Annotated in this window: 49 protein-coding genes (2 of these 49 cut by a window edge); 28 read left to right on the top strand and 21 right to left on the bottom strand. The window is 61.9% G+C overall.

Annotated features, from left to right (window positions below; translation table 11 throughout):
* The 7 genes from OGR47_RS21460 to OGR47_RS21490 all read left to right on the top strand — a co-directional run.
* Positions 1-617, top strand: partial view of a virB8 family protein gene (locus OGR47_RS21460; RefSeq protein ID WP_165050537.1) — the 3' portion only. 133 nt of this gene lie to the left of the window's left edge; 617 of the gene's 750 nt are visible here — the last part of the coding sequence; its start codon lies off the left edge, out of view; it ends in the stop codon at positions 615-617.
* On the top strand, positions 614-1,483 hold the full coding sequence (locus OGR47_RS21465) for a TrbG/VirB9 family P-type conjugative transfer protein (RefSeq protein ID WP_165050535.1): 870 nt from the start codon (positions 614-616) through the stop codon (positions 1,481-1,483). Before OGR47_RS21460 ends, OGR47_RS21465 begins: the two co-directional genes overlap by 4 nt.
* Before the next feature lie 12 nt (positions 1,484-1,495).
* Positions 1,496-2,848: a type IV secretion system protein VirB10 gene (virB10, locus tag OGR47_RS21470; RefSeq protein WP_165050532.1), complete on the top strand. Its 1,353-nt coding sequence runs from the start codon at positions 1,496-1,498 to the stop codon at positions 2,846-2,848.
* Complete coding sequence (gene virB11, locus OGR47_RS21475; RefSeq protein ID WP_246729619.1) at positions 2,730-3,800, top strand: P-type DNA transfer ATPase VirB11; 1,071 nt, start codon at positions 2,730-2,732, stop codon at positions 3,798-3,800. Before virB10 ends, virB11 begins: the two co-directional genes overlap by 119 nt.
* Positions 3,801-4,093: 293 nt before the next feature.
* Positions 4,094-6,193 carry a type IV secretory system conjugative DNA transfer family protein gene (locus OGR47_RS21480; RefSeq protein WP_165050528.1) on the top strand — a complete coding sequence of 700 codons (2,100 nt, stop codon included), beginning with the start codon at positions 4,094-4,096 and terminating at the stop codon, positions 6,191-6,193.
* Between the two features lie 291 nt (positions 6,194-6,484).
* Positions 6,485-8,689, top strand: a complete 2,205-nt coding sequence (gene katG, locus OGR47_RS21485; RefSeq protein WP_165050524.1) for a catalase/peroxidase HPI — start codon at positions 6,485-6,487, stop codon at positions 8,687-8,689.
* A 205-nt stretch (positions 8,690-8,894) separates the two neighbouring features.
* Positions 8,895-9,815, top strand: coding sequence for a complex I NDUFA9 subunit family protein (locus OGR47_RS21490; RefSeq protein WP_165050522.1), 921 nt, complete (start codon positions 8,895-8,897; stop codon positions 9,813-9,815).
* A 15-nt stretch (positions 9,816-9,830) separates the two neighbouring features.
* On the opposite strand, the gene OGR47_RS21495 is transcribed toward OGR47_RS21490, so the two are convergent.
* Both OGR47_RS21495 and OGR47_RS21500 read right to left on the bottom strand, forming a co-directional pair.
* The gene (locus OGR47_RS21495) at positions 9,831-10,403 is read right to left on the bottom strand and encodes a methyltransferase family protein (protein ID WP_246729618.1); all 573 of its coding nucleotides are present in this window, start codon (positions 10,401-10,403) and stop codon (positions 9,831-9,833) included.
* 316 nt (positions 10,404-10,719) lie between these two features.
* Complete coding sequence (locus tag OGR47_RS21500) at positions 10,720-11,118, bottom strand: hypothetical protein (protein ID WP_165050516.1); 399 nt, start codon at positions 11,116-11,118, stop codon at positions 10,720-10,722.
* A 435-nt stretch (positions 11,119-11,553) separates the two neighbouring features.
* On the opposite strand from OGR47_RS21500, the gene OGR47_RS21505 reads away from it, so the two are divergent.
* The 3 genes from OGR47_RS21505 (at position 11,554) to OGR47_RS21515 (ending at position 15,229) form a co-directional block, all read left to right on the top strand.
* Complete coding sequence (locus tag OGR47_RS21505) at positions 11,554-13,785, top strand: TonB-dependent receptor (protein WP_246729617.1); 2,232 nt, start codon at positions 11,554-11,556, stop codon at positions 13,783-13,785.
* Positions 13,786-13,836: 51 nt separating this feature from the next.
* The gene (locus tag OGR47_RS21510; RefSeq protein WP_165050514.1) at positions 13,837-14,715 is read left to right on the top strand and encodes a metal ABC transporter substrate-binding protein; all 879 of its coding nucleotides are present in this window, start codon (positions 13,837-13,839) and stop codon (positions 14,713-14,715) included.
* A 97-nt stretch (positions 14,716-14,812) separates the two neighbouring features.
* Entirely contained in the window at positions 14,813-15,229 is a 417-nt protein-coding gene (locus tag OGR47_RS21515) for a Fur family transcriptional regulator (RefSeq protein WP_165050511.1), read from the top strand.
* A 126-nt stretch (positions 15,230-15,355) separates the two neighbouring features.
* On the opposite strand, the gene OGR47_RS21520 is transcribed toward OGR47_RS21515, so the two are convergent.
* The 4 genes from OGR47_RS21520 to mobC form a co-directional block, all read right to left on the bottom strand.
* The gene (locus tag OGR47_RS21520; protein ID WP_165050509.1) at positions 15,356-15,730 is read right to left on the bottom strand and encodes a hypothetical protein; all 375 of its coding nucleotides are present in this window, start codon (positions 15,728-15,730) and stop codon (positions 15,356-15,358) included.
* Between the two features lie 111 nt (positions 15,731-15,841).
* Positions 15,842-16,477 (bottom strand): Crp/Fnr family transcriptional regulator, encoded by a 636-nt coding sequence (locus tag OGR47_RS21525; RefSeq protein WP_165050507.1) that lies wholly within the window; start codon positions 16,475-16,477, stop codon positions 15,842-15,844.
* A 350-nt stretch (positions 16,478-16,827) separates the two neighbouring features.
* On the bottom strand, positions 16,828-19,803 hold the full coding sequence (locus OGR47_RS21530; RefSeq protein WP_165050505.1) for an LPD7 domain-containing protein: 2,976 nt from the start codon (positions 19,801-19,803) through the stop codon (positions 16,828-16,830).
* Positions 19,800-20,204, bottom strand: coding sequence for a plasmid mobilization relaxosome protein MobC (gene mobC / locus OGR47_RS21535; RefSeq protein ID WP_165050502.1), 405 nt, complete (start codon positions 20,202-20,204; stop codon positions 19,800-19,802). Before mobC ends, OGR47_RS21530 begins: the two co-directional genes overlap by 4 nt.
* Before the next feature lie 456 nt (positions 20,205-20,660).
* Here mobC and OGR47_RS21540 point away from each other — a divergent pair, with 456 nt between their 5' ends.
* From OGR47_RS21540 to OGR47_RS21550, 3 genes are read left to right on the top strand one after another with little or no spacing between them, the layout of a single operon-like run.
* The gene (locus tag OGR47_RS21540) at positions 20,661-21,242 is read left to right on the top strand and encodes a hypothetical protein (RefSeq protein ID WP_165050500.1); all 582 of its coding nucleotides are present in this window, start codon (positions 20,661-20,663) and stop codon (positions 21,240-21,242) included.
* Between the two features lie 11 nt (positions 21,243-21,253).
* A complete protein-coding gene (locus OGR47_RS21545) occupies positions 21,254-21,940 on the top strand; it encodes a P-loop NTPase (protein WP_165050498.1) in 687 nt (228 codons plus the stop codon).
* Positions 21,933-22,355 (top strand): hypothetical protein, encoded by a 423-nt coding sequence (locus OGR47_RS21550; RefSeq protein WP_165050496.1) that lies wholly within the window; start codon positions 21,933-21,935, stop codon positions 22,353-22,355. The genes OGR47_RS21545 and OGR47_RS21550 overlap by 8 nt, the downstream gene beginning before the upstream one ends.
* Positions 22,356-22,489: 134 nt before the next feature.
* Here OGR47_RS21550 and OGR47_RS21555 read toward each other — a convergent pair whose 3' ends face one another.
* Positions 22,490-23,116, bottom strand: coding sequence for a cation diffusion facilitator family transporter (locus OGR47_RS21555; RefSeq protein ID WP_267270107.1), 627 nt, complete (start codon positions 23,114-23,116; stop codon positions 22,490-22,492).
* Positions 23,117-23,605: 489 nt separating this feature from the next.
* Here OGR47_RS21555 and OGR47_RS21560 point away from each other — a divergent pair, with 489 nt between their 5' ends.
* From OGR47_RS21560 to OGR47_RS21590, 7 genes are all read left to right on the top strand, one after another.
* Entirely contained in the window at positions 23,606-24,328 is a 723-nt protein-coding gene (locus OGR47_RS21560) for a hypothetical protein (protein WP_165050492.1), read from the top strand.
* Between the two features lie 73 nt (positions 24,329-24,401).
* Positions 24,402-25,097, top strand: coding sequence for a CHASE3 domain-containing protein (locus OGR47_RS21565; protein ID WP_267270108.1), 696 nt, complete (start codon positions 24,402-24,404; stop codon positions 25,095-25,097).
* A gap of 235 nt (positions 25,098-25,332) precedes the next feature.
* Positions 25,333-26,841: a sensor histidine kinase gene (locus tag OGR47_RS21570; protein WP_165050488.1), complete on the top strand. Its 1,509-nt coding sequence runs from the start codon at positions 25,333-25,335 to the stop codon at positions 26,839-26,841.
* The gene (locus OGR47_RS21575) at positions 26,826-28,211 is read left to right on the top strand and encodes a sigma-54-dependent transcriptional regulator (RefSeq protein WP_165050486.1); all 1,386 of its coding nucleotides are present in this window, start codon (positions 26,826-26,828) and stop codon (positions 28,209-28,211) included. The genes OGR47_RS21570 and OGR47_RS21575 overlap by 16 nt, the downstream gene beginning before the upstream one ends.
* A 120-nt stretch (positions 28,212-28,331) precedes the next feature.
* Positions 28,332-29,684: an MFS transporter gene (locus tag OGR47_RS21580; protein ID WP_165050484.1), complete on the top strand. Its 1,353-nt coding sequence runs from the start codon at positions 28,332-28,334 to the stop codon at positions 29,682-29,684.
* A gap of 224 nt (positions 29,685-29,908) precedes the next feature.
* Positions 29,909-31,135 (top strand): anion transporter, encoded by a 1,227-nt coding sequence (locus OGR47_RS21585; RefSeq protein WP_206527421.1) that lies wholly within the window; start codon positions 29,909-29,911, stop codon positions 31,133-31,135.
* Between the two features lie 31 nt (positions 31,136-31,166).
* A complete protein-coding gene (locus tag OGR47_RS21590; protein WP_165050481.1) occupies positions 31,167-31,613 on the top strand; it encodes a DMT family transporter in 447 nt (148 codons plus the stop codon).
* Positions 31,614-31,857: 244 nt separating this feature from the next.
* Here the strand turns inward: OGR47_RS21590 and OGR47_RS21595 are convergent, their stop codons facing one another.
* From OGR47_RS21595 to OGR47_RS21615, 5 genes are all read right to left on the bottom strand, one after another.
* A complete protein-coding gene (locus OGR47_RS21595; RefSeq protein WP_165050478.1) occupies positions 31,858-32,127 on the bottom strand; it encodes a DUF2312 domain-containing protein in 270 nt (89 codons plus the stop codon).
* Between the two features lie 231 nt (positions 32,128-32,358).
* Positions 32,359-33,375, bottom strand: coding sequence for a zinc-binding dehydrogenase (locus OGR47_RS21600; RefSeq protein WP_165050476.1), 1,017 nt, complete (start codon positions 33,373-33,375; stop codon positions 32,359-32,361).
* Positions 33,376-33,429: 54 nt separating this feature from the next.
* Positions 33,430-34,167, bottom strand: coding sequence for an SOS response-associated peptidase (locus tag OGR47_RS21605; protein ID WP_246729616.1), 738 nt, complete (start codon positions 34,165-34,167; stop codon positions 33,430-33,432).
* A 269-nt stretch (positions 34,168-34,436) separates the two neighbouring features.
* Entirely contained in the window at positions 34,437-34,814 is a 378-nt protein-coding gene (locus OGR47_RS21610) for a single-stranded DNA-binding protein (protein ID WP_165050474.1), read from the bottom strand.
* A 774-nt stretch (positions 34,815-35,588) separates the two neighbouring features.
* Complete coding sequence (locus OGR47_RS21615; RefSeq protein ID WP_165050471.1) at positions 35,589-35,933, bottom strand: single-stranded DNA-binding protein; 345 nt, start codon at positions 35,931-35,933, stop codon at positions 35,589-35,591.
* Positions 35,934-36,427: 494 nt separating this feature from the next.
* Between OGR47_RS21615 and OGR47_RS21620 the strand changes: the two genes are divergently transcribed.
* From OGR47_RS21620 to OGR47_RS21630, 3 genes are all read left to right on the top strand, one after another.
* Positions 36,428-37,570 carry an acyltransferase family protein gene (locus OGR47_RS21620; protein ID WP_165050469.1) on the top strand — a complete coding sequence of 381 codons (1,143 nt, stop codon included), beginning with the start codon at positions 36,428-36,430 and terminating at the stop codon, positions 37,568-37,570.
* A complete protein-coding gene (locus tag OGR47_RS21625; RefSeq protein WP_165050467.1) occupies positions 37,567-37,833 on the top strand; it encodes a hypothetical protein in 267 nt (88 codons plus the stop codon). Before OGR47_RS21620 ends, OGR47_RS21625 begins: the two co-directional genes overlap by 4 nt.
* Before the next feature lie 530 nt (positions 37,834-38,363).
* On the top strand, positions 38,364-38,735 hold the full coding sequence (locus OGR47_RS21630; protein WP_165050465.1) for a hypothetical protein: 372 nt from the start codon (positions 38,364-38,366) through the stop codon (positions 38,733-38,735).
* Between the two features lie 126 nt (positions 38,736-38,861).
* Here OGR47_RS21630 and OGR47_RS21635 read toward each other — a convergent pair whose 3' ends face one another.
* Together OGR47_RS21635 and OGR47_RS21640 are read right to left on the bottom strand one after the other, a co-directional pair.
* The gene (locus tag OGR47_RS21635; RefSeq protein ID WP_253948155.1) at positions 38,862-39,404 is read right to left on the bottom strand and encodes an autoinducer binding domain-containing protein; all 543 of its coding nucleotides are present in this window, start codon (positions 39,402-39,404) and stop codon (positions 38,862-38,864) included.
* Positions 39,405-39,407: 3 nt separating this feature from the next.
* Positions 39,408-39,587 carry a hypothetical protein gene (locus OGR47_RS21640; RefSeq protein ID WP_253948156.1) on the bottom strand — a complete coding sequence of 60 codons (180 nt, stop codon included), beginning with the start codon at positions 39,585-39,587 and terminating at the stop codon, positions 39,408-39,410.
* A 387-nt stretch (positions 39,588-39,974) separates the two neighbouring features.
* On the opposite strand from OGR47_RS21640, the gene OGR47_RS21645 reads away from it, so the two are divergent.
* Complete coding sequence (locus tag OGR47_RS21645; RefSeq protein WP_165050463.1) at positions 39,975-40,403, top strand: hypothetical protein; 429 nt, start codon at positions 39,975-39,977, stop codon at positions 40,401-40,403.
* Between the two features lie 428 nt (positions 40,404-40,831).
* On the opposite strand, the gene OGR47_RS21650 is transcribed toward OGR47_RS21645, so the two are convergent.
* Positions 40,832-41,350 (bottom strand): helix-turn-helix domain-containing protein, encoded by a 519-nt coding sequence (locus OGR47_RS21650; protein ID WP_165050461.1) that lies wholly within the window; start codon positions 41,348-41,350, stop codon positions 40,832-40,834.
* 653 nt (positions 41,351-42,003) lie between these two features.
* Between OGR47_RS21650 and OGR47_RS21655 the strand changes: the two genes are divergently transcribed.
* From OGR47_RS21655 to OGR47_RS21670, 4 genes are all read left to right on the top strand, one after another.
* Positions 42,004-42,510: a helix-turn-helix domain-containing protein gene (locus tag OGR47_RS21655; RefSeq protein ID WP_165050459.1), complete on the top strand. Its 507-nt coding sequence runs from the start codon at positions 42,004-42,006 to the stop codon at positions 42,508-42,510.
* A 519-nt stretch (positions 42,511-43,029) separates the two neighbouring features.
* On the top strand, positions 43,030-43,647 hold the full coding sequence (locus tag OGR47_RS21660; RefSeq protein ID WP_267270109.1) for a phospholipase D-like domain-containing protein: 618 nt from the start codon (positions 43,030-43,032) through the stop codon (positions 43,645-43,647).
* A 429-nt stretch (positions 43,648-44,076) separates the two neighbouring features.
* Positions 44,077-46,683, top strand: coding sequence for a PD-(D/E)XK nuclease family protein (locus OGR47_RS21665; RefSeq protein WP_165050455.1), 2,607 nt, complete (start codon positions 44,077-44,079; stop codon positions 46,681-46,683).
* The gene (locus OGR47_RS21670; protein ID WP_165050453.1) at positions 46,680-49,826 is read left to right on the top strand and encodes a UvrD-helicase domain-containing protein; all 3,147 of its coding nucleotides are present in this window, start codon (positions 46,680-46,682) and stop codon (positions 49,824-49,826) included. Before OGR47_RS21665 ends, OGR47_RS21670 begins: the two co-directional genes overlap by 4 nt.
* A gap of 284 nt (positions 49,827-50,110) precedes the next feature.
* Here the strand turns inward: OGR47_RS21670 and OGR47_RS21675 are convergent, their stop codons facing one another.
* The 6 genes from OGR47_RS21675 to OGR47_RS21700 all read right to left on the bottom strand — a co-directional run.
* Entirely contained in the window at positions 50,111-50,344 is a 234-nt protein-coding gene (locus tag OGR47_RS21675; RefSeq protein WP_323809341.1) for a KTSC domain-containing protein, read from the bottom strand.
* Positions 50,325-52,088, bottom strand: coding sequence for an ATP-binding protein (locus OGR47_RS21680; protein ID WP_165050449.1), 1,764 nt, complete (start codon positions 52,086-52,088; stop codon positions 50,325-50,327). The genes OGR47_RS21675 and OGR47_RS21680 overlap by 20 nt, the downstream gene beginning before the upstream one ends.
* Positions 52,081-53,037, bottom strand: coding sequence for an SIR2 family protein (locus tag OGR47_RS21685; RefSeq protein WP_206527414.1), 957 nt, complete (start codon positions 53,035-53,037; stop codon positions 52,081-52,083). The genes OGR47_RS21680 and OGR47_RS21685 overlap by 8 nt, the downstream gene beginning before the upstream one ends.
* 394 nt (positions 53,038-53,431) lie before the next feature.
* Positions 53,432-56,188, bottom strand: coding sequence for an AAA family ATPase (locus OGR47_RS21690; protein WP_165050442.1), 2,757 nt, complete (start codon positions 56,186-56,188; stop codon positions 53,432-53,434).
* Entirely contained in the window at positions 56,185-57,351 is a 1,167-nt protein-coding gene (locus tag OGR47_RS21695) for a metallophosphoesterase family protein (protein ID WP_165050440.1), read from the bottom strand. The genes OGR47_RS21690 and OGR47_RS21695 overlap by 4 nt, the downstream gene beginning before the upstream one ends.
* Before the next feature lie 178 nt (positions 57,352-57,529).
* Positions 57,530-57,671 carry the 3' end of a methyltransferase domain-containing protein gene (locus OGR47_RS21700; protein ID WP_165050438.1) on the bottom strand. Its footprint extends 1,724 nt past the window's final position, so 142 of the gene's 1,866 nt are visible here — the last part of the coding sequence; its start codon lies beyond the right edge, outside the window — the gene reads right to left on this strand; the stop codon is at positions 57,530-57,532.

A 57,671-nucleotide genomic window follows, 5' to 3' on the forward strand; every position in this document is an offset into this window, starting at 1 on the left:
GCCTGATCAGCTTTGCGCTTCTCGCGGCGCTCGTCGCCCTGTTCATGCTCATTCCCCTGAAGTCCACTGAGGTCGTGACGCTCCTCGTGGACAAGGCCACGGGCTATGTCGAGGTCGCTCGGCCACTCGAGAGCGGAGGACCGATCTCCGAGCGCGAGGCGGTGACGCAGGCAAACATCGTTCGCTTCATTCGCGCTCGTGAAACCTACGATCCGCCGGCGTTGAGGGACAATTTCGAGCTGGCGGCGCTGCTCTCGGCCGGCAGCGCGAGCAAGGAGCTCGCGGAGCAATTCTCTTCGACGAATCCAAACAGCCCGATGAAGCTCTGGGGCGCGACCGGACGCGTCAAGGTCTACGTAAAGAGCGTGAATTTCCTGACGCATGGCTGGATGGACAACCCCAAGGCGCCGGCGACCGCCGCCGTGCGCTTCATGACGACGCGAACCAATGAGCGCGAGCAAATCATCGAACATTGGGCCGCGAATGTGAGGTTCCGCTACACGCAGGAGCCGATGCGCAACGAGTGGCGCTTCGACAATCCGCTCGGCTTCCAGGTCATCGAATATCGCAAGGATCAGGAGACCGTGGCTCCTCTTGGCGGAGGAGCCTCCCAATGAACAAGGTTTTGATTGCCAGCCTCCTGCTCGCGGCCACTTTATCGTCGCCCGCCGCTGCCGAACGCTCGCCTTTGCCGGTCCCGGCGGATTCGCGCCTGCGCACGGTTCCCTTCGAGAAGGACAATGTCGTCACGATTTGGGGAACCCGGGGCGTCTCCACCATCATCGTTCTGGGCGAGGACGAGAAGATCGCCACCGTCGCGCTCGGTGACACGGTCGGCTGGCAAGCGGTGCCCGATCAATCGAAGCAATTTCTGTTCATCAAGCCTTTGGAGCCGGACGCCGTCACCAACATGACCGTCGTGACCACGAGGAAGCGGATCTATTCCTTCATCCTGCGCACGAGCAGCGGTCACGATCGTCGGGTCGTGTTTAAGGTGCGCTTCACCTACCCGGACGAGGAAGCGGACGCGCGGCTCCTCAACAAGGCGCGCGAGCTCGCGGCCTTTCCCAACAAGCGGAACGCGGAGCGCTCAAGCGTCAGAAACTTCGATTACAGTTACAAAGGCGCGCCGTACGTCAAACCCGAGCACGTCTTCGACGACGGGACGAAGACCTATTTTCGGTTCTCAGGAGACGTTCCTGGAATTTTCCTGGTCAATCCGGATAGGTCGGAAACGCTCATCAACTATCGGCGTGAGGGCGAAATGATCGTCGTCGATCGGACGGCGGGTCAGTGGACGATGCGTAACGGAGCGGCGACAGCGTGCGTCTTCAACATGAGGGCCGAGGCGGAACCGCCGCCGAAGTCGCATGAAACTGATATTCAACCCGAAATTCAAGCTGTCCATGCGCCGGAGGATGGCTTCCTGACGAACCTCCTGTCGGGCAGCTGGGCGCCCAGCGTCAATTTGCAGCAACAATAGGAGCGCCCGATCATGGCTGCTGATTTCGAGGAAGAGGGCCGGCTCGCGAATGAGACCGTCACCCGCCAGTCATCGAACCCCAATGTGATGCTGGGCGGCGTGGCTGTTCTCGCCGCCGCCGTCGTCATCGGCCTCATGTGGTACGCGTCCGGCCGCAAACAAACGAAGCCGCAGAACGCCGGCGACGAATCTTTTGCGACCGCCCGGCTACAGCCCGGCGCGACCTTCGACCGGCCTGCGCAGAAGGACGAGCCCGCCAGATTCGTGATTCCGGCTCCCCCAGTTACACCTCCGGTTCCTCAGCCTGCCGTTGTGGTCGCTCCCGCCGCAGAGCCCAGGCCGGACGACAGCGAGGCGCGACGCCTCGAAGAGCTCGAACGGCTGCGCAAAGAAGCCGAGGCGAAGCTGGAGGCTCGCCTTCGCTCGCCCATGCTCGCCATCAACGATAAGGAAGGAACGGCGTCCGTCGATCCTTCGGCGAGGGTTGGTATCGAAAAGGACGAAGAAGATCCCAATCGCCGCTTTCTTCGCAACGCCGAAAACGACGTGACCCGAGCTCGGGCGGTGAAGCACTCGCGCATCGACGCGCTCGTGCCGCAGGGCTTCATGATCCGCGGCGTCTTGGAAACGGGCATTCAGTCTGATCTCCCTGGCAACGTGCGCGCCTCTGTGAGCGAAGATGTTTATTCCTTCGACGGGCGCCGAGTCCTCATCCCCAAGGGCACGATGCTCACGGGCGAATATCGCTCGGGCGTCGTCCGGGGACAGTCTCGCGTTTTGATCATCTGGACGCGCATGTTGCGCGCCGACGGCGTGTCGCTGATGCTCGGATCTTATGGCACGGACAATCTCGGCCGCTCGGGTCTCGAAGGCGAGGTCGACAAGCATTTTCTCGACAGATTCGGGAATGCGGCTTTGCTGACGCTCACGGGCGGCGTCGCGCAATTCGTCGCGTCGCTCGGACAAAATCAAAATCAGCCGGCGAACCAGCAATACGCATTCGATCCGGTGACCGGTCAGCTCATTCCCATAGCCGGGACCCAGAACTCGACTCTCCTGAGCGCGCGGCAAATCGGCGCCCAGGCGGCGTCGCAAGCCATCACACGCATGGCGGAAGAGGCGTTGAAAGACGAGATTCACATTCCCCCGACGATCTACGTGGATCAGGGGACGAGAATCCTCGTTTTCGTGAAGCGCGACCTCGATTTCTCCGACCTCTATGCCGACCCCGTGAAAGAGGCGCTGTATGAACTTAAGCACCCCAATAAGCGCGCGCGGCGCGACGAAGATACCGCTTTGGGAGACCCTGCCGGTGTTCTTCCGGAACGCGGCGGAGCCCATACGGGTTTGGTTACAAAACCCTGACGTCATCGAGATATGCGTCAACAGGCCGGGAGAGGTGTGGGTTGAGGCGCTTGGCAAGCCTGCCATGGAGCGCTTTGAGGTTCCTCAGCTGACCGAGACGGCCGTTCGGCGGCTCGCCGAGCATGTGGCCTCGATCACCCAGCAGTCCGTGAACTCGTCGACGCCGCTGCTTTCGGCGGCCATGCCGCATGGGGAGAGATTTCAGGGCGTGCTCGCGCCGGCGGCGCCTTCGGGCGGCGCCTTCTCGATCCGCAAGCAGGTCATCGCGAATCTCGACCTGGACGACTACGCGCAAATGGGCGCGTTCGAGGCCGTGAAGGTGAGAGGTCCGCTCAAAGCGGACCTCAACCACTATCCCGAGCTAGAGAGCGAACTTGCCGAGCTGCTGCACGACAGGGCGCCGGAAGGCGTGCAAAGGGCTCTGACGTTCGCCGTCAAAAACCACGTGACGATGATTATTTCGGGCGGAACGTCGTCGGGCAAGACGACGTTTCTCAATGCGCTGCTCAAGGAGGTTCCTGATACTGAGCGCGTGATCTCGATCGAAGACACGCGCGAGCTTCAGCCTCCACAGCCCAACTGGTTGTCCTTGCTCGCCTCAAAAGGCGGGCAGGGCCTCGCCCAGGTGACGGTTCAAGACTTGCTGGAGTCGAGCCTGCGATTGAGGCCCGACCGGCTGTTCCTCGGCGAGATCCGTGGCGCCGAAGCGGCGACCTTCCTGCAGGCCGTTAATACCGGTCATCCCGGCTCCCTGACGACGCTACATGCCGACAGCTCTTATGGCGCTTTCGAGCGCCTGGCGCTCATGACGCTGCAATCGGATTTGAAGCTGAGCAAATCAGAGATCATGGAATACGTCCGCTCAGTCGTGCCGATGGTCGTTCAATTGCGTCGCCGTCCGACGCGAGGCGTGGCCGAAGTTTATTTCCGGGGCTTCACCAAAAAAGCGTGAGAGGGTCGATGCGCTGGCCGCTATATTTGCTCGGCGCGCTCGGCGCGCTCGCGGCTGCTTTCTTTCTCTGGGAGGCATCCTACGCCCTGGCGGTGGCATGGCACTCTCATAACTGGTCTCTCTGGTCTCGCTTCACGCGAGAATTTGAACTCCTGTTGCCCCTACGCGCTGTTCAAAGCGAATGGGGAAGCCCGGTTGTCAAAAACTTGGTCGCAAGGGCGACTCTTGGCGCTACGGTTGCTTTCGTGGTCGTCGCCGTAGTCGCTAAGCAAGCCATTGAAGGGATTCGGGCGATGGCGCCTCCGACAGGCGGCTCCAGGCTCGCGACGTTGAACGATCTGCGAAAGGCGAATTTGCTCAACGGCGAGCCTGGCTACTCGATTTTTCTCGGACGCTTCGGCGGCAAGGACGTTCGTTACAGCGGCGCCAGCCATATCTATGTGAACGGGCCGACGCGAGCCGGCAAGGGCGTGGGCTTCGTGCTGCCGAACGCCCTTGAATGGCGCGGCTCCTTGATTGGCTTGGACATAAAGCGCGAGATGTGGGGCGAGATTGGCGCGGCGCGCGCGGCCATGGGCCAGCGGGTATTTATGTTTTCGCCTGGTTCAGCGGAATCGCATTGTTGGAACCCGCTCGATCTCGTCTCGCCTTGGCCGGAAACGGCGACTGATGTGGCCAACATCGCCCGAAGCCTAATTCCGACGCCGGCGACGGGAGACTCATATTGGGCCGAAACCGCTCGGGGACTCTTCGCCGGCCTGTTGGGTTATGTCCTCGACAGCGACACGATGCGCGGACAGCGCACGATAAAATCCGGGCTTAAGATGATGAGCCGCGGTCGCAGCCTCGCGGCCGTCATGGCGGATATTCTGGTTGCCGAGCCGAATCTGAATGAGTTCGTCGCTGACAAATTTCGCCAGCACATAGGCCGCGAAGAGAAGCAGCGCATGTCTTTCGAAGCGCACATCGTCACGGCGCTCGATGCCTGGAACAACAAGCTTGTGGAAGATGTGACGCGCCGCAGCGACTTCAACATTGCGGAGCTGCGACGAAAGCCGTTCACGATCTTGATTGGCACGCCGGTTGGGAGTTTCGGCTCGGTTGAAGCGGTCGTCCGTCTTCTGGTGCAGCAGGTGCATGACGTGCTGCTGAAGAGCCTTCCGGGACTCGACGAGCCGCACAAGCTTCTCTTGATGCTCGATGAATTTTACCAATTCGGGCGTATGCCCGAAATCGTCGATCGCGCGCCGCTCGTCGCTGGCTATGGGTTCCAGATCGCGGTGATAGCGCAGGGCCTGACTCAATTGGACGTGCGCTACGGCAAGCCGACGCGAGACATGTTGGTCGGCAATATGGACGTGAAGGTTTTGATCGGCGTCGGCGACGAAACGACGGCTAAATACTGCTCGGAGGAAATCGGAAAGCACTACATTCGCCGCGAAGGCTGGGGGACTTCGATTGGCGGCGGGAGCCTGGTCGGCGGGGCTCCTCGCGCGAGTCGAACGACGCAAGGGCGGTGGGAGCTTGAGCCAATCATGGCCCCGGAAGCCCTTCGGCGGTTGGACAGCAACAAGTCGGTTCTGCTGGTGCGGGGCCAATACGCGGCGGTTTTGGACAAGATCAACTTCTTCACGGATGGCGGATACAAGCGCAAGGTCGCGGCGTCGGCGCCCTTCAGGGCTCAACTGAGCATGCCGGATGTAGGAGCTGACGGCCTATCGTCGGACTGGTCGGCCGATCCGGCAGCGACGATCGCTCCTGCCGCGCTTGGGGCGAAGCACGACGCGGCGTTTGCGCGCGTGATGGCGGCTGCCGAGGATATCTTCGTTGACGCCGAGCCATTCCGCAGGGCTTTCGTCGCAGCGATGAACGAAGCGAGCAATGGGAAGGTCGCAGCACTTTGCAAGCAGCTTCGAACTGAGCCTCAGTCGCTCGCCGCTCTGGAGAAGCCGCGCGGCTTCTCGATGCGACGCGCGGACCCGCCGGACGTTGTGACGAAATCGCTGCGAGCGGAAATAGTCGCCGCCCGAAATCTTCTCAATGCCGACCGCGCCGAAAGGGCGGGTGTTGCGGTTAACGTCACGCCTGGATCTGACGCTTTAAGGGGCGCTGCGCCTGTACTTCCCCCCGCTGATATGGCGCCACCGCCGCCACCTATCACCGTGGTGAGCGCCGGCGGCGAAGCGGAGAGGGCGCCCGAACCGGCGGATATGGTGGCGCTCGTTGCTGGCGTCAGCGCCGAATCCGCGGAATGGGTAGAGGATTTGAAGTCGGCGGCCGCATCGACTCTCGCGGGCGAGAAGCGGGCGGAGTTCGAAGCCGACGTGGCGCAGCTTGAAGCCGCGTCAGCGCTTTTCCAAGACACGCCGGATGATCTGCGCGAACTGCTGTGACGCGCACGACTGGCGATTATTTCGGATGACGGAACTAGCGAGCTGGCGAAATCAGACGCTTTGTTCCCTCCATTCCGATTGGGCGACATTGCCGGACCTTCGGCAGCGCCCTATGTCGCTAGTCATTCCCGTAGTGCTCGCGCTTAGCTTAGGACGCGCTTCAGCCGGCGTGCTCTCGAGCCAATTGTTATAGGAATATTCGGCAGTGAGCGAATGAGCGAGTGAAGGAAGCGGCTGGCCAGGGTTCATACGAACAATTCGAAGAAGACTGGAACACGGTCGGAGAGAAAGATGGACGCGAAGACTGACAGGGACGCGGGCAAGTGCCCGGTCGTGCACGGGACCACGAATGTCGGCATGAGGTCGAACAAAGACTGGTGGCCGAATCAACTGAACCTGAGGATTCTCCGCGCGAACTCGCCCCAATCCGATCCCATGGGCAAGGCTTTCAACTACGCCGAGGCATTCAAGAAGCTCGATTACGCCACCCTGAAGAAAGACCTCGCCGCGCTGATGACGGACAGCCAGGACTGGTGGCCGGCCGATTTCGGCCACTACGGCGGGCTCATGATTCGCATGGCGTGGCACGCTGCCGGCACCTATCGCATCGGCGACGGCCGCGGCGGCGCCGGCGCCGGTCAGCAGCGGTTCGCACCCCTCGGCTCCTGGCCGGACAATGCGAATCTCGATAAGGCGCGGCGGCTCTTGTGGCCGATCAAGCAGAAATACGGCTCGAAAATCTCCTGGGCCGACCTCATGGTCCTTGCCGGCAATGTCGCGCTCGAAACCATGGGCTTCAAGACATTCGGCTTCGGCGGGGGGCGCCCCGATGTGTGGGAGCCCGACGAGATCGTCTACTGGGGCAAGGAGAAAGCTTGGTTCCCTGATCCTCATAGCGACGAGCGCTACAGCGGCGTCCGCGATCTCGAGAATCCGCTGGCTGCCGTGAATATGGGCCTCATCTACGTCAATCCGAATGGGCCGAACTTCAAGCCAGATCCGGTTGCCGCCGCCGTCGACATTCGCGAGACCTTCAAGCGCATGGCGATGAACGACGAGGAGACGGTTGCGCTCATCGCCGGCGGACACACCTTCGGCAAGGCTCACGGCGCGGGCGATGCAGCGCTGGTGGGTCCCGAACCGGAAGCTGCGCCGATCGAGGAACAGGGCCTTGGCTGGAAGAGCAGGTTCGGCACGGGCAAAGGCAAAGACGCGATCACCGGCGGTCCGGAAGTCACCTGGAGCGCGACGCCGACGAAGTGGAGCAACAGCTTTTTCGAGACCCTGTTCAAATATGAATGGGAGCTGGAGACGAGCCCGGCTGGGGCCAATCAATTCAGGGCGAAGGGCGCCGCCGCCACGATTCCGGATGCGTTCGACCCGTCGAAGCGTCATACGCCGACCATGTTGGTCACCGACCTCGCTTTGCGGATGGATCCGGCCTACGAGAAGATTTCCCGGCGCTTCTTAGAGCATCCGGAGGAATTCGCGGATGCGTTTGCGCGCGCGTGGTTCAAGCTCACGCACCGCGACATGGGTCCGCGCGCACGTTATCTCGGCCCGGAGGTCCCGGCGGAGGAGCTGATCTGGCAGGATTCGGTTCCGGCCGTCGATCACGCGCTGATCGACGCCAAGGACATCGCGGATCTTAAGGCCAAGATCCTCGCCTCGGGACTTTCCATCTCGGAGCTCGTCGCGACCGCCTGGGCCGCGGCTTCGACTTTCCGCGGCTCCGACAAGCGCGGTGGGGCGAATGGGGCGCGCATCCGTCTCGCGCCGCAAAAGGATTGGGAAGTCAACCAGCCAGCCCAAATGGCAAGGACGCTCGAGACCCTTGCAGGCGTCCAGAAAGCGTTCAACGGCGCGGCAAGCGGCGGCAAGAAAGTATCGCTCGCCGATCTGGTCGTTCTCGGCGGCTCAGCCGCCGTCGAGCAGGCCGCGAAAAAGGCCGGGCACGACGTGGCCGTTCCATTCGCGCCCGGCCGCACGGACGCGTCACAGCAGCAAACCGACGTGGAGTCCTTTGCCTATCTCGAGCCGGTTGCAGATGGCTTCCGCAACTACCTCAAGGCCAGATTCACCGTGCCGGCGGAGGAGCTTCTAATCGACAAGGCGCAGCTCCTGACTCTCACCGCCCCGCAGATGACGGTTCTCGTCGGAGGCCTCCGCGTCCTGGGCGCGAACCACACCGGGTCGCAGCACGGCGTCTTCACGCAGCGGCCGGAGACGCTGACGAACGACTTCTTCGTGAACCTCCTGGACATGGGCACGGAGTGGAAAGCGACAGCGGACGAGAACGTGTTCGAGGGACGCGATCGCAAGAGCGGCGCGTTGAAGTGGACCGGCACGCGAGTCGACCTCATCTTCGGCTCGAACTCCGAGCTCCGCGCACTTGCCGAAGTCTATGGCTCGGCCGACGCGCAAGCGAAGTTCGTGGCTGATTTCGTGGCGGCGTGGACCAAGGTGATGAACGCCGACCGATTCGATCTCACCTGACGCCTGCGGAAAGACTCTCGAAGGCTTTCAAGCGGCGGGCTCCAACAGTGCGGTTTGGCGCGCGGCGGTTCCGTCATCGCGCACGAACTGGGATCTACCGTCGCACTGACGCCGATCCAGACAAGGCGCGTGCAGTTGGGGGCGATGCCATCCACGTTATCTATATGATCGAGGCTGCTCCGACGTAAGCAAGCGAATTTGAGCGATGGCGACCATGTACGAGCGCTCCATCGTCGTGTTCGGCGGAACCGGGTTTCTCGGGCGCCGGGTGGTTTGGCATCTCCGTAAGGCTGGTTTTTTTGTTCGGATTGCGTCGAGGCATCCGGATCGGGGGCATAGGCTGTTTGGTTTTGATGATCCGCAACTTCATTCAGTCGATGCCAACATTCACGATGAGCAGTCAGTCGCCAATGCACTTGCTGGCGCTTACGGCGTTGTGAATGCGGTCAGTCTTTACGTCGAGCATGGCCGCGAGACTTTTCATTCCGTGCATGTCGAGGCTGCTCAACGAGTGGCAGATCAAGCACGTCGAGCCAGAGTGGAGCGGCTCGCGCACGTTTCAGGAATCGGCTCCGATGCCGGCTCGTCATCGCTCTATATCCGCAAGCGTGGCGAAGGCGAACTGGCGGTTCGCGCCGCGTTTGCAGATGCAATTCTCATTCGCCCGGCGGTGATGTTCGGATTGGACGATTCATTTCTCACCGCCATCATCAAGCTCCTCGGCCGGCTTCCAATCTATCCGATGTTCTGGCGCGGTCTCACGAGACTGCAGCCCGCCTATGTGGAGGATGTGGCGGAAGCAATCGCTAGGGCGCTGGATCGCAAGGACGTGCATGCGATCACCTTCGAATTTGGCGGTCCTCGCGTCTACTCTTATGAAGAATTGCTCAGAGTCGTTGCCCACGAAGCCAACCTCAAGCCCATGTTAGTTCCTATCCCATATGCCGCTTGGCACACGCTGGCTTGGTTCGCGGAAATGCTCCCAAGCCCGCCCGTCACTCGCAATCAAGTAGAACTGATGCAGGTCGACACCGTGTCGTCGCCAGAGATGCCCGGATTTGAAGACCTCGGAATTTCGCCGCACTCGGTCGAGGAAATACTCCAGGAGATATTACGGGGTCACTGAAGAAACGGCTTACGCCTACCAAACGAAGGGCGCCAACCGGTATCCGACCTTTTCCGTATAGGCGGCGTATTTAGGGAACCTTTCCGACAGCGCACGCTCCTCGAAGACCGAGCGGATGGCGAGCAGGATCACCAATAGGGGCACGAAGACGAGCCCATAAGACGAGCCGAGCAGCAGCGGCGTCCCGAGCAGGAAGAGGATCGCGCCGCCGTACATCGGATGGCGCACGATGGCGTAGGGGCCGGTCGTCACGATCCGCTGCCCGCGCTCCGCCTGTATCCGGACCACCGGCGCGGCGAAGGAGTTCTCCGCCAAGACGCGCCAGATGATCGCGTAGGACACCAAGATGCATACGGCGCCCGCCGCTTCAGCCCACACGGGCATGACGGTCGCTCGCCAACGGACGGCATCGAGCCCCATGACGACGAAGGCCCCCAGATAGAGTGCGAAGAACAGCGACAGGATTGCCTTGTCCCACGCCGGCTGGCCGGCTTGGAAGGGCGAGGACAGCCGCTCCCTCAAGAGACCAGGATCGTGTCGCGCGAACCAAAGCCCCGCGGCCGCGCCGACGCCTCCAATGATGCCCAAGAATATCCAAGCCTCCGGCCATGCCGTCGTGCCGGCCGGCACAAAAAGGAGGGCGGCCATCGCCGACAACCAGATGGATGTTTGGAGGAAAAAGCGGATCAGCATCCGTTGAACCCCATAGCTGCGCGACAAGACGTGGAGCAACGCCAAGACGCCACTGCGGCAATGGACGGCGAGCCTCGCGACCCTTCGCTAGTATACCTTTTAGAAATTGCGCCCAGCGGTTTTCGGGGCGAACGAAGAGGACGCATGGCGAGTCCAAGGCGTTCGAGATCGAACGGGATCGTCAGCAAACTGAACCCCGTGTCCGCCGCCCTCAATCGCGACGATAGGCCTTATAGGATAGCAAGCCGCCGACGATCAGAAAGACGGCGCCGAACACGGGCAGCACGACGTGTATGGCTGGCCCGGCGGCGGCCTGCGCTGCGATCCCCGCCAACCGCGTGGGGAAGACCATGCGGACGAAGCCGATGATCACGGACAGCCATCCAAAAATGGTGATCAGCACCGGCCAGCCTACGGTCCAGCGGGTGTGGAAGTAGACGATCGCCACACCGGGCACGAAGGCGGCGAAGCCGGAGAGGACGATCAGCATCGGGATCTTGGACATCTCCTCGATCATGCCCGGCATCGCGTCCAAGTTGAGGAGGATCATGAGGGCCGTTGCGACGAGCGTCGGCCCCATCAGGGCGGCGATGGTCTTTGATGCCGTCATGATTATCCTTTCGTCGTCCTGATCAGTTGCGCGTCCGCCCCTTGTGGACGCGCCCCTTGCTCGCCGGTCGCTCCTTCTTCGATCTCGGCATCAGCGCACGTTGCGACGCTTGCTTGGCACGCCCGGCTCGCGCCGCGCGCGTCGGAATCGCGCGTCCGAATTTTAGCTCTCCGGGCTTGGTCATCTCGCACACCCAACCGTGTTCCATGGCAGAGATGTGGTGACAGGGGGCAGGCTTTTCATCGGGCCGCGCGTCGTCGGAGGAAGGAAGGCGGCAGAATGACGCAAATTCGACCTCCGAATTGCTCTGGTCAGGACGTAGTGGCGGCCTTGTCTCGCGAGGGATGCCGCCCCGTCCTGATCCACGACCAAGTTGACAAATGTGATATGTTATAACATATCATTTGTCCGCCGTTCGAAACGCGGGGGCATCCCATGAAGATGACGCACACGATGTACGCAGCCGCTATCGTCGCGGCGACCACAGCGGGATTTGCCGAAGGGGCCGCAGCGCAGCAGAGTTTGCCGACGATCGAGGTCGGCGCCGCTCACAGGACGCGCGTCGTCATTCACACTAAGCCGCATGGAGTTCCTCCAACGCGCCGGGTGGCCGCCGCCTCGGTTCCCCCCGCTGCCCGCGAAGCTCCCCCGGCGCCCGTTCCTGCGGCTCAGCCCGCGGAGCTGCCAAGCAAAGAAAGGCTCGATCGCCTCCAGCCCAAGATCGGCGTCAACGACTATTCCTTGAATCGAGCGGCGATCGAAGCACTCCCGCAGGGCGACCAGACGCCGCTGGACAAGGTGCTGCTGCAGACGCCGGGCGTGGCGCAGGACTCGGCCGCAAGCGGCAATTTGCACGTCCGCAACGAGCACGCCAATCTCCAATACCGAGTGAACGGCATTTTGCTGCCGGACGGCGTCTCCGGCTTCGGGCAAGTGATGGAGACCGGCTTCATCGGCTCAATGTCGCTCGTCACCGGCGCGCTGCCGGCCCAATACGGCCTGCGGACGGCTGGCCTTGTCGACATCGTTTCGCGCGAACCATCCGCAACGCCCGGCGGCAGCGTCACGATGTACGGCGGCAGCCACGGAACCGGTCAGACCTACTTCGAATATGGCGCAAAGAGCGGACAGTGGGAGGTTTTCGCCACGGGTCGCCTGATCCGCAACAATCTCGGCATTGAAAATCCAACGCCGAGCCATGAAGCGATCCACGACATCACCGAGCAGGGACGGTTCTTCGGCTACGCGTCCTATGCGATCAACGACGCGACCAAGCTGAGCTACATCACCGGAACCTCGGTCGCCAATTTCCACATTCCCGATAATCCCAATCAGCAACCGCAATTCCAAGCCTTCGGCATAAGCTGGTTCGACTCCTCCAAACTCAATGAGATTCAAGACGAACGCACCTTTTACAATGTGATTGCCTTGACGCACTCTTCCGGCGCCGTCGACACGCAGCTCTCCTATTTCTCACGCTACTCGACGCTGCATTTCGTCCCCGACCAGATCGGCGATCTGGTCTTCAACGGCGTCGCCTCCGACGTCTATCGCGCGAGCCTCGTCAACGGCCTGCAAGGGGACGGCGCCTATCGAACCGGCGAGGGCCACACTTTGCGCGCCGGCTTTACCGTCAGCGGCGAGAAGACGCATGTCGTGACCAACTCGACCCTCGAGCCGCTCGACATGAACGGCAATTCGATAGACGCGCCCCACGGCGTCTATGATTCCAGCGCCAAGGTCGGCTGGATCGCGGGCGTTTATGCGCAGGACGAATGGAAGCTCGCCGACCGGCTGACGCTGAACGGCGGATTGCGCTTCGACCAGATTTGGCAGTTCGTCGAGACGAACCAGGTGAGCCCGCGCGCGTCGATCGTTTTCAAGCCCACGGACGACACAACCCTTCATGGCGGTTATGCGCGCAACTTCACGCCGCCGCCGCAGGCGTTGGCGTCGCCCACGAACCTTCTCCTCTACAACAACACGACGCAGGCGCCTGCGATCCCGTTCTCGAGTCCCGTCCGTCCCGAGCGCGCGCATTATTTCGACGTCGGCGCGACGCAGAAGCTGACGCGGCAGTTCGAGGTCGGGCTGGACTTTTACTACAAGCGCGCCCGCAACCTCATCGACGACGGCCAGTTCGGGCAGGCCCTGGCGTTGACGGCCTTCAACTATGATCGTGCCTACAACAGCGGCGTCGAATTCAAATCCAAACTCGAGAGCGGGGATTTCCGCGCCTACGCGAATCTCGCTTGGGCGCGCCAGCGCGCGACGCAGTGGATATCGAACCAGTTTCTGTTCGCTCCCGACGACTTCACTTATGTCGCAAACCATTACATCTACACCGACCACGCGCAGACCTGGACGGGCTCGGCGGGCGCGTCCTACGTCTTGTGGGGCGTTCGAGGCTCGGTGGACATGATCTACGGCAGCGGCTTGCGGAGCGGCTTCGCCAACACCACGCATGTCTCGCCGTACACGCAGGTGAACTTGGGGCTCTCGCGCGAGATCGGCATGGTGTTCGACAAGCCGCTGACGCTGCGCTTTGACGTCGTCAACCTTCTCGACCACGCCTATGAGCTGCGCAATGGTTCGGGCATCGGCGTCTTCGCCCCGCAGTTCGGGCCGCGCCGCGGATTTTTCGTCGGCCTGAAACAGGCCTTTTGAAACTTCGTTGCGCCCGTTTCACGGGGCGGAAATCAAGGAGGGATAACGCCAATGTGGACGCGTCGCGCTTTCATCGCCGCCGTCGGCCTCACGCCCGCGGCTTTCGCCTTCGCCGCGGAAACGCCGCTCCCCATCGTCGCGAGCTTCTCCATCCTCGGCGATTTCGCGCACCAAGTGGGCGGCGCCCGCATCGATCTCACGACCATCGTCGGCCCCAATGGCGACGCCCACGTCTACGAGCCGACGCCGCGTGACGGACAGGCGCTCGCCAAGGCCCGACTGGTCTTCGTGAACGGCCTCGGCTTCGAAGGATGGATGGATCGGCTGATCGCCGCCTCGAGGACCAAGGCCTTGGTCGTGACGGTCAGCAAATCAATGGCGATCCGGCAGGGCGAGGAAGGCGGCGCCGATCCGCACGCTTGGCAAGATGTGTCCAACGCGCAAATCTATGTCGCGAACATCCGCGACGCGCTGATCGCCGCCGACCCGGCGAGGGCCGAAGCCTACCGCGCAGCCGCCGGGGTCTATTCCGCGAAGCTCGCCGCTCTCGACCAAGAGATCTCACGCGCCATCTCGAGCATTCCCAAAGAGCGCAGGCGCATCGTATCGACCCATGACGCCTTCGGCTATTTTTCGGCGCGCTACGGCCTCGAATTCATTGCGCCCGAGGGCGTTTCCACCGAGGCGGAAGCGAGCGCGCGCGACATCGCCCGCATCATCGACGCGATTAAGCAGCACAAGGTCGCCGCCGTCTTCCTTGAGAACATCGCGGACCCGCGTCTCACGCAGAGCATCGCAGCACAGACTGGAGCGAAGGTCGGCGGCACGCTTTATTCCGACGCGCTCTCCGAGGTGAACGGGCCGGCGCCAACCTACATCGACATGATGCGCCACAACGTGAGGGAATTGACCAAGGCTCTGGCGTCGTAGACAGCCCTCATCGTCAGCGAATCTGGTCGACGGCGCCGCCTCGGGTAATGGTTTAACATTTACAGAGCGGGCTAGGTAGTAAGCGAGGCAAGGTCGGATGCGACAGGCAGGTGGCAATGCGAGAAGAATTCTGAACACGCTGCAAGCGGCGGAGCGACCGCTTAGCGCCTACGATATCATCGAAGCGATTCGACCCCAGGTCGTCGCGGCTCCGACCACTGTCTATAGAGCACTCAACAAGCTCGTGTCGGAGGGCAAAGCGCATCGTGTCGAATCCCTCAACGCCTTCGTCGCGTGCCGCCATCCCGGATGCCATGGGCAGGAGCAGGACCATGCGGCGGCGGTTTGCTTCGCCATTTGCGACAACTGCGGCGGGATCGAAGAAGTCGTTATCCCGGTGATCGTGGAAAGCTTGGCGACCGATCTTTCTGCCCTGTCCTTCTCTCTCCGTGCGCTCAGTATCGAAGCGCGAGGTCTCTGCGCCGGATGTCGGCATGAGAACCCGACGGCGTGATCGATCACCGCGTCGCCGCCCGTCGCCATCGTCACCTGATCGTCGCCCCGCGTTCTTGGGCGAAACGGATTTGACTTCGGCCTATCGCGAATGTCGGCTCTTGACCTTCGCCCTTCGCCAGCAATGTCAACCGATTGGCCTCAGCGCTTGCTTTGCTCCTGCGGAATAATCGGTCAGCCATCCGACCGCCACGATCACCAGCCCCATGAATAGGTAAAGGCCAAATGCCGAGCTGTTGCTTGAAAAATTGGGCAAGAACGCGATGAGAACCAATGCCGGGCCAACGATTCGTTCGATCCACCCGTGAATCGAGAATGGCAGCCAAGGACGCCAGCCTAGCGGGAAATCAGTTACCAGCGTGAGCGCCAGATGCACCCCTGCTAGCGTCCAAGATAACAACGCCGGCAAGCCGTCGAGTCCCAAAAGCTTTGGTGCGGCCAGAAACACGACGACCGTCAGGTAGTCCAAATAGCCGTGTATGGTTGGCGTGATGGGCTTCATGAGCGTTCTCCGTCTCGATCGCGGCCTTGGTGTCATAGCCGCGCAAGGCAGGAACCTACGCCTCCGCAACACGCAAGTCTGTAATCGAGATTACAAAGCGGTCCGGCTTGATTACGCGGCGGACTGCAGCGCGGAATGATTTACGCAGATCAGGTCCCGGCGGTAATCGAGCACGCCACGGCGACGCAAGGCGTTCATGGCCTTAGTCACCGCAGGCCGACTGGCGTAAACCAGATCAGCGATGTCCTGCTGAGTCAGCGGTATCTCGAGCGAGTAGCCATGTGGGCACGGCGCTCCGAACACTAAGGCGAGTTCGTGCAGGGTCTCGACGAGCCGCGTTTCGACCTTTTTGGTGAGGAGAGTGATCAACTTTCTTTCCGTCCGTTTCTGCCTGGCTTCTAGTTGGGCATAGAGGAAAGTGGCGAATTCCGGACTCTCGCCCACCAGGCTATTCAGTTCCTGATGTGTGATTTTGGCGACGTGAATTTCGCCGAGCGATGTCGCCGTGTGATCCGACAGATGCTCCGCCAATGTGCTCCCGAATACGCCGCCCGGTCCCATCACATCGATGGTCAGTTGAACTCCACCTTCTGTGATATGAGAAAGTTTGACGATGCCCCTGAGCAGCCAAAAGAGGCTCTCCAATCGGTCTCCCTGTCCGTAAACGACCGCCTTGTCGTGATAGTCTAAGGTAAGCAAGGACGGCGCGATCGTCTCCCAGCGCACGATCTCGGTTTCCGACAGCATCAGCCGCCCCCTCTGGTGCCGGAGGGCCTGAAGCGCTGTCGCCCTCCGTGTTCAAGACTTGAATAGGGCGCTTGGGCTACGGGTAAGAGCCAAGGCGCCGCCGCTCTTGCGAATATGAAGCAGCGCGCGAAGGTCCGCAAATGGCGCAATTGGCAGGTCCGGCGGCAAACGCGTCACAGCATTGAGGGGCCCAGCCGGCGCCGAAGGCGTTCCAACGAAATGTGCTGCAAGTCATCATTGAAATCCTCGCCTCGCGACACCACGGACAGGCAAGGGAACCGTGTCCTCGGCGATATTAGGCGCATGCGCGACCGCTCGGCAGGCCTTGACTGGCGTAAGGCTCGTGGCAGCTACATGGACTCGCCTTCCGCTTCGTCGCGATCCTGACGGCGCTCTTCTTGGCGAAAGCGTTCGGCGTTCTCCGCGTCGATGCGTTTCTGCTCGTCGCGATTGGCGTGATCGAGCACGCGGCGCTGTTCAAAGCGAAGGGCCTGAATAGCCTCGCTTTGCGCGGGGTCTGCGGGGATTTCGCGAGCGGGACTGTTGTCTGCGGCCCGCTCCGCTTCGCGTGCCGCGCGGGCTTCCTCTGGAGCGCGGTAAGGCGCTCCTTCGGTTCCGGTGGCGGCGTTGGCTTCGTGAGCTTCCCTCGCGCGTGCTGCCTGGCGGGTTTCTCGTTCCGCCTCGACGTCGACGCGCTCGCGGATGCTATTGAGCTCGATCGCGCGCTCCGCTGGCGTCGTGTTGAGGATTGGTTGGTCGACGGGGCCTTGACGTTGTTCGCCAACAGGCGAGACAGATTTCGCCGGCGCATCCGTCTCTGTGTTTCCGGGTTTTTCTTTCCCCTCGGTCACGGTCGCGCGCAGCGCTTCGATCTCGGTGCGCAGCTCGCGAATGCGGCCTTGCAGTTCCGGGTTCGTGATTTTGTAGCCGTGCTCAGCCGCAAGTCGGACGGCGGTTTCCTTGTATTCGTCGCTTCCGCTGACGCTTATCGTTTCCCATTTTTGAGAAGCGAGCCTCAGAGCCGCATTGACACTCTCTCTGTTGCTCCAGTCGCGAACGTCTAGCTGTTTGCCGCTGTCTATGAACGCGAGAGTCTGGAACGCGCCGCTTTCACGATCGTGGCGGTTGTAATGGATCTCCGTTCCCTTTTTCTCGTTGGTGAACAGAGCGCCGACGCTTTGCGGCTCGGGTTCGACGAAGCGGTCGCCCTCGATCTGTCCAGGGTTTCGGTCCAGTCGTCCTTGCTCCTTCGTGGCAGCCTCGGCGCGATCAAGAATATCGCGCGAGCGACGCAGAAGGTCGTCCTTGACGGCTCCCTCGGGGAGATAGTCGCCAAGACGGGCCATAGCGCCGGCCATGTTTCGTTTGGCGGCGCCCATCGTTTCTGCTGTTCGCACGGTTTTATCCTCCGAGAGTATGTTGCGTTGCTGCTCTTCGCGCGTTGTCAGCGCGGCCTCGGCGCGGCGTTGGAACGGCAAGATGGCGGTTTCTTCGATTCCGCTCACTGGCTCGCGCAGTAAGCTGAGGGCAGGCGGAACGACGAAGACTTTAGCCGGCTGCTGGCGCGACGGACGAAGCTCCGAAATGCGGTCCGCCGGGACGTCCAAGTAAACGAGCCGCGAAGGTCCGCCTTTTGCGGCATAGGCTTCTGCAAGCGCGCGATCGACGGAAAAGAGAGGCGCGCGATGGGAGCCCTCATTCGCCGCTTCGGCGCGGTAGAGCCGCACGGCGCCGGCTGCGAGCGGCGGAAGGACGACCGCTTGGCGAGCGGCCAATGATTTCCAATGAGAAGCCGCTTCGGCGGCGCGGCGCCGGCCCTCCTCGCGCGTGGGCTGATGAATTTCGCGGTTCTGAACGCGCTCGACGCGGCGCCGGATGCTTTCCGGCGCAATGCCGCGCTCGATCATCTTCGCGTCCTTGAGCTTATAGGCGGGCGCGTGAGCCTGATCGAAGCGACGAACGGCCTCCATAGAGATGTGACGTTCGCGCGCTTCCTCGGCGAGCGTTTGACGCCAACGGTTGAAATCCTGGATCCCCGGATGCAGCTTTTCGCCTGTAGCGCTGGCGAGCCTCACCGCGGCATGGACATGAATATGCCGCCTGTTCGTGTGCATGACGAATACATATTCGTGTCCCTTGAACTCGCGCGCGAGCGTCGCCCGTGCGGCGTCCATGAAAGCCTCTTTGTCGGTCCCTGGCTTCGCGCTCAAGATCACATGCGCGAAATCCCGCGGACTGCTCGATCTCATGGCGGGGCGCCAGGTCTTGGCGATCTCGAGCGCCGGGTTGAAAGTCTTTGGCTTCGGACGGTTCGCGTTGCTCGGCTGCTTCACGAAGTGGCGATCGGCGGCTTCTCGCAAACTTATGCCGGTGTCGGTCTCCGCCGGCAGTTCGCCAGCTTTGGTGAGCACTGCAAGCTGGGTCGTCGCTCCCTCGACGCCATGCGCCCAAACCGGCGCCGAGAGATCGACATCGCGGCCGAAGGCGTCCTCGATCTTGTCGTGAAAGCGATCGATTGATTTCTCGTTCGCGTAGATGCGCTCTTTCTTTGCATATTGGTCTTTGCGCGCGCCGGCGGCCACAGTGACGAGATGGATCGCAGTCGAGTCGGCGCGCTGCTCGATCCTCCAGGCATAACGATGCGCGTCGAGGGCGACTGCGAGCCCCGCCCGCGCCGCCTTGAGATCGAGACCGCCCTCGAAGGTGAGCGTAACGCGAAAGACATCCTTCGAAGGCTCGCGCGCGTCGTCTTCGCGCCAGTGAGCGGCGAGATCGTCGACAGCGGCCTTGCCGGTGACCAGCGTTCCATCCTCGCGCTCGAGGGTAAGCTGGCCTTTGTCGCTTTGGTAGTTGAGGAGCGACGCGGCGCGCGCGCTCCCCGAGCCGTAGCTCGCGAGCTTCACGACGGCGGCCTGCGCGCCGGCGGCGAGGCCGGCCTTCGCAGCGATTGCGGGAGAGACGCCGGAGGGCCGAGAGGAGGGAGCAGCGGAGCCGCCGGGAGCGGCTCCGCCTTCCGGACGAGCGCTTGGCGCAGGGTCGGCCGCGATTCCGCCGCGTCCGCTTCCCGGCCGGCGCATGGCCCATTCGTCTTCTTTGCTTTCGCCAGCGGCGCGCGACGGCGCGCGTGGCCCCGTATAGGGCAGACCGCTCGCAGGGGTTCGCGCCAATTGAGACGAGCGGGCAGGGGCGGGGCGCGCCGCTTCCAGAAGCGTCTCAGAGTCCACGGCCTCGAGCAGCGCTTGTCGCTCGCGAAAGTCCCTGGCGCCTCTGATCCGGCGCAAGCGCTCGGACAGAGGGCGCAGGTCGTAAGCGGCAAGATCAATCATTTCGAGCGCCCGCCGACGGCGGCTTCAGTTCGTCGATAGGATTTGACACAGAGCGACCGGTAGAGGCGATCGAGCTCGCCGACCGCGCGGCTCACCGCCTCCAGGTGCCCGTTCATATCTTCGCTCTGGATCACATGACCCGCGTTCATGTGATGAACGGCCTGATTGAGATTGTTGCCGACGGCGCGCATTTGCCTCGTGAGCGCAATGACCTCGGCGCGCGCCTCACCCGTGAACGTCGGGCCCAACAGCGCGGCAGACCTCGCCAGGCGCCGCAAGGCTTCGCTCGGCGTCACCCCAAGAGAGTCACAAAATTCCCCGAAGAGCGCGTGCTCTTCCTCGGACATGCGCACGCTGCGCGTCACGGCCTTTCGGCGGGAACCGGTCTGCTGGTCCGTCATGTCTCAGGTCTGCCGCGAGGGTTCGGTTTGGCCAAAGCCAAACTGCCGGACCCGATGATAGCCCGCCCGGCGAGGGCACACAAGAAAATGTGCTACATTTTCGGTATCCTGCCAAGACTAAAACAACATACGTCACTCACATATACTCACGTTTCATTCATTACCTCGCGATTTCACAGCATATCATATTGATGCACTATTTTTATGAGTTTGCAGCGTTCTCACCCGTTTCTTCCCGCATTCTACCTTCGTTGCATCGCGCATGCGCACAATCTCTGCGAATTGCGCTCTATTTCTCCAAAATTGCGTCCCTTCGCATATGTATCCACGCGAATCTCCATCAGAACCGCCGAATCTCACTCGAATCCCACACGTTGCAAGCGTTTGCGCGGCGTTCTCTGTCGCATCTCGCCGATTTTCAGGGTTTCCCATTCATTTCCACGGCTTCTCATTCAAATGAGTGAGATTGCGCCCGACTACCCGCATCGCAGCCGGCCACGCGTCGTTGCAGCCATCGCCATTTTATTATATTTTGCGCGCATGGGCTTCGAGGACCACCAGGAACGGCTGAAGCGACGGCTGGACGCCGCCCCCAAACGGGAGCGCGCCCCACGCGTCGCCTCGCTCCTGCGCGCCATGCGCGACGAGATCGCGGCGGTCGCCGAGGAAAAAAACCTGTCCTACAAGGACATACAACAGATGCTCGCCGCCGACGGGCTGGCCGTCTCCATCTCGACCTTGAGCCGCCATCTCGGCGCGAAACGTAAGGGGAGGGAGAGGGATCGGACGGCGGCGACGAACGCGACGAACGCGACCTATAAACCTTCGCCGCCGGAGGCCGAACAGCGCTCCAGGCCGCCAGAGATCGCGCCTACGAACGCCGGAAAGAGAACGGCGGGTGGCGAAGGTCGTCCGATTCCTCCAATGCCCAGCCCATTTCCTTCCACGATTGGCGCGACGAAGCCCGAGGGGCCGCCGGATGCGACCGTCCCGCGCGCGTCATCTTTCCCAATCCGGCGAGACCGTGAACGAATCTAGGAGCGCGAGCGATGAGCAAGGCGATTTACGTGGTGGGCGGAAGCAAGGGTGGGGTGGGCAAATCGCTCGTCACCATGGGCCTCGTCCACAATCTCACCCAAAGAGGCGAGGAGGTTTTCGTCATCGACGCAGACACTTCGAACCCCGACGTGTTCAAGTCATATGAGAACGAGGTCGTCTGCGAGCTCGTGAATTTGGACGAGGCGGACGGATGGATCCGCTTCGTGAACATCTGCGACGAATACAAGGGCAGCAGCGTCGTCGTGAACACGGCGGCGCGCAACAACGTAGGGGTCGCGGCATATGGTCGAACACTCAGCCAGTCCCTTGAGGAGCTCGAGCGCCAGCTGGTGACGCTCTGGGTGATCAATCGTCAGCGCGACAGCCTGGAGCTGCTGCAGGACTACATCGACGCGATTCCGAACTCGACGGTGCACGTCTTGAAGAACGGGTACTTCGGAGCCGATTCGAAATTCGAGCTCTATAACGGCTCCGAGGTGAAATCCTCGGTCGAGAAGCAGGGTGGCCGTTCCCTGCTGTTTCCCGACATGGCCGATCGCGTGAGCGACGATCTCTACAGCAATCGCTTGAGCATCGCGCGCGCCTGGCAAACGATGCCGATCGGCAATCGCGCCGAGCTGCGCCGCTGGCTCGAAGAGGTGAGCAAGGTGTTCGCGCCAGTCGTCGATAATGAATGAGACCACTGCGCCGCTGTCGAGCTTCGAGCGCATGCTGGGGCGCGCCACGACCGAGCGCGAGCGCGACCAGCTGCGACGAGTTCAAGCGGAGCTGGATCTGCGCGAAAATGACGCGCTTTGGCTCGTGATCTTCGCTCTCCAGTACTACGAGGGGCTCTACCGGCAATTTCCGAAGGCGATTGCGGCGGAAGCGCAGCGCGTTCTTTCGGAAACGCGCGCGACCGCCGAGGCGACTATTCGGGCGGGCGCGGAATCGGCCAAAGCGGACTTGGCGAAAGCGATCGCGATTACGGCAAGAGAGGTGGCGCGGGATGTCGCGCGGCGGCAAATGATTCAATGGCTTGTCGTTGGAATGCTTCTGGGCGCGGGGCTCTTGGGCGCGGGAATATTTATCGGCGCCCACAGCGGAATTTGAAGCGGCGTTGTGCCTGACCGCGGCGAGTCGAAGGCAATCATTATGTTGCAGAGCGTCGGACGGAGCGAAAAACTGACAGGGGGTACGCTCACGAGAGCGTGCCTCCAAGCTGGAACAAACCACAGGCGGCGAGGCTAGTCGTGCTTGCAACATTCTTCGCCCGTCAACGCCTCACGTCCCTCCTTCACGACGAACCAAACAATCGCCAGCGAGGTCGCGGCGTCCACCCACCACGCGCCAAGTAGAAGGTCGGCAACGAGTCCGATCACCACAACCAACGACAGCCAGCCGCAAGTGATGCTCTCGACGGCATCTGCTCGCATTGCCCGGCTGCCAAGTTGGGTCGCTATCTTGAGCTTGCGCCGCGAGAGCAATGTCATGATGGGGATTGCCAGCAGCGCGACAATCAGTCCGGGGAGGGAAAAAGCCTCGCCGTGTCGCGTCCACAAGCTCCAAATGGCTCCGGCAACGATGTAAGCGGCCAATCCGAAGAGCAGGCCTCCGCCAATCTTGCTGGCGAGGTGCTCAGAGCGCTCGGAAAAAGCCTGCCCGTGTCGCAATTCGACGTTTAGACGCCAGATGAGAACACAAGCCGACGCCAACTCGATCACGCTATCGAGCCCGAAGGCGGTAAGTGTAAGGCTTCCCGCCGCTACACCGGCCGTGATTGCGACGACACCCTCGACCACCATCCATGTAACCGTAAGCCATTCGAGGCGGAAGGCTTGCCGGATAAGCGAGGCGCGATCCGGCGCGGGCAACGCCGTTAAAGCGCCTGAGCCGCTGCAAGAATCTCTACAGGTCTCCATGCCCGCATTCTACCCGAGGGGAGTCTTCTCGCCTAAGGCCCAATATGAAAACTCGCGGGCTCGCCCCTCCGCGTTCCATAAATGCCGCTTCCCCGAATCGCGCTTGTCGGGTGCAAGACAGAAATGGCGCTCTGCCTCCATAGTTGAAATGTCACGGCCTAGCTCCCCGGAGCTCGCAGGTTCGATCGGCGCGCCGCAGCCTTTCCTTCAGCGCAGCCGCGCTGTTCGAACGAACCAGAAGCTTCTCCCAAGCTTTGGCCCAACTTGCATGCGGCAAATTGCTGCTGTCCGCTCGACGGACACCAAATGTCATAAAGGCGGACGACTTTTCGAAAAGCGGCTCTCAGAACTCGAAGTAGATCAATATGTTCGTTGCTGGCACGTCCTATGCGCGGTGGGGCTCCAAGAAACCCTCAAACCGAGGGAGACAGGAGCACTGCCATGAATAAAACTCTGCGTTTTATTCTCGTCAGCGGAACGGCTCTGGTGGGCGTCACCAGCGCCAATCTCGCTGCCGCTCAACCGGCGCCGCCCCAGCCTTCAGGACCGCCCGGCGCCGTCACGCCGGCTATTCCGCCGCGTCCGGCGGGTCCGGTCTCCGATCTGCAACAGCTGCCGGAGACCCGAGGCACGGTGCAGCGTTTCACTTTGGCGCCGCGAGGCGAACTCGATGGTTTCTTGCTCGCGGACGGCACCCAGGTGCATCTGCCGCCCCATCTCTCCGCCCAACTCGCTGCCGCGGTTCGGCCCGGCGACGCGGTCTCGGTGCGAGGCTATCGCTCCGCGGCGGCGCCACTCATTGTCGCTGTCGCAGTTACGGACACTGCGACCAACCAGTCGGTGGTTGATCGCGGGCCGCCCACTCCTGGCCTCGTGCCACCCCCGCCTCCCGGCGTTGCGAGCCCCGGCGCTCAGCAGACTACGCTGACCGGCAAGGTTCAAGCGTCCCTTTACGGTCCAGCTGGCGACCTCAATGGGGCGGCTCTCGATGACGGCGTCATCGTTCGTCTTCCGCCGCCGACAGCCTATCAATACGCTAGCCTGCTGACGCCGGGCCAAATAATCACGGTGCAAGGCTGGGTGCTCAGCACCGCCTATGGCCGGGTCGTCGACGCACAAGCAATCAATCCGGCCTCGGGCGGCGCGACGGCGCCCGGTCGCTGATTGCAGTTAGCCCTGAAGGCGCCGGCAAGTCGGCGCCTTCTTTATCTCGTCATTAAAACCGCGGAGCGCCCAGATGTGGACGCAAATCGGCAAAGCGGTCTTGAAACGGGTGATGCTGGCGGTCCTACCGCTCGCGCTTGTCGTGACGCTGGGCGGCTACCTCTCGTATCGCTACAACACGGCCCTTAAAGACAATCGAGACCTTGTGGTCCATACCCACAAGGTCATTTCCGCAATCGAACGCGCCCTCAGCGACATCCAAGACGCCGAGACTGGGCAGCGCGGCTTCATCATTACGGGTGAGGAAACATATCTCGCTCCGTATGAACACGCCTTACAAACGATCCCCAATTCGTTGCGAGAAGTTCGGAGCCTCGTCCTGGATCGTTCCGAGCAACTCGTTCGCTTGGATGCCCTCGAAATCGTCGTAAGCAAAAAGCTCGATGAGCTTAGCGCAACGATCCTGCTGCGGAGCGAGTCGGGCTTCGAGGCGGCGCGCGCAGCCGTTGTGAAAGCCGCAGGCAAGGAATCGATGGACCGCATTCGCTTCCTGGCGGCCCAAATGAGCTCGGTTGAAACAGATTTGCTTGCCGAAAGGACAAGCGTCGTCGCGCGCAACGAACAGACTATTCTCTGGTTAGCACTCTTTTTCGCCGTGGCGTCCGTCGCAACCCGCGTGTTGGTCGCGTTTGCGTCTGCTCGCGCGGAGCGCCACGAAAGCGTCGCAACCGATCTCGATCCGGGAAAGGGAGCGACAAGCGCAGTTTGATCTGCCCGAGGGGCGACAAGACAATATCAATTCGGCGGGTCCGGCGGATTGTCGAATTGAGCGAATTGGCGCAGCGCCCGTGACCCGGCTGTCCGCGAACAGCGGAGGTTGATGGCGGCGGCGATTGCGCTCTTCACTTCCGCGGCGGTCGCTTATGTTGGCTACTGGTATGAGCCTCGCGTAAAAAGACCGTTCAAAAATGGGCGGGGAGTGATGCGCTTGCCGGGATGAAAAGATGCGCTCTCAAATCACAGCCCTTGTGCAAAAAGGCTTGCCGCGTTCGATCGTGGGGTGGTTTGTCGTTTGCTGGGCGGCGTTTCTTTTAGCCTCAATTTTGGTCGGCGGGCTCCTGTGGTCGCTGTATCGCCAATCTACTACCGACCAGCTGCGTCGCGCATCCGCCGCAGTGGCATATGGCTGCGACGCCATCGCCGCTGGATATAGCTCCCTCATCGCCGATCCATCTCGGGCGCCCGATGTCGCGACTCCGGCGCTTGAGAAGGACCTAGCCGTTGTCGTCAAGATGGCGCTACGCGACCTTGACGGCGTAGAAGGTGGCGTCTGGAAAATGGATCAGGGTTCGGTTGCTTACGCCTTCCCTACCTATGAGGGGACGGGCGAAAAAACTGACGTGCCGCAAGCGGAACAGGCGAGCATTCGAGAAGCCTCCGAATTCGCTGCGCTCCACAGAGCGCCTTACGATCATCGTCAGGATGGACGCGCTCAGACGCTGCTGCTGCGCGGCTGCCCCTTACCGGGAGCTACTTCAAATCTCTCAGCCTGGACAATGACGCGTGTCGCGACGGTCGGAGGGCGGGCGTACGGCCAGGCGATGACCGGGCTCGGCATACTCTTGGCCGTCCTGCTCGGCTCCGCCGCGGGGCTCGGTCATGTGTTGCTTGGTTGGTCGCGCCGCTTGCGCAGTCTCGAAAAGGCCCTCGCCTCCAGCGCGGATGAGCTCCCCACGCTCGAAGCCACCGGCCAACGCGACCTCGACCGCATCGTCGAGGCGATCAATCGCGCTGGGGCTCGCCTGTCAGAGGCAAGATCGACCGCCAAAGCGCTGACGCAGCAAATGGCTGAAGCCAAACGTCTTGCAACGCTTGGGCGGGTCGTGGCGGGCGTCGCTCATGAGATTCGCAATCCAATCGCCGCAATGCGGCTCAAAGCTGAAAACGCCGTCGCTGCCGGCCCTGATCTCGCTCGCAAAGATCGAGCATTGGAGGCGATCGTCGAACAAATCGGGCGATTGGAGGCGCTGTTGCAGAACCTCTTGAGCTCGATCCAACAAGCGCCGCCACAGCCGATGCTGGTGACGGATATTTCCGCCTTCCTCACGGGGCGTGCGGATCTGTTCAGCGAGCAGGCGGCTGCACATGGCGTCGCGCTCGAAACCAGAAGCTGCGAGACCGGAGCGGTATTCGACCCCAAGCGCATGGCTCAAGCAATCGACAACCTCATCCTCAATGCGATCCAGAACAGCCCGACCGGAGGCCATGTGCTCCTCCACGCGGAACGGACTGAGGATCAGCTGGTTTTTTCAGTGGCCGACAGCGGCCGTGGTGTGCCCGAAGTGCTGCGAGATCATATGTTCGAGCCGTTTACGACGGGCCGCGCGGAGGGCACGGGTCTGGGGCTCGCCATCGTACGGGAGGTTGCGGAGGCGCACGGCGGCGCCGCGCGCGTTATTCACCGCCGGGACGGAACGACTTTCATTGTGGAGCTGCCATGGCGAACGTCCTGATCATAGAAGACGACCAGGCGCTACGGGAAAGTCTCGCCGAGACGCTGAGGGAGTTCGGACACCGCGCGATCGAGGCCGCCAGTGGGCGCCTCGGCCTCGATATCTCGACACGCGAGCGAATTGACGCCGTCCTGCTCGACCTCCGCATGCCGGGCATGGATGGTCTCGAAGTGCTTCGACGCTTACGCGCCGATCGCGTCGAGACCCCACCAGTCGCGATTCTGACCGCCTACGCCACCTCGGCCAATACGATCGAGGCGATGCGTCTCGGCGCATTCGACCACTTGACCAAACCCATTGGGCGCGACGACCTTTTCTCGCTCATCTCGCGCATGCTCGCGACGCGCGCCTCGAGCGACCATGTCCCCGCACCCTTGGCGGCCGGCGACGACGAACTGATTGGGCCGAGCGCCGCCATGCGCAGTGTCGAGAAGACGATCGGTCTCGTCGCCGATAGCGATGCCACGGTGCTCATCACTGGCGAAACAGGAACCGGAAAGGAGATTGTCGCCCGCGCCGTCCATCGCCATGGACGGCGCAGCGCTGGCCCCTTCATCGCCGTGAACTGCGCCGCGATCCCGGCGGAGCTGCTCGAGAGCGAGCTGTTCGGCCATGCGCGTGGCGCCTTCACCGGCGCAATCGCCGAGCGCCGCGGCGCTTTCCGCGACGCGGACAAGGGCACGTTGTTCCTCGACGAAATCGGCGACATGGACATCGCCGTGCAGGCGAAAATTCTGAGGGCGCTTCAGGAACGAATCGTCACGCCTGTCGGCGGCCGCGCGGTTCGCGTCGACGTGCGCGTCCTCGCCGCGACGAACAAGGATCTCCCGACAGCTGTCCAGACCGGACGCTTCCGCGAAGACCTGTTTTATCGTCTGAACGTTGTGCCGATCCATCTCCCGCCGTTGCGCGAACGGCTCGCCGACATTTTGCCACTTGCCGAGCACTTCCTGCGGCAGGCGACCGCGCCGCCAAAGCGATTGGCCTCTGACGCCGCAGCGCGCCTCCTGGCTTACTCTTGGCCCGGCAACATCCGCGAACTCAAGAACGCGGTCGAACGCGTTGCGATTCTCTGCCGCGGCGACGCGATCGCTTCGTCTGACTTCGACTTCCTCGCCACCAAGTCGAGCGCCCATTCCGGCGCGCTGGACTTTGCGCAGGGCGATCTACCGACAGCGATCTCTCGGTTGGAGCGATACATGATCACCAGAGCGCTTCAGGAAGCCGACGGCAACCGAACCGAAGCCGCGCGTCGCCTCGGCATTCATCGCCAGTTGCTCTACTCCAAGGCGCAGAAGTTCGGCATCGACATCGGTGAAGCGTCCGAATATCAGACAGGCGCCGTCGCCAAACCCGACAAGCCGCGCTGACGAATGGCAAAGAATATCATTTAAAATCAGCTTTGTATCCGTGGCACGCACTGTGCTCAGCTGATCCCAGAGCCTCCAGAAGTAAGGGCAGAGGGCTCAAGCGAACATTGGCGTACCGCGATGAAACCATTTCGACACGACGTCATCGGCAGCGAGCATGAACCGTCTGTAATCTTTCACCGTGACGCGAAGCGTCCGCAGCCCGCGCGCTCGACCGAAATATCCGCTGTTCAAACGACGGCCACGGGCCCAAGCCGCAGCCGGACGGCGCTTGACTGGCTCAACTTCCTGCTCGCGGACGTGCAGGGAGGAGTAGGGCCCTTTCTCGCGATCTACCTATGGTCGAACCAGGGATGGGACGCGACGCATGTCGGCATCGTCATGACCGTCGCGGGAATCGCGACCGTGGCGATGCGCGCTCCCGCGGGAGCGCTCATCGACTGGACGTTCCGCAAACGTGCGCTGATTGTCGCCGCAACGGGAATCGTGGGAGCTGGCGCGATCGTCCTCAGCCTTTTCCCCTCGTTCTGGCCAGCGGCGGCGGCGCAGGCGTTGATCGGCGCCTGCGACGCGGTGTTCCCTCCTGCTCTCGCGGCGATCAGCCTCGGGCTGGTCGGCAGACAGGCTTTCACTGGACGCGTCGGCCGCAACGAAGCCTTCAATCATGCCGGCAACGCCTTCACGGCGATCGGGGCAGGGCTTGCCGGCTATCTGATCGCGCCCGCCGCCGTATTGTGGCTCGTGGCGCTGTTCGCGGCGCTGAGCGCTGGCGCCGCGCTCCTTATCGAACCGCATGAGATTGATCATGCGTTGGCGCGCGGCCTGGATGACAACCGTAGCGGCGAGGAGATCGGAAAGCGTCCCAGCGGCCTGCGCGTCATTTTCGAGTGCAAACCGCTGCTGATCTTTACGGCGGCGATCACTTTGTTCCATTTCGCCAACGCCGCCATGCTTCCGCTCGTTGGCGAGCGTTTGAGCCTAGGACACAGGGACTCAGGATCCTTGTTCATCGCCGCCTGCATCATCGCAGCGCAAATCGTTATGGTTCCAATGGCGATTCTGGTCGGCGCCAAGAGCGACGCCATTGGCCGCAAGCCGCTCTTTCTTCTTGGCTTCGCCGCTTTGCCGATCCGCGGTGTCCTTTATACGCTCGCGGACGATCCCTCTTATCTCGTTTCAATTCAGTTGCTCGACGGCGTTGGCGCGGGTCTGTTCGGCGCGCTTTTTCCGCTCGTTGTCGCCGATCTGACCAAGGGAACCGGCCATTACAATCTAGCGCTCGGCGCCTCTGGCGCGGCCTGGGGTCTTGGAGCCGCGCTCAGCAATTCGGTCGCGGGCTTCATCGTCGACAAAGCAGGTTTTAACGCCGCGTTCCTGTTTCTCGCCGGGGCGGCGACGCTCGCGCTCCTGCTGTTCTGGTTCGCTGTCCCGGAAACCGGCGGGCGAGCAAATCGAGAAAAGACAGGATCATGACGCCAGACGCGCTGCAAAATCGAACCTCAATCAAAGCGCGGGCTCCGCGCCAAGAAGATGCCAATCCATCTTTGCGGGGAAGACTTGGAACGGCGCTCGCAGCGACTCTGATCGTCGCGATGGGCGCGGTCGCGTTGGCAGGGGCGCTGATCCTTATCGGCATATTCATCGCGCCAGTCGCCAATGTCATGCGGAGCGTCGACCTTCGCGTTCTCCAACGGGAGATGACGCGGGACAACGGTGCGGCGCTCGCCGCCGTCGTCGTCTTCGTCGCGACCTATCTCGTTATCGCGATCGGCAAATTGCCCGGCTACCAACTGGACCGCGCCGGCGCGGCGCTGGTAGGCGCCAGCCTGATGGTGGGGCTGAACGTCGTCTCACTGGAACAAGCCTATCGCGCGATCGATTTCGACGCCATCACCCTTTTGCTCGGCATGATGATCGTCGTCGCCAATCTGCGCCTTTCCGGCTTCTTCCGGCTGGTGAATAATTTTGTCGTGGCGCGGGCCCGCCATCCGCTAATCCTGCTCATGGCGATCGTCGCGATCTCGGGCGTCTTCTCCGCCTTCCTCGTCAACGACACCATTTGCCTCGTCATGACTCCGCTCGTGCTCGAGCTCGTCAAAAGACTGAAACGCGATCCCATTCCCTATCTCTTGGCGATTCCGCTGGCATCCAACATCGGCAGCACAGCCACGATCACCGGCAATCCGCAAAACATGATCATCGCGAGTTTCTCGCATATTTCCTACGGAACATTCGCTTCGACCCTGTGGCCGGTCGCCGCCATCGGCATAATCCTCACGGCGGGTTTGATCGCCCTCGTCTATCCGCGTGAATTTCTAACCAGTGAACGCCTTCCGCAGATCGCGACCAAGCCGCTCCGCTACCACCGATCGCTGGTCATCAAGTCGGTCCTCGTGACGATCGTCATGATGATCCTGTTCTTCGCCGGTCAACCGGTCGCCAAAGTAGCGATCGTCGGTGGCGCTTTTCTGCTGCTCACGCGCAGCGTCAAGGCCGACAAAGTCTACCGTGAGATCGATTGGCCGCTGCTTCTGATGTTCGTTGGTCTCTTCATCGTCGTCACCGGATTGGAGACGGCGGTGCTCACGCCCGAAACCGTCACCGCCGTCAGTCGCCTCGATTTGGCCAGCGTCCCGATTCTTTCGGCCATAACAGCTGGATTATCCAATCTCGTCAGCAACGTGCCTGCGGTTCTCGTGTTGAAGCCGTTCGTCGCCAACTCGCCCGATCCGCAACGGGCTTGGCTCGTCGTCGCCATGGCCTCGACGCTCGCGGGCAATTTCACTTTGGTTGGATCCGTCGCCAATCTCATCGTAGCGCAGCGCGCACGCGTGGAAGGTGTGATCCTCGGCTTCTGGACCTACTTCAAAGTCGGAGCGCCGTTGACGCTGCTGACCATCGCGCTTGGAGTTTGGTGGCTGTAACCCCATCACGGCAAACAACGGGAGCAATCTCATGACCCCAATCTTGATCACCCCCTTCATCATCGTGGCTGGCGCATTACAAGCCTTTGGCGCCGTGATGAGTGCGCAATTGAGAATTTCCCTCACGAATCCCTGGCTCGCGCTGGCTGTGCTTTTCGGGTTGAACTTTTTCTTCTTCGCGGCCCTTTTCGCCGTGGCGCCGCGGCCGTTGCCGTCCATCGAAGGGATTAGCGCCATGCCATGGTGGGCGCCGCTGGCCGGCCTGACGGGCGCCGTCGCGGTCTTCGCCGGCCTCTCCTTCGTTGACAAGATCGGAGCTGGACCGGTCAATGGGTTGATCATCACGGCGAATCTGTTGACCTCGCTTGCGATCGATCACTTCGGCTTGATGAACATGCCGACGCATAGTCTGAATGTCTGGCGTGTCGTTGGGGCCGCGTTCATGGCCGTCGGCATAGCCTTCATCTCTCTTTTCTGACCAATCCGGGGCGCCTCGGCATGAGTGACATCTCTAACGGGGAGAGCGGTGACCTTTCTAATGGGGGTCTACAAGGGCGATTCGCATAATCGAGGTTATGTAACCAAATCAAGGCGTTGCAATCAATAGAGGCTAGGCCGCCCACCAGAAAAGTCAAGTGCCGTTTACGGGGTCGATAGACGTCAACCGCTCGTCGAGTGAGGGGGGCCAAGTTTCTCAACCGCCCCCTCTTTCTCTTTAACCCTCAAGCGGCCTTTGCTCGCTCGGCGTCAGGCGTTTCCATTGCTCTGAGGTACAGGTCGAGCAGGGACTCATGCTCGTCGCGCTCATCCTTATCCTGTTTGCGCAGACGGATGATCTCCTTCAGCACCTTGACATCGAAACCATCACCTTTCGCTTCGGCGAAGATTTCCTTCTTCCCTTCGTTCAGCGCCTTGATCTCTTCCTCGATATGCTCAATGCGCTCGACGAATGAGCGGATGCGGTCGCCCGCGATTCCCACAGTCTCGGTCATGCATGACTCCCTGATTGATGCAAGATGACGCTATGGCTCTCGGGGTAAGAGAGTGGTTAACTCGCTTATGGTCGACTGTTTCATTGCCGTCACGGAAGGTCGGCTTGGAAACCATTGCCGGCGATGGACCGCACTTCGCTCCGTTTCTTTTTAACTCGGGGGCGAGTCCGCAGGCGGCGGTGCCTGGCATTGCAGAAACGGGCGTCTGCCCTGCCGTTTCGGACGTGAGCTTCACGCCTCAAGCACCACTTTCCCCTTGTTGCGCCGCGCCTCGATGTAAGCGTGCGCATCGCCGGCCGCGTCGAGCGGGAAAATGCGGTCGACATGCGGGCGAATCCACCCCTCCGCTACGCCAGCGAGCAGCGTGTCGCCCCAGGCGCGCACCTTGGCGCCTTCTTCCCACAGATGGCCGAGGTTCACCCCAAATACGGCCTTGTTGGCGCTCATCAGCGATAGCGGGTGGAACCACGGCATGCTCGCGGCGACCGAAAGAAGATTAAGAGGCCAGGGAAGGCACGACGCGGCGGCGTCCGAGGCTCCGAACATGCCGAGGCGTCCCGTCGCTCGCAATGCTTTGTAGCTCTTGCGCCAATGGCCCCCGCCCAAAGGATCGAGAATGAGCTCGACGCCGCGCCCCTCCGTCAGGCGCATGACTTCAGGCAACCAGTCGGTCTGCGTATAGTCAATCGCAGCATCGAGCCCGCGCGACTTAAGGAATTCGTGTTTCCCCGCGCTCGCCGTCCCAATCAGCCGCGCGCGGCGGCGCTTTCCGATGTCGATCACGGCGAGTCCGACGCCGCCGCCAGCGTTGTGGATCAGCACGGTCTCGCCTTCCGCCGCCGCCCCCATCACGACCATCAGCTGCCAGGCGGTGAGATAATTTACCGGAATCGCGGCGCTTTCCGCATGAGTCAGGCGCGGAGGCTTCGCAAAGACCTGATCCACGGGCGCGAGGACCGTGTCGGCGTAGCCGCCAAAGCGTGTCAACGCGACTGCTTCCTTGTCGAGCCAGTCTTCCGAGGTTCCGGGGCCGACGGCGTCCACGACGCCCGAAACCTCATAGCCGACGACGGCAGGGAGCTTGGGCGCGTCCGGATAGAGCCCTTTGCGCGCCATGATGTCAGCGAAGTTCACCCCCGCGGCCTTCACGCGAATGCGCACCGCGCCGCTTATCGGGAGCGGGTCAGGCGCCTCGCGCAGCTCAAGGACCTCAGGGCCGCCGGTCCTGGTGATGAAAACCTGGCGCATGAGCCTATCCGAGCGAGACGCGATGCATGGAGGCTACGCTGCTCGCCAGAAACATCAAGCGCCGTTTACCGGGTCAATAAGCGTTTGATCTTCATCTCCGAAGCCTGACTTGTTGACGCGGCTCGACACGACCCATTCCTGCAAGGCGTTTTCGGGCGCGGGGCGCAGGAACGCTGCGGGATTGGCGCCGCGCAACCAGTCGCGCGCCGAGCTCCATTCGAGGATGATCGGCATTCGATCGTGAAACCTGCTCATCCATTTGCTCGCAGCGCCAACGATTATCGTCGCTGACTCGAAGCTCGCGTCGCTCTCCGGGTCCCGCCAGCGCTCCCATAGCCCCGCGAGCGCGAGCGGCTCTCCGGTCGGCGCCGAGAAATAGTGCGGCGTCTTGGCGCCCGCTTTGCCGGTCCACTCGTAAAAGCCGGAAGCCGGGATGATGCAACGGCGAGCCTTGAACGCCGCCCGGAACATCGGCTTTTCGGCGACGGTCTCGGCCCGCGCGTTGAACGTCGACGGAAGCTCACCAAGCAACTTTTTCCACCAAGAGGGGACGAGACCCCACCGCATCGGTATAAGTTCATTACCGGCCTCCCCTGCCCGAACGACCTCGATCGGCGTCGTGGGCGCGATGTTAAATCGAGGCGCGAGGTTGCGCGGCTGCCCAATTAAATCGGCAAGCCGATGGATCTCCGCCCAAGAGAGCTGCTGTGTGAAACGGCCGCACATGAGGTCAAGGTAGAACAGCCGAGCGGCGCGGTCGAGGCGAATCGAGTATTGGGGCGTCCATGTCATCACGCTACTTCGGCCCGCCCATGACCCTGGACGACATGCGCGCGATCGGCGTGAGGGCGATCGCAGCGAGCTGCTACTGCGGTCATAGCGCGCGAGTCGATGTATCGAGCCTTTCCGGGACGATTGAAGTCCCGTCGCTTCGGGCGCGACTGCGTTGTGTGATCTGCGGCGCTCGGCCTGCCGACGTGAGGCCGGATTGGATGCAGTATCGTGCACATGGCATGGGACGGCAGTGAGGGGGCCGCCAAAGGCCCCCTCGAGGAGCCGCCTCAGCGGCTGCGTCCGCCTCGCGACTTCGCGGCTTCCTCCTGCTTCCCCTTCTTGTCCGCTTTGGCGGTCAAGAGCGTGAGTTCGTTGACCGCGAACGTCTGGCCGTAGCGGGTTTCGCCGTCCTTCTCCCATTCGGTCTGGAAGGCGGTGGAGCGGACGTGAACCAGGTCGCCGGGCTTGAGGCTGTCGCTGGCCCATTTGAGCAAGCCGGCTTGGCGCTCGAAGATCATGTGCTCATTCCAGTGGGTGCGCTCGACCCACGCGCCTTCGCCGTTCTTGTAGTTAGCGTTGGAAGCGATTCTGACGATCAGGTTCTTGCCGACGCTTTTGACCGAAGCGACGTGACCGATCTGGTTCATTTCACAAAGATGCGCCATTTTTTCTCTCCATCGTTTGGGGCCGTCCCCGTTGCGATGGCGGTCGTTATTCGGCGGCTGAGAAGCCTGCGGAGCCGCGGAGCGGGCAAGCGAAGCGCCGCGCGCCGACCGTGACGATGAATTTTGTTTCGCGAGGAATTGCCGCGCAGCGGCAAGGGGAAAATTCTTCGGCGCAGGCGCCGAAGCAGGCTTCGCCGCCGATAGACCTGGCCATTATGAGCAACGGGGCGCTCCCCGAGACATGAGAGAGAGAGAGAGAGAGCGGCGCGCGTTTTTCAACGAATGAACCCGAAATCGTGGCATGACGCGTCAAGGCCGAGCGGTCGCATTACCGGTCAATAACGTTTGGCCGCCGCCTCAGTCGCGCGCGCGTCGGGTAGAGAGCGCTACGCAATGAGCACACGGCTCTTGGGCCTTGTAAGGCCGTCGCGCTGGGCACTTGGCAAAGCCCCTGCCCTGCCCGCCCGTTCGTCGCCGTATTTCCGCCTGGACTGATCGGGGAAGGATTCGGCCGAGCGCAGACTCGAGCCAGGATTGCGGATCAGCGAGCCCACGAGCCGGCAAGCAAGAGAAGGAAGCGCCGGAACCGCCGCAAGGGAGCGGAAGCCGGTTTTTGGGCTGCAATGGCTGCTTGGGGGTTGGGATGCGCGGGAACGACCACCAATCGGAACCCAGGGACTTGCGCGCCTTTCGCGATGATTGCTAGCTCCGGCGTGCTGTCTTCGCCCAACGCCTCGTAAATCGGCTGACGGCGAATAGCGCCCGCATCTTGGCTTATGAGTCGTCGGGCTGTTGCGAAGGCGCGAGCCGATCGACGACATTGGCGATGATGTCGGTCGTGTAAACGGTTTGGCCTTCCTTTTGATAGCTGCGCTCGGCGACGCGGCATTCTGCGTAGATCGGATCGCCCTTCCTGATGTTCTCAAGAGCCCATTTGGCGACCTTCTCGTTCAGGATCGTCAGCGCAACCCAGTCGGTGGCTTCCTTCTTCTCGCCGGTTTGCCGGTCGTTCCAGACGCGATTTGTCGCGACGCTGAACTTGGCGACTTTCCCGCCATCGAAGCCTTTGGCGTCGGCGCCGACGTAACCCCGCACGATGAACAGATTGGTGCTGCGCATGTGATTTTCGCTCCCGTATTTTGCCTTTGGAAAGCCAAGGCCCAACCAGTGAGTGGAGGGAACGGGCGGCTTTCCAGGCGACGCATTTTATTATATTTTGCTGACCAAGCATACCGGAAATTGTGGGCGCTCTCGATTGACCGAGGTACAAAAAATGATTGTTCCTCGTTCCACGCGCTGCCAGCCTGGCGAAGCGAGCGAGACGCTCAATGTCCCACCGCGCTCGGCTGCATCGGCGAGGGTAGCGCCGGTGCCGCGCGAACGCCAAAACGAAGTGGGGGATCGCACACCGCGATCGAAGGCGCGGGCATGCCGATACGGCTGCGGGAGCCGGACGCAAAACAAGTTGTGGGCATTCGACGCGCTCTGCTCTGCGAAAGTAGCGAGAGAGAGCGTGCGTCGAAGCCACGCGACAGGGATCGTCACCGAAGGGCGAAGACGCCGGCGGCGGCTTCGGTCGCCACGCGACTAGAGCCCGATCCGAAGGGGTCGCCATGATCCAAAGCAAAACGAAAACGATCGAGAGAATTGGCGCAATCGACGAGCTGCGCGGCCTGGCGCTCATGCTGGTGATGCTGTCGCATGTCGGGTTGGTCTACGGGCTCGAGACGGACCTTGCATACGCCCTCGCCCTGCCCGCCTTTGGCGTCGGCGTCGACTTGTTCTTGGTGATATCGGGCTTCGTGATCTACCAGAACGTCTTTGCAACGAAGGCCTTGGCGGGCGGAAATGCTCTGGCCGGCGCGTGGGCGTTCTGGGTTCGCCGTCTCGTGAGGATCGCGGCGCCGGCCTGGACGATCGTCGCCGTTATAGGCGTGGTTCGCATAGCGCAGGAAGGGGTGGAAGGGTCTTGGGCCGATCTCGCCGCGGGTGCAGGGTGCTTCGCAAATTTTTATTGGGCAGGCTGCGAGGCAAGCCCAGCCCCCTGCCCGCATCATCTCGTCGCCTCGCATTTTTGGAGCTTATCGCTCGAAGGGCAATTCTATGCGTTGGCGCCGGCTCTCGCGGCCCTGCCCCGGCATCTGGCGATACCGGCGGGTGTGACTGTCCTAGCGATGGGCGCGGCTGTTCCACGGCCTGTAGGGTCATACCTTTGGACAATGCGACCAGACGCCCTGTTGATCGGGATGGGCATCGCAGCAGTGTCAGAGCAAGCCGGCATCCTGCGAAAGTTCTGGCCGGCTCTGAGCCTCGGACAAGCGGTCTATTGGGCGTGCGTCGCCTCCATTCTCGAGCGTCTGGCGATCGGGCGCTTTTCGGGTCTGGGCCTCGTTTTCGTGGCGCTATTGTTTGGGTTCGTTGTAGCGGGGCGCCTGAAAGCTGGCGCAGCCGGGTGTTGGCCCGCGAGGGCGTTGCGTAAGGGTGGCGAAATGTCGTTTTCGGCTTACCTCGTTCACTTGCCCGTGTTGTCAGAAATGCACGACGCGCTTGCCGATAAGATGACGCCGATGTTGTCCCTCGTAGCCTCTCTCGCGGCGATCGTTGCAGCCACAATGGTCTGGGAGACGCTGGTTGTGAAACCGTCGGCGGAGTTGGGGCGGCGGCTATCGGAAAAACTGATTCTAAAAAATTGCAAATCGGAGGCGGAAGGGTGTAATTTTGGTCGCCAATTTTTTAGAAAGAGGCGTACGGGATGAGAACGAGGCTACTCTTCGGCGCGGCGGCGCTTGTCCTCGCGTTTTCAGGCGCGACTGCAAAAGCCGACGACGCTTACGCGTGCACGGTGTTGCTATGCACGGTGCCGGGCGCCGGCGACTGGCGAGGCATTCCAGCTTGCGTCGGGCCGGTGACAACCGCGCTGGCGGAAGCGAGCTTGGGGATTCCCTGGCCGGTTTGTCCCGAGGCGGCGATCTCGGCGGCGACGTCGCAGTCACACGCAAACAGCCTCCAATCGAAATAAAAGAAACCTCATCTCCGCGGGCGCTCGCTTTGTCGCCCGAGCTGCAAGCGCTGCTGGCAAGTAGCGCTTGCGGTTTTTGTGTTCGAACGCGTCCGGATGGCGGACCAGCAATTCTCCTCGCCCCTTCCCCGTTTTCTGAAGAGGCCGAACATAAGCGGTTGCGGCCAAAAGACGCGAAGCGCCGGCGGCAGCGCCGCGTCCGCTCCCATATCAAGGGCGCGCCGCCAAGTGGCGCCTCTTCTCGCGGGACATTATCGCGGTGCGCTCACAACAGCCAGTGAACTGGAACGGCGGGAGATGGCCGCACGCCGGAAGGCAGTCCAACGGCTAAAAGTTTGGGTCCCGGAAAAGTCGGCGGCGAGATCGCTACACATCCAGGCAGGCCAAGCGGCCATTTTTCGCTTGAACCAATCCGCAGGACGGAGCCATCGACCTGACGGGCTTGTAGCCTGCGGGGACAGCGTTAAAAAGCCTTTTACAGATTCGGGGTGTAATCGCGCGCTCTTCAGCCCGATCGGAGTAACGAGCGCATGAGCGAGAATGCCGATCTTGACAAGAGAGCCGCCGAAGCCTTGCTCCGTTATCGTGGCGCGCTCGCCAGGGTCGAAGCGCTGGAACAGGACGAGGCGGTAGCGCATCGGGCGCTTGTCGAATGGCGCAGCCTTGTAGAAAACTCAAATCTCGACGGCGGTGGTTCCGCCGCCAGATCGAATCTCGCCGAAGCCGGGCAGAACGCCATTTCCCGGCTGCATGACATCCGAGTCGCGATGAGCGAGGCCACGGCGGAGTTGAAATCGGCCCTTACGACTCTTGTCGCCTTTGATGACGCCTTGGGCTACCTCCCCTTTCCAGAGGCGACCAAATCGAATGTGGAGGGCGCCGGCGACAGCGCGGAAGATTGAAAGTTTGCGGAAGATTCTCGAAGACAGCCCCCTCTCGTTCCCGCTCTCTTTCGCTTTGAGCGGACCGATGGAGTCGATAGCGCCGGCCGTCCCGCGTCGAACCCGCCTCGTTCGCCCTGCTTCGTCCTATGGGATCAGCCCTCGTCTCACCGCCAGCGCCACCGCATGCGTGACGTTCTCCGCCTCGAGTTTGGCGCGCGCATTGTCGAGATGAAAAGCCACGGTGCGCGGTGTGATATCGAGAATTTGGGCGGTCTTCTCGATTGTGCGGCCGAGCGAGATCCAAGTGAGGCATTGCGTTTGACGCTGGCTGAGCGGGGCCGACGGATCCCGCACGACAGGGGCTCTAAAGACGGCCTCAACGTGGGCGTGGAAATAAGTCCCCATGATTCGCAAAAGAACCTTCGCCTCTTCGACGTTTTCGTAAAGGTCTGGACCGTGTTGATCAGCCGCGAACGTGAAGGAGGCGAAGCGATCAAAGCCGGCTGGGATAGGGATGGTGACGCCCTTCTCGATCCCAAACTCAGCGGCTTCTCCGAAGAAGCGCTTCTGAACATCCTCGGCTGCGTTCGACGCCTGCGCTCCGCCCCAATGGAAAAGATCGCGATCGCGCCGTGCTCGAATGACGACCGGATCGATTCGATCGTAGCGCTGCTTGCGATAGCGCATTGATCACTCTTTCGGGTACGTCGAAATCAACCTGTGGCCGTCGCCCGCGAATGCCAGATAAGCGAACGAACGGAAGCCCAATTTTTGAACCGCTCGCTCGGCGACAGTGCGGAAAGCCAAGGTGTCTGAGGCCGTGCGCACGCCGTCGATGAATTCCTGATACGCAATTTCAAGTTGCCGCATTTGGTAAAACCTCTCGCCAAAAGCCCTCCGCTTTTCTCGCCGCTCCCCCCTTCTGCCTCTTGCAGCAGCCTCGGTACCCACGCGCCTTGAGCGCCGCCGCAAATTTGCGAGCGCTGTTTGTGATGCTGATGCGGCGATTTTGTGAACGCGGCTACGAGGCGACCCCTGTGAAATTGCACAGGTTCCTCGGCGGCGGGTCTCTGGTTAGGTGCGCTCCGAGTTGATCCGCGAACCGGAGAGCTCGAATTCTCCCTTGAGAACTGGGGGTCGCCATTTATGAAAGGCCAAGTCTTGAAGTTTCCCACCCGCGTGGCGCGGCGGGGAGACGTGTGGTGCGAACCACTCAAAATATATTTTCCTCAGGTCTACCGTCTCGTCAGGAAGAGAGTGTCTCTTTCCTCAGTGGCGCCAAGCTTCAAGCATAACGAGACCATTGTCGCTTGTGATTTTTCTCTCTTCAATCTCAAGGACGACGTGGCGGGAATTGCGAAGGCGATCCCCGTGCGCCACTTATCGCCCTCGGACGATCGCTCAGTGATCATTCGTCACCATTGGTCAGAGTCACTCGCGAACGCCTATTTGCAGGGCGTCGAAGACATGAACCCAGACCAGCCGCGCGGCGGGATCTATGAGACGGAAGGGGAAATTTTCACGATCGCGAAATGCCGAACCCGCAAGAGCTGGTCCGGCCCGATGATCTTCTATCTTGCCGATCTGTTCGAGGACGATTCCGACATTGGGGTCCAAATTTGGGAAAAGTCGGTTGGGGTCGACGGCGAGCTGCGAGCGACCGACATTTTTTATGAAGACGACTGAGGCGCGAAGGCTGCGGGCTTAGCCACCGCGCGCAAAAACTGACTGCAGGAGCACGAGGCGGCTCAACCGCGCGGCGAAGCAAGACGCGGAAGTACAGCCTGCATGATTCGAAGCGAAAAGTTCACGAAGAACTTCCGCAAGAGGTTCGGGTTCGCGTCGAAAGATGGCTACCGGAGTCGCGGGGGCGATCGAGCGCTGACCTATCGTTTGGAAGCCGCCGCGAGCCATGGCCTCCGCCGGGTGCAGCTTGCCGCATCCGAAAGTCCTGAAGCCTTTCGGGTTGTTCGTCTTATCGAACCCCGAACGACGCCGCACGTGCGGCGATCTCGCCGCCTCCCTTATTGGAAAGCCTAATGCGCGGCGATAGCCGCGCCTCGTTGCTCGAATCTCGCGTCATGCGAAATTCGAGCGTGAGAAGCGATCGCGCTTCAAGCGCGGTCCCGAATTTTCTTCCGGAAGGCCTCCTCGAAGCGGGCTAAGGCCGCCGAGAGCGAACTGTCTGGGTCGATTTCAGGTCGCTGCGGTTCTGCGTTGTTAAAGAATGATTCTTGATTCGAGGTTCCCGACTGATTTTTGGATTTGGAAAGAAAACCCAATACGGCGGCTGCTCCCGGGTCGTTGAACCGATACCCATTGGAGGTGCGAAAGACGCGGACCCTCGCGCCCTCGCCTCCAAAGAGATCGGCGCCAGCCTCGCGAACGCGCTTGAGGCGATTGACCCAGGTGAGGAGACCTGCGGCCTCCAACCGCTTGATGGCGGCGCCGACGTGCGATCGGGAGCATTTCGCCTTGGCGGCGATTGACTCATAGGAAGGAAAGCAAAGACCGGTTTTGCAGTTGTGAAACAGCCACAGGAGGGCTTCGAGGACGTCGCAATCCTTGGCGGTTAAGGCACCGTAGTGCTTGCCGCTTTTGGTTTTGACCTTCAGCGCGCGGGCGCGCGCCATGATCCGAACCTTGGCGTTCCTATCGAGAGCGCGCGGGCGTCCTGCGCCAAACACCTTCTCGCGCCGCGGCCGCAAGTGCGGCGCGGTCAGTGCGTTTGCGACCATGATTTCTCCGTGGGGGCGTGGTTCGTACGCCCCGCCGGAAGCGGTCAGCACTTGAGCAAAGCGAATGCGTTAGCGGAACCGTCAATTCCGCTTGACTTTGGTTTTGTTCTGCGGGAGATTCTGCATTGTCAGACACAGAAGTTTCCCGACAGGCGCATCGCGCATTTGTCGAGTAAAGCCCGCCCACCCGGCGGGTTTTTGCTTTTTGCGGCTTGGTCCTCCGATTTGTCGGTAGAGGCGGTCAGACGGGGATTGCTCACGCGGACGCGTAAACTGAACGGCCTGCCGCGGCGCCCGCTTTTGCGCGCGACGCGGAACAATTTGCCGAGGCGCTGCGAGGATACGTCGATTCTAATTTTTTGGCAAAATATTCTAAAAAATTGGCGCTCGCGGCCCTATCGCCACTTGGAATCGGCGCGCGAATCTCCGATGCTAATGAATGGAGCGGCCGTCATCTAAATTTACGTGATCCCATGACTAAGAGGCGGGTGGCAGGGGGGGCTCGAGGTCGGAAGACGACGGAGCCGACGGGGGAACATCATCGGCTGATGGTCAATTCGATTGAGGATCGGCTCGCCTCTCCGCACCTGGAGCGGCTAGCGAAGAACCTGGTCGCGCATTTGGAGAAGAGCGGAATGAAGAAGCCTGAATTTGCCGAGTCGATCGGCATGTCTGGCTCTCAGTTTCGTTATGTGCGTAGTCGGGCCGCGAATCCCTCAATCGAGATGCTCGCCAAGATTTCCGCCAAGCTGAAAACGCCTCTCTACGAGCTCTTGGAGGACTGCCAGCTCGGACATCGACGCAACTTGTCCGCGAAACAGATGAACAAAAACCTCTCGATGGTCGTGAAGAGAAAGTACGCTGATAGCGGTTTGGATAAGGAGCAATTCGCGAAAGTTATCGGCGTCTCGCTGCCGCAGCTGTACCTGATGTTGAGGGGAGACTCGAATCCGTCGCTGCTCATTGTCATTGAGATAGCAAGGCGACTAGGCATCGGAATGTGGGAGCTTTTGGGCGTCGAGCCGATGCAGGTCGAAGAGCCCGTGGGTCGTTAGGGTGGCGCGAGGCGCTCGACGAACTCGTCCGTCTGCCGGGATTCAGCACCCTGACATTCGGGGCGCGTCCGGTTCCGCACCAGCCGCGCCTGTGAGCGAACTTAAGTGAAATAGTCGCGCTGGCCCGTCAGCATAAGCGCGAATCTCTCTGTCGCGGTGAGGACGGTTGACGCGGAAAAATACAGCGGACCGCCGATCACCATTCGCGCCATTTCGTGCGCGATGCTCTCTCGGCATGGGCCCATCGCCGCCAGCAGCCGCGGACAATCCACGAAGCGGTCCGATCGCGACGACCGGCGAGCCATAGACAAGGTCCGATATGTTCTGTATTCGTTCTGACACGAAGATAAGGGGCCGGGGAAGAACCGGCCCCTAAGAATCCAAGAGGAATTGCGGATGGCATTTCGTCTGTCGCTCGTTCTCGCGCTTCTCGGACTCTTCGTTCTGCTGGCGTGCCCGCGGCCGGCCGGCGCCGAGCCGGTCGAGATTTATTACGCACCTGTCGAGAACCTTGAGCACGTGGACGTGGAGCTGCTTCGCTCGGCGCGCGCAAAGATCGATATGGCGGCCTATTCGCTGACGGACTGGCCGGTCGTCGACGCCTTGGTCGACGCTCACAGGCGCGGTATCGCAGTCCGCATTGTTCTGGATCCCAGCCAGCAGCAGGCCCTCGATCGCATGCGCGAGATCGCGGGCGAAATCCGAATGAAGGCGCCCGGCCCGTACATGCATCTGAAGTCCTATTCGGTGGACGGGCGAATTCTGCGTAGCGGCTCGGCCAACTTGTCGGCATCCGGCCTCAAGCAGCAGGATAACGACGTCATCATCCTGCATGAAGCGTCCGCGGCTCGAGCGTTCGAGGACCGATTCGAGCGGATATGGGCGGTGGCCAAACCGCTGCCCGCTCCCGGCAACCTATTGGCGCGGTCGGGGCGCGCCACCGACGCGAAAGCCGGAGCCGCGGCGCCAAGATGCGCGATCAAGGGCAACGTCAACCGCAACGGCGAGCGCATCTATCATGTGCCGGGCGATCGCACATACGATCGCGTGCAAATGGACAAGGGACGCGACAAGCGATGGTTCTGCTCGGAGGAGCAAGCCGTTGCTGCGGGCTGGAGGAAGGCGGGGACGTGGTAGGCGGCGACGAAAGGTTGCGCTTGAATGGATGATCGAGCGAGCGTGTAACATTGCAAAATCGCGGGAATGCGCGATGCCATCGATCTCCGCACCCCAAAGTTACTGCGATGGCTGACACGATCCGTGAACTGGAAAGAAGAGGTTCGCGACATCAGACATAACGCTCCCGTACATGATACGGTCAAGGAGCGCTTCAAGTTCCCTTCCGTCGCCCAATGTGCTTCTTTTGGCAGCTATCGGCCGAACGCCTTGGCGAACCAGGACGAGTTCGAAGACTTCTATTCACGCCCCGACAGATAACTGGGGTCTGGATAAGCAGCAGGGATCGCGGAAGGGGCACCTTCGTTCCCGGTTATCGTCATAGGACTGGCGCGACGACTCTTGGCGCTGTACGGGGACATGCGAGTTTCGACTTCGGGGTGAAGTATCATGGATCTCGTCTTCTCATGGTTCTCCGACGCCGGCGCGTGGCCGGAGCATCCGGGATCGGGGTGCGCGGTCGTCGACGAAGCCGTCGTCGGGCCATCGGCCCTGCTGGACCATGTCGAGACGATGCTCGGACTTGGCGGACCGGAGATCGCAGCCATCGAACGGATCGCAGTGTATCGGCGAAAGATTGAAGCAGCCGGAGCAGGCAGATTCTGGTCGTCCTCGTACGAACTCGATTCATGGTCGTCGACGCGGGAGCTTCTCAGCTGGCGCGACGAGCTGGTCGAGGCCGGATGGCGACCGCACGTCGGCCTCTCGCGAACGCGCCTGGCCGATCTGGCGGCGGCCGAGAACGCCGGTCCTTCGTTGCCCTTCGGACGGACGGATCGGCTGCGCGCCGTCATCGACGCGCTAAGCGAACGACCGTCCCTTCCCTTGCAATCGATAAAGCTTGTGGACGTCCGCGACTTGTTCCCTGTCGGATGGCGCACATTGCTGGACGCCTTGGAGCGTTGTGAAGTCCACATCGAGGAGTTGCCCGACCGAACGCCGACACCGTTGGGCGATGGTCGGCTGACGCTCCTTTCCGCGGACACAGAACTCGTCGCGGCGGACGCGCTGGCCGCTTGGCTGGCGGCAGACCCGGGGAATAACGAGGGCTTGGTCTTCGTCCTCGGCAAGGATACGGCGCTGCTCGACCATGCCCTTGCCAAAGCCGGCTTGCCGCGCCTCGGCCTGTCCGCGCAATCGCCGCACCGGGTGCTTTTGCAAGTTCTGCCGCTTTCATTCGCCCTCGCGTGGGAGCCGCCTGATCCGAACCGGCTTCTCGATTTTCTACTCCTTCCGATCGGCCCGTTGCCGCGTTCCATGGCGAATCGGCTGGCGAACGTCGTCGCGGAGTCCCCGGGCATCGGCGGCGAGGATTGGATCGCGGCCTGGGCGGAGATCGAAAAGGCGCTCGCTGAAGAGGAAGACGCGGATCCGAAGATAACCGCCAAGCGCCTCGTCGATTGGCGCGGGTTCGTCGAGCCGGAGCGACACGATCCCTTGAAAGGGATGCCGAGGGCCATCGCCAAGGAAATCGCCGGCAGGGTGTCGGCTTGGGCCGTCAAGCGCGCCACCGTGGCCGACGATCCGCTGTTCCGATCCCTTGCGCGCATCGCCGGCGAACTCGTCGTCGCGATCGACGCCACCGATGCCGAGAGTCTCGATCGGCTTCTCATCGAACGCATGGTCGAACAGGCCGTCGGCGTCGGCGTATCCGATCCGACCGCCGTCGCCGAGGCCGCCCCGTGGCGGGCCGTATCGCATCCGGGCGCCGTCTGGGGAATGGCCAAGACCATCGTGTGGTGGCATTTCGCAGACATCGGCGAGGCCGCCGCCACCACTGTCTGGAACGTTCTGGAGCGCACTGCCCTGTCCGAGGCCGGATGCCCGCTCGACGAGCCTGGACTCGAACTGAAGCGCCTCGCCGCCGCATGGGAGCGACCGTCGCGCCAGGCGCGCGACAGGCTTCTCATGATCCGCCCCGCGATGGCAGGTGGAGCCGAAACTACGGCGCATCCGCTGTGGCATTCACTGGTCGCGAAGCATCCGAAGCTGGCCGAGGATATCTCCGTCCGCGCCGAGGTCGTCCTGCACGACGCCGCACCGGCTTTCGCGGGGCGCACGCTCGCGCGGGCGCCGGTGGCCCTTGTCGCGCCGCCTGAGGCGCGCGCGGAATGGATGGCTACCGCGGCCAACATCCATCCGCGCGAATTCGAGTCCGCGTCGTCGTTGGAGGCGTTACTCTCCTGCCCCCTGCAATGGACGCTCAAATACGCATGCAGGCTCCGCCCCGGCGTGCGGCAGTCGCTACCGAACATGGATAATCTGGTGGGCACGCTCGCGCACAGGATCGCGCAGGAAATCTTCCAGCCGGGCGCGCCCCCCGAGCCCGAGCACGTCGAGACCATCGCCGCCAGATGTCTCGACGAATTGCTGCCCCGGATCGCCGCAACGCTGTTGCTGCCCGGCGCGGCCGGCGAACTCGCCGCAGCCAAGCGCTCGATCCCGCAAGCCCTTGCGGTACTCGCCCGTTTTCTGTGCTCGGAAAACCTGACTATCGTCGGCGTCGAATACGAGTTTTCCACGCCCGACACGCTGGCGCCGGGGACCGGCGCCGCTGGCCGCATCGATCTCTTGACCAAAAACCCGAAAGGACGCCTCGTCGTCCTCGACCTCAAATGGCAACGTAGCGAAAGCCGGCGGCGCACGGAGTTGAAGAACGGCGTCGCCTTGCAGGTCGCCGTTTACGCCCGCCACGTCGCCGGCGAGAAGGCTGACGTCGCCACCGGATTCTTCATGCTGCGGCAAAGGCGTTTTCTGACCAGTGCGCCGCTATCCGGCGGCATGGCGACCTTGATCGAAGGCCCGACCCCCAAGGAGACTTGGCACAGGATCTCCGCGTCCTTCGGATCGGCGTTCGACGAAATTGGGAAAGGCAAGGTCCGCGCGACCTTCGAGCGGAACGGCCAGAAGCAGGAGGAGTTCTCTGACCCCTACCTGCTCGTCCCGCCCAAGTGCGGCTATTGCGACTACGCTGACATATGCGGGGTGAATTCATGAGTGCGATGCACGGTTCGCACAAGGTCGGCATCGTTACCGCCTCCGCTGGTACGGGAAAGACTTACGATCTGACGTCACGCATCGAGGCGGAGATCCGCGCTGGGCGAGCGCCGGAACGGGTGCTTGCAAGCACTTTCACGGTGAAGGCCGCCGAGGAATTGCGCGAACGGGCCCGCGAGCGGCTGATCTCCAAGGGTGACGCCGAGAATGCGGTCCGGCTCCTTGGCGCGAGGATCGGGACGATCAACAGCGTCTGCGGCGGGTTGGTGAAGGAATTCGCATTCGGCCTCGGGCTGTCGCCGATCGTGGATATCGTCGACGAGAACGCCGCCAAAGCGACCTTCCTCAAGGCGGCGGATTTGGCAATCGGCGGCTATGCCGACGAACTCGGCCCGTTGGCGAGGTGCTTCGGTTACGAGGATGCTTTCCCCTCGAAGGACTGGCGCGCCGACGTCAACAAAATCGTCGAACTGGCGCGGGCCAACAACATCGACGCTGACGCGCTTGCAGCCTGCGCCGAACGCTCCATCGCCGGCTTCAAGAAGCTGGTTCCGGCGCCACTTCCCGGCGAGACGGAGGAGACCATCGACGCAGGGCTGCGCGAGGCCCTGAAGACCCTGCTCGCCCGCTATCTGACAAACGAGGGGGTGCTTCCTACCGGCGCGAAAACGCTTGACGAGATCCGCGACATTGCGGGGCGGAGCCGGGTGGAGGAGATGACTTGGCAGCGGTGGGCCAAGCTGTCAAAAGCGAAGGGGACCAAGGCCGAGGAACCGCATTTAGTTCCATTGCGCGTGGCTGCCAGCGCCTTCGCCCGACACCCCCGCCTCCTCGATCAGGTCAGGCGATACATCACAGCGGTTTTCGCCTGCGCGGCCGAGGCCATCCGCGCCTACGAGAAACACAAGAGGAATTGGGGTCTCGTTGACTTCGTAGATCAGGACCGCCTCGCACTGGAACTCCTCGGCAATCCGGATCTCGAACTCCAGTTGAGCGAGCGCATCGAGTCCGTCTTCGTTGACGAGTTCCAAGACACCAGTCCCCTACAACTCGCCGTCTTCGTCGCGATGTCGCGCCTCGCCAGGTCGAGCGTCTGGGTCGGCGATCCCAAGCAGGCGATTTACGGCTTCCGCGGCACGGACCCGGATCTCATCACATACGTCGCGCCCAAAATCCAAAGGGCGACCGGCGGCGAGGAATCGACGCTCGACAGGAACTGGCGAAGCAGGCCCGGCCTCGTCGCCTTCTTCAATGACGCCTTCGCGCCCACCTTCTCGGGGATGGGAATGTCCGCGGAGAAGACGCGGATAAATTCCGTCGAACGCGCCGACCTCCCAAGGCAGGGAACTCCCTTGGGCGTCTGGCGCATCGATCGCGACCTCGCGGCGTCAGTCGCCTCTGGTATCCGGAATGCGCTTGCCAACGGGGCCGAATGGGCCGTCGCCCACGAGGGAACGACCGCCCCGCTCGGCGCCGGCGACATCGCCGTCCTGTGTCGCAGCAACGACCATTGCCTCGCCATCGCGAACGCGCTCGCAACGGCAGGAATGAAGGTGGCCATCGAGCGTAGCGGGCTGTTCGGAACGCTTGAGACGCGACTAGCCATCGCTGCGCTCCGCTGGTGCGCCGATCGGCGCGATACCGTGGCGCTGGCCGAACTCGCACATCTCCTTCACGAAGGCCCCAACCAGCCGGCATGGTTCGAGGCCAGCCTGCAAGAGGACAGGGCCGAAGCCATCGCCGCGCTTGTTCCACTATCGTCCGATCTAGCCGCCATCGCCGAGAACGGAGTCCACAAGACGCCGTTGGAATATTTCGACGCCGTGTTGACGCTGGGCGGCGTGTCCAAGGCCATCACGAGATGGGGGCAAGTCGAAGACCGGTTACTCAACTTCGAGGAGCTCCGCACCCTTGTCGCCGCGTATGAGCAGGAGCGGGATCGGAACCGGGCGCCGACAACAGTCACTGATCTTTGCTCTTGGCTTGGCGAGCAAAAAGGCTCGCAACCGGAGAGCCGGGCGTCGGACGCAGTCACGGTGATGACTTACCACGGCTCCAAGGGCCTCGAATGGCCGCTCGTCATCCTCACCGATCTAGACGACAAGCCAAAGGGCGGCGCCTTCGGCGCCCATGTGGACAGCGATGTCACCGGCGATGGCATCGACTGGAACGATCCGCTCGCGGGAAGATGGCTGCGCTTCTGGCCTTGGCCCTTCGGCGGCCAAAAGAAGGACGTCGTCCTCGATTCGACCGCCGCCAATTCCGACGAAGGCAAGGAGGCGGCGCGCGCCGAGCGAGCGGAGAGGGCCCGGCTACTCTATGTCGGCGCGACACGCGCGCGGGACTATCTGGTTTTGGCCTTGCCGAAATCGAAATCGGGATGGGCGTGGCTCGACGAATTGTCGTCCGACGCCGGCGGGCCGGCATTCGTCGCACCCGAGGTTGGGGACACGGTCGTCCAAGTGAACGGCAAGCCGCATGCGGTCCGTGTGGCTGCACCCGTCCCCGACGAGGGGGCGGCTCCCGCAGCGCCATCGGCGGCCTTCGCCGGCCCGGACGTGGAGCGAAAAACGTTCCCACCGCTCGCCTTGAAACCGAGCGGCGAGGCGTCCGTGGAGGACGCGAGGATCATCGAGGAAATCGACCTCGGCGCCCGCCTGCCGTTCGCGGGCTCTTCGGACATGGATTGCGTCGGCGAGGCGCTGCACCGTTTCCTTGCCGCGGACGACCCGACGTGGGACGAGGGGCGCCGTAATGCGCTAGCGAGGCGCCTGCTCGACGCGTGGAGCGTTACCGGACTCGATCCGAAGGACGTCGTGACCATGGGGTCACGCTTCCGCGCCTTCGTCGGCAAGCGATGGCCGGGCGCCGTGCTGCGCCGCGAGGCTCCGATCACTTACCACATGGGCAATCACAGCCTGTCCGGTCGCATTGATGTCTTGGTCGAGACGACCGACGCCATCATCGTAGTCGACCACAAGAGCTTCCCCGGCGCCCGAACCCAATGGCTCAGTCAAGCAAGAAAGCACACCGGCCAATTGCGCCTCTATGGCGACGCGATCAAGGCGGCGATGCCGGCCCCGAAGCAGATCCAACTTGCTCTGCATCTGCCGATCTCAGGCGAAGTGCTGATTGTCGAGTGACTTGGCGACCGCCTGCAAGGGCGGCGAAGGTTGTCGCGTGCCAACGTGAGTCTGTCGAGCTCTTTCGAGTCCAGCTTGGCCATAGTCTCGATCGCCTACGCAAATGCCGTAAGTTTCGTTGCAAGGTCGCACCGCCTGTTGTGGCGAAATCGAGTGTGGAGTATGCGCGCCTTTCTATCCTCGACGAGGCAGATTCGTTGCTGCGTGATCGAGGGGCGGCACGCCATTCGCGGGAAATCACACAGATCAATTAGGGAAGGGCTGATTCACGGCATTATTGCCATTTATCCCGTATAGCGACCGTTCGGCTTGAAGTTCAGTGTCTGATGGATGAACTGGCCTCGAGAGTTTCCCGGCGAGGTGAATGCCTCCCAAATATCTGGAGGACAAGCGGCGTACCACCATTCCACCCCATCGGGGAACCGCACGTAAATTGTCTCCGCAGCGGGGTCATATGCCTCGGCGATGATGCGTGACGAACCGGTAACCGGAATCCATTCAATCATCGTGATCCTCATAGGTACCGCGCCACGCCGCTAAAGCGGGCGCGACATCAGGCACTCGCGGCTCCTGGCGCCAGGGCTCTAGAGAAGGATCCTCTGCAAGCGGCATTGGATCTGGCTTATCCAGAAGCGCCCGCACCGGTAGGATCAAAGCCTCACCGCTCACAATTGCTTCGCCAGTACGTAACGATGGCAGAACCGCCGCCAAACCTGTCACAGTGTCGGGCAGCGCGCCTCGAATTGTGCCTTGATCTGCCGTATTTGATAGGCGAAGCGCAATCAAAGTTCCGCACTGGGCGAGGGCAGTGTCAGGCAATTCGGTCGGGCGCTGCGTAACCAGCAGCAGTCCGACACCATACTTGCGCCCTTCACGCGCGATTCGGTTGGCCGAATCACGTGTCAGCGCGCTGGCACCAGCACCAAGATACCGGTGCGCTTCCTCCAACACAATAAAGACCGGGCTCGGGCGGCCAATCCCTGGTCCTCCTGGTTCACTGTGAAGAGACAACTCAAAGAGCAGATTAAGGACTACCCCGATTGCGAGGTCGGCAGCCATTGCAGGAACGCCGCTGAAGTCGAGCACCGATACAGGCCGCGCGCCGCCGAGCCATTCCTGCACTACCCCAACCAGCGGATCTGGTCCATGTAGCTCGCCGGCCGGCTCTTGGAAAAAGCGCAGTTGCGGATCGAGCAGGCCAAGGCGGAGAAGGTTTGGCGTCGTCCCATAAGTGCCGAAAGTCGGAGCTTGATGCGGCGGCTGACCACCAGAACCGTAGACTTGAAACTGCGCTGGACGCAACGCCGTCGGGTCGCCTGCGTCCGTCCGACAGACGGTAGTCGCGTCACCCTTGCTCATGCGTGTTTCCCGGTTCTCGGCATCAAGCTGATGCCAGATTGAACGAATATCGAACGGTACCGGTGTATCGGCAGTGACTGCTGTGGGATCAAGAGTAAGCCAATCGGCCCCTTGCACGAATTCGCGGCGCGCCTTAGCAACGAGTTCGACGAAGCGGTTGCTGAACGTCGCGCCGCCAGGTGCTCCAGCGAAAATGCGCACGATATCGGCCGCCGGCAGCGCCCAATAAGGAACGCGCAGTCGGCCATCTCCCTCAGCGAGAACGCTTCGAACCGATGCGCTACCAGCAAGGGCCCGCGCATATTCTCCATGCGGGTCGACAACGACTATGTTCGCCGCCTGCCAGCCACCCTTGACAAAGCCCTGTAACAACGAGGCGACCACGCTTGTCTTGCCAGAGCCGGTGGAGCCGACGACAGCGCAATGGCGCATAACGACTCGCGATGCCTCCAGGCAAACGGGTACTTCCTCGGCGGCAGCTAACTTTCCCACTCGCAAGTAACGATCATCGGGATGTGGGAATATCGAGCTGAGTTGATCAGACGTCGCGAAATGTACAGGATCGTCCAGCCCGGGGTACGAACCGACCCCGCGCTGGAAGCGGCCTGTCCCTCGATCAATTTCGCCCAGTAACTGAACCTGAAGCCAGCGATCGTCCCGCTGAACGGCTTCCGCAGGTGCGAGAGGGCCCGCTAACTCCGCAATGCCGACGAGGTTGACCGTCGCGATGAGGTCAACAAGTCCCTGTGGTATCCGCACAAGTGACCCAATCTGGCCGACCGCCTGCAACCGTCCGCGATAGATCGGCGCCACGCCCGCGAGGTCAGGATCAAGAGCGACCGTGACGGTCGCGCCGAGGACATGGCGTACTCTACCGATACAGGTTGGATCACGTTCAGCCATTATCGCCGCCGCCTGTGTTTGCATTCCGCTTGGCCACAGCTCCATCGATAAGTTCGCGGAGCACGGCATCGATTTCCGGTTCCCGCGCCGCGCTTCTTGCCAGATAGGCCGTCAGTTTACCAAAATCGCGAAGGGAGAACTGATCCTGCTCCCAGAGGTCCGTCGGCACATCGGCGGAGGGCTTCCAGTCGCCGCGCACACCACCAAGAATCGCTTCTCGACCGCTAAGGACTTGGAAATTCGGTGTCGTGCTCGCGCGATCCGCCAGCGCTTCAGGGATCTCTGAATAACAGAACGCTATGAACTCAGAACGTTCACGGCGAACGGCGGCGTCGAACAGCAACTCGTTGAGATGAGCATCGCCGAATGAGTAGCCACCTATAATCATCAGCGTTTCAGGCTGGTGTAACGCGCGTCTCAGGCGATCTTGCAACACAACAAAAGGAACCCGCCGCGATTCTTCGTACTTTGTGTCGCTGGGATAGATGGCAGCGGCTGCGCCTTCCGCGACTGGCTGGCCAAGCCGCACGATCTGCCGGTCATTTTGCCAAGCCCAATTGACAGACCCATGCAGCTTCCACAGTCGCACGAAAAAGGCTGGTACCGACTCGGCATCTGAACCAGGTGTGCCCTCCACGAGCTCGGTGTGGAATCTGGCCTTCAAAGTGCCCACGAAACCGTCGAAGTATGGTACCCGCAATAGCTCAAGCGCGGTCTCCAACAGCAAGTCGTAGTTCACGGTGAAGAGTTCGATCGGCAGGCGGTAACCTGCGCGCGCAACCCAAGCAGCCAACCGGCACACAGGCGCAAGATCAGCCGCGTTGATGTCTAGCTCTTTGACGATTGCTTGACAGACCGAGGCGTCCAACTCTTTGGCACGCGCTGCAGTCAGACCATCCACCGTTTGGTCGCCAGCAATCAAAGCAGCTATGCGGCGGAGGCGGCTCAATGCCTCCTCTAGGTTACGACCGGCTAGCTGATTGGTAAGCGCTTCACGCTCAGCCGCAGAAAGCCTTCCAAGGACACGATCCCGCAATTGGTCGATGTCTGGGAGGCCACACGCTCGTCCTGCACCTGCGCCCAGAAACAAGCAAACGTGGCGCGATCTAGTAGCCAGCTTCGTGCTCAGCTCAGTTGCGAATCTCAGCGGATCGTGTCCAGGCATGACCGATTCCCAGTTGCGGTTCTACGACATGTTCATCCTGACGATTTTCGCCTGATAACCCTTCCAGTCGAGCGCCAAATCGCGGTTCAAAATAACACCATGTCGAGCCGTCGGTTCAAACATGCCGCCGGCCTCTCGTTGCGGTGTACCATCAATTGATGCATCTACGCTGAAAACGTCAGGTTCCACTTCCACTTTGTGCGGTCAAAGGCGACGCGGGGGACAAACGCACTTCAGAGGCAGGATCAAGTGTCCAGCTTCCAAGGCGTGTTGGCTCCTTGATCTCGAGAGTTGCGGCGCCAAGCCTAGTGAACAGCCGTTTCCGGCAAGTCAGGACGAGGATCTGTACATGTTCGCCGGCGCGCATCAAAATGTCGAACATGCGCTCGATCCGGTCGTCGTCGCTGAAGGCAAGCGCGTCGTCGAGAATCACGGTCGCAGGTCGGCCTTTTTCCGTGAGGAGTTCTGCAAAAGCAAGGCGGGTCAGGACGGCGATCTGCTCCTGCGTGCCTCCGCTGAGGGATTCGAAATCCTCCTGCGCGCCGTCCCGGGCGAGCGCCGTGATACCGAGATTCTCGTCGAGAACGATGCCGGCCTCAGGCAGCAGCATCCTGAGATAGGGCTCGACCTTGCTTATGACGGGCGTGAGGTACAGCGTCTTCGCTTCTCTCTCGGCGGTCCGGAGCGTGTCGAGCAAGAGCCGCAGGACGGCGGCCTCCTGTTCGAAGCCTTTCACCTTCACTTCAATCCGTAGCTGATCGGCCTTCGCGGCCTCAAGTGCTTCTTCGACGCCGACCCCTTCATTGGCCTCGATCAGCGTCTGCAACCGTGCGATCTTCTGGTTCAGATCGGAAACCGCCGCTCGATGATTCCGTTCTGCGGCCTCGAGCCGCTTGATACGGGCGTTGATGGCATCCGGCGCTTCCCCCTGGCTTTGTTCCAGCACTCCGAGCGCCGATGTTTGGAGGCTGGCTTCGTTTGTCAATTTCTCCGACTGCGCCGCGAGTTCGTCGTCGGCAATTTGTTGCCGGCCAGCCTGCAGGGAGGCTGTGTTGACCTGCTGCTGCCCTCGGAGAGCGGCAACGGCCTGCTCTTGCGTTTGGAGGCTAGCGACGGCCTGGGTCAGAACCGCTCGAGGCGTCACGAGAGCATTTTCGGTTTGTTCAATTTCACCGGCGAGTTTGATCACCTCCGTTTGGGCGCTCGCAAGATCACTGGCCGTCTGGGCCGGATCCGGAAGCTCTCGCAAGCTGAGCGCCTCCATCTCGGCAAGCAGCCGGCCCCGAAGCTCGGCAACCCTGCCCCTCAGAGCATCGAGGCCGGGATTGAGTTTGCTCGGCTTGTGGCCCGGCGCGAGCGCCGCGATCTCGCGTTGAATGTCAGCCAGGTTACGTTGCAGCAGTTCGCGTCGGGCCGCCGAAAGGCGGGCCGCCGGTAGATCTGCCGCATCAGCGGCCTCGAGCGCGAGCCGAAGCTCCTCTCGCGCATCGCGCACGCCATCGAGTAGCGCCACGCGGTCTTTGATCTGCGGCTCTATCGCGATGGTGCCGACATGTTCGATCTCGATGACCGTCTTGGCAACGACGAGCCGCGATGATTTCGGAGGCTCGACCGGATTTCCGTCGACGGCGACAGGCGCGCCTGACGCCAAATCGAAGGATAGGGTGGTCGCAACGGCGTTCAGCGCCGCTTCGGCTCCGGCGAGCGTCGTTGTCGCCGCTTCGATATTCGTGACGGCGGCCGGGGTTGCCACGATCTTGCCGATGTCCCCGGCCAGCGTCTCGGCCCGGGTTTCCAACTCGGCCGCCTTCGTGAGTGTCGCATCATGAGTGTCGATCTCGGCTGAGAGCCCGATCGCCGATCGAACGCGCTCGAGTTGTCGCACGCGTTCGCCGGCAAGCCGACCCCGCTCCTTGAGGCCTGCAAGCCGCTGCTCGAGCTGGCTTACCGCCGACTGCGCGTCCGTCTTGACCTGCCGCGCAGCCCCCGCGTCTCGTTCGGCGCCTTGGATCTTGGCTTCGAGAGAGGCGACCTCGCCCGCGAGCTTGGCCCGTGCTTTGAGAGCGGCACGGCTACCATCTGCGCGCTCAACGGCGAGCCTAGCCGCCGTTCGGGCATTGGTGATCTCTGCGGCTTTGGTCGCCGCAGCGGTTGCAGCGTCACGTTGCGCGGCGAGCTCGCGGCGATTCTTTTCCTCGTCCCAATCGGCCACGAGACGCTGCAGTTCCCGGTGCTGGCCCGCAAGGTCGTCCATGTAAGCGAACAATTGCTGACGCTTGCTTGTCAGGTCGGCGACGCGTTTCGCTATTTCGTCCAACGACTCTTTGGCGTCCTTGAAGCGGCCACGAGGACCGCGAGAACTCATGATTTCGCCCAGCGCTACTTCAACGGCGTCCGGAATTCGTTGGCCGCGGGCGCCGCCGGTGACGGCTCCGATCTGGGCTTCAAGACATCCCTGCAATGTTCGCCGGGCCTGATCGTCCAATCCGACGGCCCCAAATGAGCTGCCTTGGCGGACCCAAAGCGTCCCCCAAATTCCGGGCTCGGCGGTGCTCCGGCCGGCGCTGAAACCGAGCAACCTTTGCAGTTCGGCTTCCGCCGCCTCGTCCTCGAACCGACGGTTCTCTGAAGAGGTGAGAAAGGCGCGGCCGGGCTGTCCCGCGAAGCGCTTCCGAATGGTCCAGCTCACCCCATCGAGATCGAAGCTCAACTCGACCTCCGGCACGGTGCCGTTGACGAAATGACGAAAGCCTCTGACCCGCTGCGATGTGGAATTGGCCTTCTCGAAGATGACGCCGTTGATGGCCTGCAGGATCGTCGATTTGCCGATCTCGTTGCGCCCGACGAGGACACTCACGCCGTCGCCGATCCCGTCGACCGAAACCGTTCCGACGAATTTCCGGAAATTGGTCAGCGCGATAGAACGTATCTTCACTTCTGCCCCGCCTGTCGAAGGTGTTCGATATAGAGGCGCTTCAAGGCGAGTGCAGCGATCCTCGCATGTTCGGTAGCTGCGGCATCAGCCGCCAACGCCTTCAGCCGGTCGGCGGCGACGCGCACGAAGCCCGCGCGGTCGATGTCATCCAAATCGGCTTCGGTCGGCTCCAGCGCCAGCCGGCTGTCGTCAAGGCGCATCCCGCAAAATGCGGCTCGGATGCTGCTGGCGATCCGTTCTTCGAATTCCTTGCGACCGGCGAGTGAGAGGACGCCCTCGACGCGCAAATCGAGAAGAATCTGGCTGGGGTCGGCTTCGAGCGCGCGAAGTTCGTCTTCAAGACGCGCCACCTCGGAGTCCTCCACGAGCGTCCGGGCAATTTGGTGCCAGCGATATCGACCCGTCACGAGCGGCGTGACGGTTGGGATCGCGCGAGGGCCCGCAATATCCACGAGAAGCGCGGCACCGCCGTTGCATATTGACCCGCTGTCTCCAGGGCGTCGCTTGAACTGGTCGGGTTCGGGAGTGCCGGAATACCACGTGCGATCGTTGATCCGGATCTGCCGATGCCAGTCGCCGAGCGCGAGATAGGCGAGCCCTGCCTGATCCGCGCGGGTGGGCGCAATATAGTTGGCGGCGTCGCCCTCGGAACCGAAGCCCACGATCGAGCCGTGCGCCAGTCCGATTCGAATGGCGCCTTCCGGGGTCGGCTCCCGATCCATGTAGCTGGTGAGGTCGTCGGCGCTCGAGATGAACTTGAGCGGCGCCGGGAGGATGTAAGCCGGCGGCGCCGCTTGCGATGGTATCTCGGCGGCGCCCGGAACAAGGTGCAGTCGGACATTCTCTGGAAGTTTGGACCGGATCAGCCGGGCCCAGAGCCCATTCTCGCGTACGCAATCGTGATTGCCGGGGAGGAGGTGCCAAGTCACTTTCGGATATCGGCGCATCGCCTCGATAGGCTTGGCGAGCGTCACCTGCGATGGCTGCTGCTTATCGTATATATCGCCAGCCAAAAGGATTTCCGACGCGCCGTGCTTGATGGCGAGCTGTCCCAGCGTGCCTACGACGGCCTGCCGGGCGTCCTGCAGCAGGACGGCAATCTCCGGGTCCAGGAACCCGAAAACCTTGCCGATCTGAAGATCCGAGGTGTGGATAAGGCGCATATCGGGAGCCGGTCGTTTCCTAGTCGATGTTTTGGTATTGTTTCCCCGGCGCGAGAGCAAGGCAAGACTGATACCGTCGTGTCTATGCGATCGGCGTGCGTCGGGCATGTCCGGTGCCGGTCTTCCGGCGTCAGGATACATCTTATGACGTAATCGCCCTGCCGGAGGCAGTGGCTGGTTAGGGCAACACGTTTTCAGCGGCCGGCGCAATCGCGTCGATCCGCTTGACGATGTCCAACGCGAGGTCCGAAGAACGAACGTTTGTGAAGCCGGCGCGTTGCACATTGGCGACGGTGTCCCGGTTGATATGTGCGCCCCAA

Origin of the sequence: Methylocystis sp. MJC1, from assembly GCF_026427715.1 — a bacterium.
GTDB lineage: Bacteria > Pseudomonadota > Alphaproteobacteria > Rhizobiales > Beijerinckiaceae > Methylocystis.

Excerpts from the sequence above, each read along its gene's own strand:
- OGR47_RS21480 (WP_165050528.1), top strand. The coding sequence starts at position 4,094 with ATGGCGCCTCCGACAGGCGGCTCCAGGCTCGCGACGTTGAACGATCTG.
- OGR47_RS21655 (WP_165050459.1), top strand. The coding sequence starts at position 42,004 with ATGGTCAATTCGATTGAGGATCGGCTCGCCTCTCCGCACCTGGAGCGG.
- OGR47_RS21490 (WP_165050522.1), top strand. The coding sequence starts at position 8,895 with ATGGCGACCATGTACGAGCGCTCCATCGTCGTGTTCGGCGGAACCGGG.
- OGR47_RS21695 (WP_165050440.1), bottom strand. The coding sequence starts at position 57,351 with ATGCGCCTTATCCACACCTCGGATCTTCAGATCGGCAAGGTTTTCGGG.
- OGR47_RS21570 (WP_165050488.1), top strand. The coding sequence starts at position 25,333 with ATGCGCTCTCAAATCACAGCCCTTGTGCAAAAAGGCTTGCCGCGTTCG.
- OGR47_RS21610 (WP_165050474.1), bottom strand. The coding sequence starts at position 34,814 with ATGGCGCATCTTTGTGAAATGAACCAGATCGGTCACGTCGCTTCGGTC.
- OGR47_RS21590 (WP_165050481.1), top strand. The coding sequence starts at position 31,167 with ATGACCCCAATCTTGATCACCCCCTTCATCATCGTGGCTGGCGCATTA.
- OGR47_RS21630 (WP_165050465.1), top strand. The coding sequence starts at position 38,364 with ATGAGCGAGAATGCCGATCTTGACAAGAGAGCCGCCGAAGCCTTGCTC.
- OGR47_RS21595 (WP_165050478.1), bottom strand. The coding sequence starts at position 32,127 with ATGACCGAGACTGTGGGAATCGCGGGCGACCGCATCCGCTCATTCGTC.
- OGR47_RS21510 (WP_165050514.1), top strand. The coding sequence starts at position 13,837 with ATGTGGACGCGTCGCGCTTTCATCGCCGCCGTCGGCCTCACGCCCGCG.
- OGR47_RS21515 (WP_165050511.1), top strand. The coding sequence starts at position 14,813 with ATGCGACAGGCAGGTGGCAATGCGAGAAGAATTCTGAACACGCTGCAA.
- OGR47_RS21635 (WP_253948155.1), bottom strand. The coding sequence starts at position 39,404 with ATGCGCTATCGCAAGCAGCGCTACGATCGAATCGATCCGGTCGTCATT.
- OGR47_RS21580 (WP_165050484.1), top strand. The coding sequence starts at position 28,332 with ATGAAACCATTTCGACACGACGTCATCGGCAGCGAGCATGAACCGTCT.
- OGR47_RS21665 (WP_165050455.1), top strand. The coding sequence starts at position 44,077 with ATGGATCTCGTCTTCTCATGGTTCTCCGACGCCGGCGCGTGGCCGGAG.
- OGR47_RS21505 (WP_246729617.1), top strand. The coding sequence starts at position 11,554 with ATGAAGATGACGCACACGATGTACGCAGCCGCTATCGTCGCGGCGACC.
- OGR47_RS21550 (WP_165050496.1), top strand. The coding sequence starts at position 21,933 with ATGAATGAGACCACTGCGCCGCTGTCGAGCTTCGAGCGCATGCTGGGG.
- OGR47_RS21640 (WP_253948156.1), bottom strand. The coding sequence starts at position 39,587 with ATGCGGCAACTTGAAATTGCGTATCAGGAATTCATCGACGGCGTGCGC.
- OGR47_RS21670 (WP_165050453.1), top strand. The coding sequence starts at position 46,680 with ATGAGTGCGATGCACGGTTCGCACAAGGTCGGCATCGTTACCGCCTCC.
- OGR47_RS21560 (WP_165050492.1), top strand. The coding sequence starts at position 23,606 with ATGAATAAAACTCTGCGTTTTATTCTCGTCAGCGGAACGGCTCTGGTG.
- OGR47_RS21530 (WP_165050505.1), bottom strand. The coding sequence starts at position 19,803 with ATGATTGATCTTGCCGCTTACGACCTGCGCCCTCTGTCCGAGCGCTTG.
- OGR47_RS21525 (WP_165050507.1), bottom strand. The coding sequence starts at position 16,477 with ATGCTGTCGGAAACCGAGATCGTGCGCTGGGAGACGATCGCGCCGTCC.
- OGR47_RS21565 (WP_267270108.1), top strand. The coding sequence starts at position 24,402 with ATGTGGACGCAAATCGGCAAAGCGGTCTTGAAACGGGTGATGCTGGCG.
- OGR47_RS21605 (WP_246729616.1), bottom strand. The coding sequence starts at position 34,167 with ATGACATGGACGCCCCAATACTCGATTCGCCTCGACCGCGCCGCTCGG.
- OGR47_RS21675 (WP_323809341.1), bottom strand. The coding sequence starts at position 50,344 with ATGAGGATCACGATGATTGAATGGATTCCGGTTACCGGTTCGTCACGC.
- OGR47_RS21625 (WP_165050467.1), top strand. The coding sequence starts at position 37,567 with ATGAGAACGAGGCTACTCTTCGGCGCGGCGGCGCTTGTCCTCGCGTTT.
- mobC (WP_165050502.1), bottom strand. The coding sequence starts at position 20,204 with ATGACGGACCAGCAGACCGGTTCCCGCCGAAAGGCCGTGACGCGCAGC.
- OGR47_RS21465 (WP_165050535.1), top strand. The coding sequence starts at position 614 with ATGAACAAGGTTTTGATTGCCAGCCTCCTGCTCGCGGCCACTTTATCG.
- virB10 (WP_165050532.1), top strand. The coding sequence starts at position 1,496 with ATGGCTGCTGATTTCGAGGAAGAGGGCCGGCTCGCGAATGAGACCGTC.
- OGR47_RS21545 (WP_165050498.1), top strand. The coding sequence starts at position 21,254 with ATGAGCAAGGCGATTTACGTGGTGGGCGGAAGCAAGGGTGGGGTGGGC.
- OGR47_RS21500 (WP_165050516.1), bottom strand. The coding sequence starts at position 11,118 with ATGACGGCATCAAAGACCATCGCCGCCCTGATGGGGCCGACGCTCGTC.
- OGR47_RS21520 (WP_165050509.1), bottom strand. The coding sequence starts at position 15,730 with ATGAAGCCCATCACGCCAACCATACACGGCTATTTGGACTACCTGACG.
- OGR47_RS21600 (WP_165050476.1), bottom strand. The coding sequence starts at position 33,375 with ATGCGCCAGGTTTTCATCACCAGGACCGGCGGCCCTGAGGTCCTTGAG.
- OGR47_RS21680 (WP_165050449.1), bottom strand. The coding sequence starts at position 52,088 with ATGGCTGAACGTGATCCAACCTGTATCGGTAGAGTACGCCATGTCCTC.
- OGR47_RS21650 (WP_165050461.1), bottom strand. The coding sequence starts at position 41,350 with ATGGCGCGCGCCCGCGCGCTGAAGGTCAAAACCAAAAGCGGCAAGCAC.
- OGR47_RS21585 (WP_206527421.1), top strand. The coding sequence starts at position 29,909 with ATGACGCGGGACAACGGTGCGGCGCTCGCCGCCGTCGTCGTCTTCGTC.
- katG (WP_165050524.1), top strand. The coding sequence starts at position 6,485 with ATGGACGCGAAGACTGACAGGGACGCGGGCAAGTGCCCGGTCGTGCAC.
- OGR47_RS21620 (WP_165050469.1), top strand. The coding sequence starts at position 36,428 with ATGATCCAAAGCAAAACGAAAACGATCGAGAGAATTGGCGCAATCGAC.
- OGR47_RS21615 (WP_165050471.1), bottom strand. The coding sequence starts at position 35,933 with ATGCGCAGCACCAATCTGTTCATCGTGCGGGGTTACGTCGGCGCCGAC.
- virB11 (WP_246729619.1), top strand. The coding sequence starts at position 2,730 with ATGAACTTAAGCACCCCAATAAGCGCGCGCGGCGCGACGAAGATACCG.
- OGR47_RS21575 (WP_165050486.1), top strand. The coding sequence starts at position 26,826 with ATGGCGAACGTCCTGATCATAGAAGACGACCAGGCGCTACGGGAAAGT.
- OGR47_RS21540 (WP_165050500.1), top strand. The coding sequence starts at position 20,661 with ATGAGTGAGATTGCGCCCGACTACCCGCATCGCAGCCGGCCACGCGTC.